This is a genomic window from Salsuginibacillus kocurii DSM 18087, from assembly GCF_000377705.1.
GTDB lineage: Bacteria > Bacillota > Bacilli > Bacillales > Marinococcaceae > Salsuginibacillus > Salsuginibacillus kocurii.
On record NZ_KB898630.1, the window covers coordinates 115,343 to 168,484 of the forward strand.

Sequence of the window (53,142 nt, forward strand, 5' to 3'; positions counted from 1 at the left end):
CGAAGCCTTTGATTATTCATCCGACCAAGAAGCGATCTCTTATGGGCGACAACGTTTGGAAGAAGAAGGATATAGCCACACCACCCATCGTCTTGTTCGTTCTGGAAAATTGTTGCTGTTTTATCGTTAGGCGGCTTTTTAGAAGATTATTGCTTGTTAAAAAGGCTCTGTTAAAGACTAGTGTTACTATTTCTGTATGACCTCCCATGCCTCCTCATCAGGCTTGCTCTTCCCGAAGAAGACGCAGCAACCGATTTTTATAGGTTTTGTGTAAACCACCATAGTTGCAACAACAGTTTATCGTTAACTTCAGCATTGTGAGGGGCCTGCCTGAAAATTCCGAAAGCACATGCTGAGGAGCTTCCCTTATGGGCAGCTCCTCAGGTGTACAGTCTTTTATATTTATAGTTACGGAGTAATCGGACGAAAAAGTTCATTTAAAGTATCAATTTTTCGGTGTGTATATTCTTCATAACGTTCGATATAAGAGATCGGGTCTTTTGGATTAGCCATGCGAGTAATTTTTTCACTCACCGGGTCTACCCATTTGCTGGCTGCGCCGCAACCTAGCCCGATGATAGTCTGGACTTCTTCCATAATAATCATATTGTACAAACTTTCTTTACCAGCTTTTGCATAACCTACATTCTCCAGATTACCTAGAATGTTTTTTTGCCGATAGAGGTAATAAGGCTCGTATTCATTCTCATCCGTCCATTGATTGGTTAGATCCATCATCTGTTGAATCTCTTCCGGGCCTGCTACATTGTACTTATCCTTTTGTTTTGTCATTGTTGAAGCACGTTTGAATGAAAGAGTATGGACCGTAAGTGAAGCCGGGTCTAGCTTTTTGGTTTCACTTAAGTTATGCTTCATTTCTGGAACTCCTTCATTTGGAAGGCCAATGATAAGGTCCATATTAATATTATCTACCCCATGCCTTACAGCCAGTTCGTATTTATCCACCGTTTCTTCCACTGAGTGATGCCTTCCTATTGCCCGCAATGTTTCATTATGAAAGGATTGAGGATTAATACTGATCCGGTCAATATTCCACTTGTTCAATACAGCAAGTTTCTCTGCTGAAATCGTATCCGGTCGCCCGGCCTCTACAGTCACTTCTCTCACTTGGTTTAGGTCAGGAAACACTTTATGCATTTGAGAATATAAGGCATCCATTTCTTCAGCTTCTATGCTTGTTGGCGTCCCCCCGCCAAAATAAATCGTCGTAACCGGGATGTTGTGTTCTTTAAGCCAGGCTCCTGTTTGTTCCATTTCGTAATATAGACCATTGAGAAATTCAGATACCGATCCGTTTTTTCCATTGATTGCATAAGCAGGGAACGTACAATACGCACACATGGTCGGACAAAAAGGAATGCCAATATAAATGCTGACCCCTTTTTTTATCTCATATAAATCTGGTAAAACTTCCAGCTGTCTTTTTACAATACGTTCTAACATCGCTATTTTTTCATCACTTATTAAGTAATCATCTTTCAGGGTTTTTTTGATGTCACTATGTGATAACCCGCTTCGGTACATCTGATGGTACAACTTTGTCGGCCGAATACCGGTTAACGTGCCCCAAGGTTGAGTCTTACCTGTCCAGGAAGTAAGAAGCTTAACAAACACATGGGCTGCTGTCTGCTTCCCTACTTTTGAATGCATATTCGCTTCAATTACTGGCTTTTGAAATGAAGCTGTATCTTCAAAGCCTTCTGCTCGCGCCGTGGCAGACACATAAACTTGATCAAGTCTGCGTTTTTCCGTAAACCTTACCTTTAATCCGTCGATGGGTGAATCTGCATCCATCTGAACTTCTGCATCTTTAACATACTGTGCTGCTAAATGGCTTAACGTCCGTTCATAATCAGCTGGCAAACCAGACACTGCAATTATCATACAAAACCCCGCTTTCTAAAATCACGTTTAGTTTACAAAACCCACCCCCTAAAAGTCAATGTAACAAAGACTGAGCATATTTTGCCCGCATGCGAAGAAAAAAGCCCCCTCCTCATAAATGTAGCAAGTATTCTCACTTGCGAATATAAGGAAAAGGCGCTTAGTTTGTTTCAGATAACTATTTTTCTAAAAGAGGTTGCTAAAAAAATCCATTCATCGATATTTACATTTATCGTTGCACATTGACATTCATTTGTTTTCTGAATACTTCCCGAATCATATATGGAAGACCGTCCTGACTCACTGGGCGTGTAACCCAATCGGCATTATCTCTTACTTCGCTTGGGGCATCTCCCATCGCGACTCCTAATCCAACTTCTTTAAGCACTTCTTCATCGCCGACTTTACCGCCAACTACGACCATCTCGTCTAGACCTATTCCTAATTCTCGGCCAATATAAGACAACCCTAAAAACTTTGTGGCATAACGGCTTCGGCATTCGAGCATTCCTTTTTTAGGAATACGAATAGATAGAGGTGGAAAAATGGAGCGTAATGTAGCTGCGGCTGTTTCTACATCTCGCTCATTTTCAAAGGAAGCTCTTAGTCCCAACGGCATAATGTCGTGAATATGAACATGTTCAGCTAATTGGTCCACTACAGTTTCTGGGTAAAATAACGATTCTCCAAGACTGATCGTTAATTTTCCTAAAAAGTTTTTTGCTTCAGTTGTACGGTTCGTTAACTCAAATTGTTCATGTTCCACCACCACTTGAGATGGATAGCTTTGCAGCAAGTCAATGATGTCCGTTGCCATTTTGGTTGATAAGCGTTCCTCATAAAGAGGCGCATTATCACTATTTGCAATAAAGGCCCCGCCATGCGAAATATGTTCATGATCCAGCTTCAACCACTTTGCCATTTTTTTTGCCTTTTCATACCTACTATGTGTAAGTAGGACTACATGTACTCCTTTTTGCATAACAAAATCAATCGCTTCTTTCGTCGCTTTTGTCATTTTCCCATTGGCTTTTACCATCGTGTTGTCAATTCCAAGCGCAAGTAAACGGTAGGTCATAACAATAGCTCCCTTCCAAACGTCTTGTTTCACAATATGTACAATTGAAAGTGAATAGAACAAGGGTGGGAGATCATCATTTACCTTATTCTTTGCTGAACTTTTTCAGTTTGTTCTAAAGGTTTAGAGAATACCTGCTCTAAACATCTTCTATTGGAAAGACCGGAAACAGAAGGATAAGGGTAAATAGCGGGGAATAATGGATGGCCTCTAAGTACTCCTCCAGTTAAGTGTTACAAAAGAAGCGGTTGACTCAATCAACACTCTCCATAAACAGAGGTAAATAAAAAACACCTCTACTTAATAAAAGAGAGGTGTAGAACGTGCAACTTATTGGTCATCTGGGTTTCCGTATAATTCTTCAAGTGGTTCAGTAATGATTTTATTTAAATCACCGATCACGGTACTCATTTTTTGTTCTTGTTCCATCAATTTTGAAATAACTTCATGTTGCTGAACCATTTCAAATTGCTTCTGAGCTTGAGAAATTTCTTCTTCAGAAGGTTGTTCGCCTTGCATTTGTTTCTGTTGTAAATCCAATTGCAGCTGACGGAAGTTATCCAGCATCCGTTTAGCTACCTCATCATTTTCAACTTGCTCATGAAAACCTTTTAACTGTTGAAACTCATCGCTTTCACGTAATGAGCTTGCTAATTCATGTGCTTTATCGTGTACATTAGTGGACATGAATGTCCCTCCTTTAAAACGTCTTTATAGAGAATAACATGTTTACTAGCCAAAAATCACCCGCTCAATAAAATCTCTTCGATTTTTTACGACAAAAATATAAAAATTAAGCCTTGAAATACCCCGATGAAACCACCTAATAACGCCCCTAAATATTTGATCATTATGAATTCCCGTCTAGATATGGCCAGAACCAAGGTCTCAAGCCTCTCAACTTCGAACGTGTCTACTTGTGAGCGAACCACTTCGGCTAAATTTAAAGATGGCAAAAATGATTGAAATTGTTCTGCTACATATTGACCTAATCCATCAATAACAACGGGAAGCCATTTATTGATGATTACCTCTTCATATTCGGGAGCCCAATCCTTCAACGGAGCATTAAACCATTTATTTAATGGTACTTCTACTTCCAGCTTAGTCCAAACTCTTTCCATTACAGCTTCAAGCTCCACGCCTCGCAACATATCCTCAGCCGGTCGGTTTAGCATCTGTTCCCATTCTTTTTGCAGCATATGGCTCACCCATTCTTTTGAAGTGTCATCTTTTAAAAAACGGATGATTTCTGGGTGAACTCTTTCCACAAGGCGCTCATTTCCCACCATTGAACCGATAAAATTCATTACAGAGCCTCGACCAGCTAAAAAATTTGATAAAAATTGATGGACGCGTGCTTTTCCATCTTCGCTTTCCATGTATGCCTGAGCCCGCCATAATATATAGTCTGCTCCTTTTTCTACCAATTGATCGCCTTGAGCTTTCACTTGTGCAGGCAGAACCTCTCGTAATGGTTTATCTTTATGCGAATCAACCCAATCACTCACTACCTGATTACCTTTTTGCCGTATTTCTGCTTTTACCGTTTCAGAGAGGTCAATAGGTGTGATGTACCGGTTTAGCCATTCGTTTAAAGATTCTTCCTTATAGAAATACGTCTTTGCCTGATCTTTGGCCCATCTCCTTACCTCTTCTTTGAAGTGAGGGTCTTCTAGCTTGCTTTTTATCCCTTCAGGAGTAAGGAGATGTTCCACCACAATTTTCCCCATTTGTTCTGCTAATTCTTTTCTTCGCTTAGGTATCAGGCCCGGTGTTAATGGTAATTGCTTCCCCTTTACATAAATCGGTTCATAAGGGCGGAATAACATTTTTATGGCAAGGGAATTCGTAAGACCGCCAATAAAAGCCCCCATTAAAATCATAAGAACGAGCCATACCACATCATGCATTGCCATTTCTCCTTTAACGCCTTCCAAATCTTATCTGTGCTCCATTATACAAAATCTCCAGCCTCGAGACCACGCTTTCCTTTCTTCACTTATAGGGGTGTGATAAGATCAAAGAAAAAGACAAGGGGGAAAACCACTTGATCACCCATTTTCAATGGAAAGAGTTAAAAAATAACTGGATTAACCGGGAATGGTCATTTTCTTTTTTTTACCGTGGAACGTTTTTAAAAGGCAAGTATTATAAAGATGGCACCATTGAATGGGTATCCGATAAACCGCCAGAAACAGAACAGTCCACTATTGAGAGCCAAGTGCATGACTTAATGCTTTACCACGTATACGAAGATCATTCTCCCATTTCAGACTAGCTTTCCTTCGTATGTTTCCCTTTTCGCAGCTCACACTAACTCCCAAAGGGGGAGGTGATTTGTGTGCGACAACGGGCCAACCCTAAAAAAGAAAATATGGCTTGGGATGAAGACCGTATGATTAATGAGGGCATGGCGGGAGGAACAGCTCTGCATGCTGAACACTCTAAGCAAATTCCGCCTAATACACCAAAAGAAAAGGAAACAAAGCCTAATTCAAATAAATAAACTAAAGGTTTTTTCCTTGTTCCAGTCTAATGTTAGCTTTTGACATTTATTTAAGACCAAGCATTTAAAGAGTCGTGTTGATATTTTTGCCATTTTTCACTTTCTGCCTCCTCAGACTTTCCTCCGGGGCTCAATTGGCTAGCTTTTCCTGCAGAAGTCCTGCCATTTTGGAATACCACTAATCTTTATCAACACCAGAGCCTCGGAGAAAAATAAAAAGCTGCCAACAACCAACTGGCAGCTCTCCTTCTCATATGTAGGCTGAAGAGACAGGCTGAGCTGTCTCTTCCTTGCCTAGGGGTTACTGATTGAAACCACCCATTTGCTGTTCTGCCATTTGAACGAGGCGTTTTGTGATTTCACCACCGACAGAACCGTTAGAGCGGGAAGTTTCGTCCGCGCCTAGCTGAACGCCAAATTCCTGAGCAATTTCAAACTTCATTTGATCTAGAGCCTGCTGTACGCCAGGTACGACAAGCTGGTTTGAGTTATTGTTGTTTGCCATTAGAATTCACCTCCTCTTTGTACACCTAGTTTGTATCTTAATTTAAAACCTATGCACCTCTTGATTAGAAAGATAAGGAAACAAGAGGATGTACAAAGATTTAAGATCCTCTTTTTCATTGTCTTAAATTTCTTTCCTTAGCCACCTATTACTGAAAAGCGCTTTTCACGTGTTTTTCAGTACTTTCTTTTCAATATACGAACCACTGAGGACATAAAAAAACTCAGAGCTTTCCATATTCTTCTCCTTTCCTCCACTGTTTTAAAGAGAAGAATATGGACCTCTAAGTCAATTATTAATTACTTTTCTTAAAATAATCCTGGCCAAGAGCCTGAATCTCCTGTACTGCTTCAGGATTTTCAAGTGCTGACAAGTCACCCGCGTCTGTATTTAAAAAACCAGATCTTATAGCACGGCGCATCACTTTTGCATTTCGGGTTTTTGGTAAATCTGAAACAAAATAAATAGCTTTCGGTTTCAATGATTTACCTAGCTTTTCTCCGGCACGCTTTATCAACTCTTGTTTTAATTCTTCATTTTCGATTGCCTCACCCTTTGTAATCACAAAACAAATGGCTGCTTCACCTTTAACCTCATCTGGTATGCCAATAGTTCCTGCCTCAGCCACTGCAGGATGATCAACTAAAGCAGATTCCATCTCTGCAGGACCTAACCGTTTACCAGCAATATTTAAAATATCATCGGACCTGCCGGTAATTGCCCAAAATCCGTTTTCGTCTTTAGAGACCCAATCACCATGCACCCAAGTATCTGCAAAGCGGGACCAATACGTATTTTCATACCGCTCGGGTTCATTCCAAAATCCACGTGTCATTCCGACCCAAGGCTGCTTAATAACAAGCTCTCCTACTTCACCAGTAACCTCTTGCCCATGTTCATCGTACACCGCTGCGTCCATACCCGGGATAGGTGAATTAAAGGTCACAGGACCAATTGGCTTTATAAGCATATTACCCAAGATCCCTCCGGAAATCTCTGTACCACCTGAATAGTTAAAAATGGGGATGCGTTTTTTCCCTACCTTCTCAAACAGCCAATGCCAAGGTTCAGGGTTCCAAGGCTCTCCTGTTGAACCGATCACTTCCAACGACGACAGGTCATGCTTTTCCACCCATTCATTTCCCTTTCTCATCAGCGCCCGAATCAAGGTCGGAGATATCCCCAGGTGGGTTACTTGATGCTTATCAATCAGCTTCCACATTCTGTCTGGTTCTGGATAATCAGGCGATCCTTCATACATGACGACAGCAGCTCCATTTAGTAAAGCCCCATAGACGAGAAATGGTCCCATCATCCAGCCCATGTCTGTAAACCAAAATAAGCGATCCTTTTCTTTTACGTTCATACCAATTCCAGCATCGAATGCTGCTTTAACTGGAAAACCAGCGTGAGTATGAACAGCTCCTTTTGGCTGCCCGGTCGTCCCTGATGTATAAATTAGCATCATAGGGTCTTGAGTAGACATTTCTTCAGCTTCATACACTCTTTTCTTATCTGTCAGATCATTCCACTTCACGTCTCGCGATTTGTTCCATGGGACATCTTTGCCAAGCCGACACACTATGACAACGGTTTCAATAGTGGGAACACCTTCTACCGCAAAATCGGCTTCTTTTTTCATTTCCACTTCTTTGCCCCGGCGCAGAAAGCCATCAGCAGTAATTAGCATTTTGGCTTCACAAGCATTCAGCCTTGTTCTTACTGCATCAGCGGCGTAACCAGAAAAAGCGGGGGCAAAGACTGCTCCGATTTTAGAAATGGCCAACATAGCAATCAACGTTTCAGGAAGCATAGGCATATAAATCCCAACAAGTTCACCGCGGGAAAGTCCTTTTTCTTTCAAACCATGAGCTGCTGCATCCACCTCAGCTTCTAGTTCTTTAAAACTGTACGTCCGAACTTCTCCATTTTCACTTTCCCATATAAGTGCTTGATGATGGGCAGTTTGATCATTTTTCGCCCACTTCTCTAAAGCAGTCTGAACAACGTTTAGTTTTCCGTTAACAAACCATTCCGGCCATTGATTACCTAAACCTAAATTCACCGTTTCATCATATGGTTCTTGCCATTCAACCCCTAACACTTTCTCTGCTTCAGCCCAAAACCACGAAATGTCTTTAATAGATGCTTGATAAAAATCCTCATATGATTCATAACCTTGGTCATGCATCCATTGCTGAATTCGTGTCGCCTTTTTGTAAGCGTCGCTCGGGAACCAAACTGGTTTGTCAGTCACTTTTATCAGCCACCTTCCACTAACGTTTACTTCTATTATACTGGATATACTGCATGCTTTCGGGTAGAAAATGTCTGGTATTTATTCATATACCCAACAAATCGGTTTATTAAATGGCTGCGTAATTGGTCTGGGTCGATAATATCATCAATGACTAATTCTGATGCCAATCGATAAATATCGATATTTTCTTGGTACTCTTTACGTTTTTCTTCTATAAAAGCGGACCTCTCCTCTTCCTCCAGCGACGCAATTTTATTAGCATATACAGCATTAACCGCGGCTTCAGGTCCCATCACAGCAATTTGGGCTGATGGTAAAGCAATGCAACAATCGGGCTCGAATGCAGGACCTGCCATAGCATACAATCCTGCTCCATATGCTTTTCGTACTATTACTGAAATTTTTGGGACAGTTGCTTCTGACATCGCAGCAATCATCTTAGCCCCGTGCCTGATGATTCCCGCTCGCTCCACTTTTGTGCCAATCATAAACCCTGGGATGTCCGCTAAAAAAAGTAAGGGAATATTGAAAGCATCACATAAGGTAATAAAGCGGGCTCCTTTATCGGCAGAATCATGAAATAATACGCCGCCTTTAGCCTTTGGCTGATTGGCGACAATACCGACTGGTTTCCCATCAATACGGGCAAACGCTGTAATTAATTCCGGGGCAAACTTCTGTTTTACTTCAAACATCGAATCTTCATCTATTAACCCATTAAGAAACGTATACATATCAAATGGAGCATTTTGATTTTCTGGAATAAGCTCAGCTAATGAAGTGTCCAATACTTTCGGGGGGATCGCCTTGGCAGTTGGCGCTTTTTCGGTAAAGTTTTCAGGCATAAAGGATAAATATCGACGGCCCAATTCAATTGCTTCTTCTTCATTGGCCGCAAGCACATCCCCACACCCTGAAACTTGACAGTGCATAGATGCTCCGCCCATTTCTTCAAGAGAAACTTTTTCCCCAATTACCATTTCAGCCATCCGTGGTGAGCCTAGATACATCGAAGCGTTCTTATCCACCATGATAACGAGATCACAAAAAGCCGGTATGTAAGCTCCACCAGCAGCTGAAGGCCCAAAAAGAATGCATACTTGTGGTACTTGGCCTGATAATTTCACTTGATTGTGAAAAATCCTTCCGGCCCCGCGCCGATTTGGAAACATTTCGATTTGGTCGGTGATGCGTGCTCCAGCCGAGTCAACAAGATACAGCATCGGCGCTCCGATTTTTTCTGCTGTTTCTTGAACCCGAATAATCTTTTCTACTGTACGTGCCCCCCAGGAACCTGCTTTAATTGTAGAATCATTGGCCATAAAACATACCGTACGTCCATCTATCTTGCCGGTGCCTGTAACTACCCCATCAGCCGGTAACCCTTCAGCCATTACATTAGCAAACTTTCCGTCTTCATTTTCAATCCCATCATCTAAAAGTAATTCAAGACGTTTCCTCGCAAACAGTTTCCCTTTTTCTTCGTTCTTTTCATGATATTTGTCTGAACCGCCTTGTTCAATATCATCCAACCGTTCTTTCAGTTCTTCCTTCCAACTCATAGCCTATACCTCCTGCCTTCATTCTCCCGTGTACTGAGGGGGTCTCTTTTCTTTGAAAGCCTGTAAACCTTCGAGGCGATCTTTCGTATGGAGAACCGTTTTGTACGCTTCCTCTTCTTTGTCTAACGCTTGAGCAAGTGGCAAATCAATGCCTTGGTCAACCGCACGTTTCACTGCGCGCACTGCCACAGGACCATTGTTTCGTATTTTCCGTGCAAGATCTAACGCCTTATATTCCACAGAGCTGCTGGCCACGGCGTATTCACATAAACCAAGTTCTGCAGCCTCTTCCCCGGATAGTTTTCGTGCCGTATATATGAGCTCTTTTGCTTTTCCTTTACCTATTAAGCGCGGCAAACGCTGCGTGCCTCCAGCACCAGGTACAATCGCAAGTGCTGTTTCGGTTAACCCGTACTTCCCTTCCTTAGCTGCAATCCGAATATCACATGCCAGAGCCAGTTCTAACCCTCCTCCAAGGGCAGTGCCATTCATACATGCAAGTACTGGCTGGGGAAGGTCCTCTGTTCTTTGAATAGCAGAGCGGACCTTTTCAACCGTTTCATTAGCTTGTTGTGTAGTCATCGTCCGCCGTTCTTTTAAATCAGCTCCAGCTGAAAAAATGCGGTTCCCAGCTCCTTTAATGATAACAACATGCACATCACGCCTTTTCTTAACGACTTCTAAAGCTTCCAACCACTCTTCTAGCAATTGTACGGAAAATGAATTAGCAGCCTCAGGACGATTAAGAGTAAGTCGTATGATATTAGGTTCAAGTTCTTCTAGTAGTACCAGCTTCTGCATTAATCTCCGCCTCCTTTATTCCCCGGCTCTCCACTACGGTAAATGCTTAACGCTCTGCTGGTAAGCGGCCTGCTGACGTGCTGGCTGATTCTTTCCGCCGCTTGTACAAGTTTTTCTTCCTTCACTCCGGTCTGGATGCCCATTTGTTTACACATATACACTACATCTTCCGTAGCTACATTCCCTGCCGCTCCCGGGGCATAAGGGCAGCCACCTAATCCGCCGCACGCTCCGTCAAATGTGGTAATGCCGTGTTGGAGACCTGTTAACGTATTTGCCAAAGCAGTGCCTCTTGTATCATGGAAATGCAGAGCAAGGCTTTCTCTAGGTAACGTTTGCAAAAATGTGGATAGTACATTTTCCACTTGAGTGGGGCCTGCTACACCAATGGTATCCCCTAAAGAGACTTCGCGGCAGCCAAAATCTAATAATTTTTCAGTAACTGCAAGGGCATGAGCAGGAGATATTGTCCCTTCATATGGACAGCCAAACACGGTAGAGACATAACCGCGTACGGATTTACCAGCATGCAACGCTTCATCGATAACTTCTTTTAATACAGGATAGGTCGCTTCTATGGTTTTGTTTATATTTTTACGGTTATGCGTGTCGCTGGCTGACATAAATACAGAAACCTCATCAACATTAGCTTCAAGCGCCCCTTCCAGCCCTTTCATGTTCGGTACAAGCGCCGCATAAGTTACGCCTTTTTTTCGTTTCACCTGTTGAACTACGTCTTTTGCATCGTTTAAGGCTGGAACCCACTTGGGATGAACAAATGAAGTTAATTCAATATATGAAAGCCCGCTATCCACTAACGCATGAATCCATGCCACTTTATCTTCCGTAGACACTATAGCCTTTTCATTTTGAAGTCCGTCTCTAGGTCCGACCTCTACTAACGAGACTTGCTCTGGAACGTCCATTTTTTCCCCCTTACGCTTATTCAATATCCATTAATGGGTCGCCTTCATCTACAAAATCGCCCTCTTGCTTGTGTAATTTTTTCACTGTGCCACCCGCTTCTGCTGTGATTGGAATCTCCATTTTCATCGATTCTAAAATCACAACTTCTTCCCCTGATTTAACACTCTCTCCTTTACCTGCTAGAACTTTACAAATATTTCCGGCCATAGAAGCGTATATGGTTGCCATCGTAATTCCTCCTGCTTTACTGATTTTTGTATAACGTTTTATGTTGAACATCTTGAATAAAGGAAGTAGTCGCCTTGCCTGCTTGAAAGGTCTCATCCTCTAATGCTTTTATTAAAAACGGAATATTTGTTTTAATCCCTTCAACTTCATAAGCTTTTAATGCTTTAACTAGAAGCTGAATAGCTTCTGCTCTTCCATCATGTGTTGCAATTACCTTTGCAAGAAGTGGATCGTAGTAAGGAGTCACTTTTGTTCCTTCCCGAACCCAGCATTCGTGACGAATTCCTGTAAGTTCTGGCTGAAGCCACTTTGTAATCGTCCCAGGAGATGGGAAAAATTTAACCGGGTCTTCTGCATAAATGCGAGCTTCAATGGAAGCTCCTTTCATTCCTATCTCCTTTTGGCTAAGGAGCAACTTCTCTCCAGCTGCAATACGAAGCTGTTCCTCCACAAGATCAACTCCAGTTACTTCTTCGGTGACTGGATGTTCAACTTGTAAGCGCGTATTCATTTCAAGAAAATAAAAAGTCCCATCTGGCTCAACTAAAAATTCAAGTGTGCCAATATTGGTATACCGAAGCGCGGTAGCTGCTTGCACTGCTGTCTCACCCATTTTTTTACGAAGTGATTCTTTCATGGTTGGTGCAGGAGATTCTTCGACCACTTTTTGATGCCGGCGTTGAATTGAACAATCTCTTTCGCCTAGATGGACACAATTCCCATCTTGATCAGCAGCTATTTGTATTTCTATATGGCGAGGGTTTCTTATTGCTTTTTCTATATACATGGTGTCGTTACCAAAGAAGTTCGCTGCTCTTTTTTTATTTCCTGCAAAAGCTTTCCGCAGCTCTTGTTCTGTACTAGCGAGTTCCATACCGATGCCACCGCCCCCGGCAGAAGCTTTCAGCATGACAGGATAGCCAAGCTGCTCTGCTGCTTTTACAGCTTCATCTTCATTTTGATAAGGCAGCGGTAAACCTGGTATAACAGGAATGCCGGCTGCTTCCATAGCTGTTCTCGCCTCAATCTTACTTCCCATCTTCCGGATGATGTGTGGTGAAGGTCCTATAAAGATAATCCCTAATTCGCTGCATTTTTCGGCAAAATATGCATTTTCAGATAATAGACCGTAACCTGGATGGAGAGCTTGAGCTCCAGCTGTCTGAACCACTTCAAGTACCTTCTCTACGTTCAGATAGCTTTCCTGTACTTTCGCAGGACCTAGCAGGTAAGCTTCGTCTGCCATTTGCACGTGTAAAGCGTCAGCATCAGCTTCAGAAAATACAGCTACCGTGCGTATTCCTAACTTGTTACACGTTCTAATAATTCTGCAAGCTACTTCGCCGCGATTTGCAATTAATATTTTCTCAAACATTGCAGACCTCCAATTCTACACATTTTAAACAGATTCTTTAATGGCGGGGTAGAAACTGACTATCCTGCGTTAACAACCAAGCTGTCTAGCAATAACCATCCGCTGAATCTCTGAAGTCCCTTCACCTATTTCCATAAGTTTTGTGTCCCGGAGCATCCGCTCAATTTCATACTCTCTCATATATCCATAGCCGCCATGGATTTGTAAAGCTTCATTGCAAACCCGAGTGGCCATTTCTGAAGCAAATAGTTTGGCAAATGAGGCTTCTTTGGCAAATGGCTTTTCTTCATCTTTCAGCCAGGCAGCCTTTAACACCATATTGCGTGCCAACTCAATCTCCATTGCCATATTGGCTAACTTAAACTGAATGGCTTGAAATTTTGAAATTTGCTGACCAAATTGTTTACGTTCCTTTGAGTACTCAAGGGCTCTGTCAAACGCTGCCTGAGCGATTCCTACTGCAAGGGCTGCGATAGATATTCGTCCACCATCCAGCGTATAAAGAAATTGATTAAACCCTCGCTGTGGATCCCCTAATACATTCTCTTCTGGTATCTGGACATTATCTAACACCAGTTCTGACGTATTTGAACCCCGCACCCCCATTTTTTCGTACGGACTTGTAATGGTGAAACCCGCAACATCAGTAGGCACAATAAATGCTCCGATTCGATTGCGGCCATCTTCTTTTTTTCCAGATACTGCGGTTACAATGACTGTACGAGCATAAGAGGCATTGGTGATCCAGCATTTCTCTCCATTGATACTATATTCTCCGTTGTTATACGTTGCTTTTGTTTGTGTTCCACCTGCATCTGAACCGGCATTAGGTTCCGTCAATCCAAAAGCTCCCAGTGCTTTTCCTTCTGCAAGCGGAACAAGGTACTCTTGCTTTTGTTTCTCCGTCCCAAAATAGTAAATAGGACTAGCGCCCAGCGACACAGCGGCTGCGTAGCTAAGTCCGGTACTACCACAGGCACGGCCAATTTCTTCTACTGCGACTGCGTAAGAAACTGTATCACCGCCAGCACCGCCGTATTTTTCTGGGATTGGGAGCCCTAATAGGCCGAGCTCACCCATTTTTTCAAATGATTCTTCTGGAAAACGAGCTTCCTTGTCTACTTCCTGAGCTTTAGGAGCAATCTCAGCCTGGGCAAAATCTCGCACCATCGTTTTAATCATTTGTTGTTCTTTTGTTAATTCAAAGTTCACTTCATGTCCCCCTCCCTGATTTTAACGATCGTCCACCGGTTCTTTAAGGGCATATAGCAGCCATCAGTTCTCAACAAAAGCACCTGGAACACTTACTTAAACTACCCTTTTAGACCATCCTCAGCGAGGCAGCATACTGAACGACCGCTCAACTCAAAACCCTAATTATGACACGGTTTAACCGTGCCTCCATCATTTCTATAGTCGTTATCTGGGTGCTTTTCATGAAGGTTTTCCTCTCCATATAAAATTTTAGCATGGATCTGGAATATTTGAAACCGCTTTCAAACTAATTATTAACAATTCTATAGTTTTTGTAAAAAACATGTTATCTAGTCCTGTCGAAAAGGGAATGGAATACAGGAAAACTACAAAGAAGCCCAAAATAAAAATAGCACATGCATTTTGGGTAGCTGCTTCTCTCTACCATCATATAACCTGCCGAGAGAGTAGTCTGTCTTATTCAGTGTTTTTTGATGGCACAGAGCAGGAGTTAGCAGCATAAATATAGAAGTTTAAACTTTAAGCCAACAGACGGGTGGTTGTTACATGAAAAATACATGTTCACACGCATAGACCACTATAAGTTGGTAAAAGGGATAAATTTTCTATTATGCGGTGTATATGCCTTCTAGAAGTGGCAGAGTAAGGTCCTCGTTTTCTAACTAGACCCTTATAGCTCACCTTTAACAAAATGGCATGCTATACTTGTAGAAGACCCAGCGTTGGCAAAGGAGGCCGAACGAGATGACCTTTTCAATTATTTTGGGTTTGTGTATTATCATTGCTCTCATATTATGGTTTGTGGGCTATTATTATTTGCTTAAATACTTAACCAGTGTGGAAGAAGCTTGGGAAACGATTGAGGAGCAGTTTAAAAGAAGGCATGATATGACGGATGAATTGCGAGCTGTCATGCAGCCTCACGTAGCCTTAACTAATGACGTCCAGGATAAACTGGACGAAGCGATTGAAGGGATGGTCTCTCCCTTTAATTCAAGAAACGAGCAAATGGATGCAAATGATGAACTAGCCGTATTGCTCCGTGAAGTGATGGAAAGTGCACAAGGACACCCTGAACTTGTCAATGATCCAGATTTCAAGCGTATATTTGCTGAGTTAGATGATTCAGCTTACAAAATCGCAGCAGCGCGCAAAGTATATAACAACACAGTCACTAAATATAATAAAAAAATTCAAACAATGCCCACAAGCTTCGTGGCAAACGTTCATCATTTTACAACACGTGAAGCGGTTAGCACAGCTCTTTAACAGCGACTGCACTTCCTCTTGTTGAAATATGTCATTCATGCGAACAAGGTTGGGCTCTGTGGGGATAGTTTATTTTATCCCTGTCATCTTCAAACGCTCCTCCCTGTTTACAGCTGCATCTACTCATGCAGCTGTTTTTTTATGTTCATCTACTAGTAACTCTTATTGAAGTAAGAGAGAAAAAGAGAGGGCGTCATTTCTTTTACATGTTTTATAAATCTTCCGATGCAGCTAATGCTTTGACCATCTGCTCTGGGTCATTTTTAATAATAATACGATTTAACGCTTCGGCCGGGAGAAACCCTTCGCTTACCATGTGCTGAAGCAATGTGTAAAGAGGGTCATAATAACCATGGCTATTTAAAAGGGCACAAGGCTTACGGTGCTCCCCAATTGCATGCCATGTTAAGATTTCCATAAATTCTTCCAGTGTGCCGATCCCCCCAGGGAGAGCCAAGTAAGCATCTCCTTTTTCATACATAGCTGCTTTGCGTTCATGCATCGTTTCCACTTCTATTAAATGACTTACATTTTTATGTGCAATTTCTCGCTGTAATAACGAAGTAGGAATAATCCCTGTTACTTCTCCCCCTTCTTCTAACGCTGCATCAGCCACCGCCCCCATTAATCCAGCACTTCCTCCTCCATATACGATAGCTAATCCTTCACTAGCTAGGTTACTTCCCAACTGGGAGGCGGCTTCCATATATTGCGGATTAGTTCCCTCTCTGGAGCCACAAAATACAGTAACGTTTTTCATTGATAAATCCCTCATTTCTTTTCTGCGCTATGAATGTGTTTAAAATTTGCTTCTGTAAAAGGGCATTGTTGATTAAAGTGAAAAGGAGCGAGACGCCTGCGGGAAAAGTAGGTCAAGAGAAACCCAATTTAAACGCAGCGCCAAAGATGCTTTCGCACCGCCCTAGCAAAAAAGTTTGGCGACAGCAAACGGAGTGAAGAGGAAGTAGATGATACCCTACTTGTGCATGTGAAGCGAGCAGTCTACAGTGAAAATCAACAACGTTTAATAAAGCCTAACCTTTCTAACAAATTACTTTCAACTCCATATACAATTTTACTTCTAGATGCTTGCTAAATTTTGATTTTTTTAACTTCCCTGCTAAAATAGCTTTGATCCTAAATAATCAAAAAAGGAGAATGTTGATGAGTGAATTTGAGCGTCAATTAGACAATTATGCATCTCTTGCTGTGAAAAAAGGTGTGAATATTCAGCAGGGGCAAACGCTCGTCATTAACGCCCCAATCGAAGCAGCCACCTTCGTCAAACTAGCTGCTAAAAAAGCATATGAAGCAGGTGCGAAGAATGTACATGTTGAGTGGAACGACGACGATCTCACGCGCTTAAAGTACGACCTTGCTCCATTTGAAGCATTCAAAGAATATCCAGAATGGAAAGCACGTGGCTTTGAAGAAATGGCAGAAAACGGTGCTGCATTTATGACAATTAAAGCTACGGACCCTGATTTGTTACAAGGCGTTGATCAAGAACGAGTATCTGTAGCTAATAAAACAGCAGGGCAAGCGATGGAGACGTTCAGAGGTTACATACAATCCGATAGTATCAGCTGGCTTGTTATTTCAGTTCCCTCCGAAGCTTGGGCCAAAAAAGTTTTCTCGCAAGAAGGAGAAAACGCGGTCAACAAGCTTTGGGAGGCCATATTCAAAGCAGTTCGTGCCGACCTCGAAAACCCAGTTACTGCTTGGGATGAGCACGACAAAAAGCTACAGAAAAAAGCTGATTATCTAAACGAAAAGAGGTTTTCCTCTCTTCATTATACAGCGCCAGGGACAGATCTCACTATTCAGCTGCCAAAAGACCATCAATGGGTCGGTGGCGGTGGCCCAAACAAAGAAGGCGTTCATTTTATTGCAAATATGCCGACCGAGGAAGTGTTTACTGTCCCTCACAAAGATGGGGTAGACGGCCATGTCACTAACACAAAGCCACTTAATTATGGCGGGAATCTAATCGACAATTTCACGTTAACATTCGAAAAAGGAAAAGTAATCGATTATGCAGCTGAAACAGGCGAAGAAACACTTAAGAATTTGCTTGATATCGACGATGGTGCTAAACGATTAGGTGAAGTAGCGCTCGTCCCCCACAGTTCCCCTATTTCTCAAACAGAAATCCTCTTTTACAATACACTCTTCGATGAAAATGCATCGAACCATATCGCCTTAGGAAGCGCTTATGCTTTTTGTGTAAAAGACGGGGCAAACCTAAGCAAAGAAGAAAAAGAAGAAATTGGGTTAAATACGAGCTTAACACATGTCGACTTTATGATTGGTTCCGAAAAAATGAATATCGACGGCATCAACCAAAATGGTGAAAAAATAGCTATCTTTCGAAATGGAGAATGGGCGATTTAATTCCCTTCCTCAACTTCAACTGCCCTCTATACATGAAATGCGTCGTGAGGGCAGTTTTTATTAATTAAAGGTATTTACGGTACACTCTCCGACCATCACAGCTAAACAGCGTTTCTTTCTCATTAATGACTGTCGTTAAATGAACAGGTCTGCCCCACAATTCATAGACATAGGGGAGTGTTTTTTCCACGTAGAGAAGGTCGAGTTCAATCCCTTCATAATGATGGCGCAGTTTCAATTCTCCTGCCTTCATATAATCACCATCTACTACAGTAAGATAGGGAAATCCACCATTCAACCGAGAATTCATGAGCTGCCTGCGTATTTCTTCACCATCCTTAGTAACTACTTCATATTGTTGTCCCTTTTTCTCATAAAGGAATAAATCTTCTTTTCGAATTAATGTATTGGTTAAATAATTTCGAATAAAAGAAACATCAGACTCCATATGGCGAACTTCAAATAGTTTATCCAGGCCACTTCCTTTTTTTACACCTCGCTCTTTCATTTCTTCACTAGGGTTATTGTACCTTTTTTCAATATCTTCAAACATGATTAAACCTAAATGGTACGGATTAATAGACCCTTTCTGAGGTTGGGTTACATTGGCGTGAAGAGAAGCAAACTCAATCGATTCATCGGGGGTCAAATCAAGTTCACGCATAATCCGTGCATGCCAGAATGATGCCCAGCCTTCATTCATAATCTTGGTTTCAAGCTGAGGCCAAAAGTAAAGCATTTCCTCCCGAACAATGGTTAGCACATCACGCTGCCACTCTTCCAAGTCTCTACTGTTTTCTTCAATAAATAAAAGCACATCTTTTTCAGGCTCAAGCTCCTTTGTTCCCTTAGAAAATAAAGATTCATCCTCCTCCGAACTGCTCTCATCATTTATATCCCATAAGTCATCGTACGTGTCTTTATTAAGACGATCTCTTCTGATGCCCGGCTTGTTGAACTCCTTTTTACTATCATCTTGTTGTACTGTCCGAAACAAACTAGGATCAATATGTTCTTGAATAGACAGCACAGCATCTAAAAAGGATTCTACTTTCTTTTTCCCATAGGTGTGTTCATATTGAATCAAACGTTCAGACGCTGCACTCATACTTTCTATCATGTCTTCTCTCGTCTGTTGAAAGCGGATATTGTTTTTAAAAAAATCACTATGACCTAAAACGTGGGCAACAATTAGCTTATTTTGAACCAACGTGTTACTATCGAGCAAAAACGCATAGCAAGGATTAGAATTAATCACAAGCTCATAAATTTTACTTAAACCTAAATCATAGTATAATTTCATTTTGTAAAATTGTTTACCAAAGCTCCAATGTGAATACCGAGCCGGCATGCCATAAGCACCAAAAGTATATATCATGTCAGCGGGGCAAACTTCATAGCGCATAGGATAAAAATCCAGACCAAAGTGTTCAGCGAGCTCTGTGATCTCTCCAATCGACCGTTCTAATTCAGCTTTTTCATTGCGATTCAAAGTAGGTTCCCCCTCCCCTTGGTTCCATTTATAATTTATGAGAACAAAACCCATAACATGAACAGAAAAGCGGAGCGGGCTTGCTCAACGGCGCCAAGTTTTTCTAGAACTGTGCAGCGTTGCTCACAACGCGGAGTCAGGACTAGAAAAAACTCGAGCCACTAGCCCGCAAAGCTGGTCACAGAAAAGCGAAAAGCGACGGTCAGGGGCGCCAAACAAAAAACGAGCGCCATCAAAGCCGCTTTTTGGCTTTGATAGGGTACCACTTTTGACCTCAAGCCTCTGGGGGGAGCGAGCTCACTTAACGACGCAGAGCCCTTCTCTCCCACCGAGGAGGAGGTTTAAGCGCTGTAAGCTGCTAACATACAAAATTGGCTATGAAAGGCTGGGCAGGATTAATAGCTACGCCAGGTTTTCGGAGCTGCCCAGCGTTTTTTTAAGCAAGAGGAGAGGTAAAAGAAAATGAAGGAGCGTCTTGACACGCTCAGTGTTGCAAAACTGTTCACAGGTTTTTCGCTCCAGACGGCCGGTTTCAGCAGGCAATGCTTGCACCCCCGGGAAACCCGCCCTATGTGAGCTTACATTTGCAACGCTAATGGACATCTATTCCGTTATCAGTTCAAAATGGACACGTTTTCTGCTATTTTGAATGAAGTAGGAGAACCGATGTCCGTTAAGAGGTATGAAGCAGAGCAGACAATTTTAGCAGGGGAAATTAGCTGCCCGCCTACTGATTAGAGTAACTTATGAGAACAGAAAGAGGGAGAAATATGGTTCTTGTTCAATGTTTGAAATCTATTTACAAACAGGACCCAGATGATATTATAAAATACCCGGACAACATACACTTATTTAAAGAAGGATATCTTTATCCTATCTTTTCCGACGAATTTGGGACATGGTTTGCAACGGATGAGGAAAACCTCCCTCATGTCGTAGCTGAAGGAAGCCCGGATGATCCCGAAGTTGATCCTTGGTTTCGTATGTATTTTAAAAAGGTATAAGCCAAAGATGGAGGTGGTAACAAATGAAAAAATATTATGCCTTGGTAAGCGGCCTCGTCCAAGGGGTCGGTTTTCGTCAATTCACAATGGCTGAAGCTAAGTCACGCAATTTATATGGATGGGTGCGAAATACGAGCGACGGAGATGTGGAACTAGAAGTTGAAGGCCCGGAAGAAACAGTTGAAGACTTTATTGAGGCCGTGCGTAACGGCAGCCCGAGCTCCCAGGTTGAGAATGTAAAAACGACTCCGATTGACCAAGTTGAACATAAGAACAAGTTTGACGTTATTCTTTAACATGATCCCTTCATTTTACAAAAAGGTTGTGAGAAAGGGGAATATCCCTTACTCACAACCTTTTCTGTAGACGTTTTATTCATGTTTGTTTATTTTGCCTTGTAATCAATATCGCGGGCTGCCAATGAATCTACTGCTTCATCTACTAGGGAAACAAGAAATGGAAACTTCATATCATGCAATAAACAGCGTTTTATGTCACGGGTCCCCCTTAATTTTCTTTCCAAACGAGTACCTTTCCCTGAGCGATTGATAAATGTATCGTTAAGTAACAGATATCCTTTTCGCTCTTCTGGAAACCAGCGGTGGCACCGTATCTGCTGCATAAAAGAAGAGGAATCCGAATAAGAAGCCTTCAGATAAGGAAGAAAGCTTTCTAAGGACTGGCTGTCATAAAGCGAAAATTCCCACTTCCGTTCCATCACTTTGTTCCCGTGAACCTTCAAATAAACATAACGCCCTTGGCCATTAACAGGCAAAAATAACACCTGTTCACCGGCAAAAGAAGGAATCAATCGTCTGCTCCCGTTAAATAATACAGGTCCGAAAAAAGGAGCCATTGTACCTACATCTACATAAAGCGGCTGTTGTTCTTTGCTGGGGTGCCAAATAATCATGGCCATGTGTCCATCTCCGGGTCGAAGAAGATGTCCACTAAAGCCAAGTTCCCGTAACAACATGAAGAAATTTGAATTCAGCGTATAACATGTCCCTCCACCATGTAATTTCTTATACCTTCTTAAAAATAAAGAGGGATGGGCAAAAGCTGGGTCAATCCATCTATGTTCATCTCTATGCACCAATTTGGTCAGGTTCTCAAAGGGAAACGTGAAAATATGGCGGCGAATGAGCGTGCGCAAGTATGAAAGTGATGGAGGTTCTTCATTAAGTTGTAGAATCTGTAGATACTCTGTTTTCCAGCTCATAATTGATCCCTTCCAAACGTTAAGGTGTTAATAAGACTCCTGTTCTCTCTTCTAGCACCTTCACTACATCTTCTTTTAGACTGGAAAGCTTTTGTAAAGCTGTTGCTTCACTATCTCCTACTACTCCTACATAAAATTTAATCTTAGGTTCCGTGCCAGAAGGACGGACACAAAACCAATTCTCACCTTCAAGCCAAAACTTTAAGACATTGCTTGGCGGCAGATTTATTTCCTCTTCGCTTTGGTCAGCCAGTTTAATACGCTTAGAAATCGAGTAGTCTTCAAGCATGACTACCTTATGATTCTTTATATCCGTTGGTGGCTGCTTTCGCAGCTTATCCATAATTTCTGTGATTTGTTCCACGCCTTGTTTTCCTTTTAGTGTGACAGAAACAAGACCTTCTTTATAACATTGATAGTGTTGATAAAGAGTTTGTAATCCATCTAGCAAAGACTGTTTATTCATTTTATAAGATAAAGCCATTTCACAAGCGAGGAGAATAGCCTGAACTGCATCTTTGTCTCTAACAAAAGAACCAGCTAAATACCCATAGGATTCTTCATACCCGAAAAGAAATGAATGGGTTTCACCTTCTTCAAATTCTTTCATTTTTTCTGCAATAAACTTGAAGCCTGTCAATGTGTCGATTGTTTTGATATCGAAGGAATCCGCTATTTTACGGCCTAATTCAGACGTTACGATGGTCTTTAGGATTGCACCATTTTTAGGCAAGTTCCCTTGATCAGCTTTTTCAATAAGCAAGTAATTCAAAAGAAGAGCGCCAGTTTCGTTGCCATTCAACAACTGATAAGTACTTTTATCTTCATTGTACACAGCCAGCCCCACTCGGTCCGCATCAGGGTCAGTGGCTACCAATAAGTCAGCACCTACTTCTTTCCCCTTTTTGATCGCTCGTTCAAAAGCCGCAGGCTCCTCCGGGTTCGGCCGGGCAACCGTTGTAAAGTCAGGATCGGGCTGCTCTTGTTCTTCCACCACATACACTTTTGTAAAACCATTCGTTTCCAGTGCACGACGAACAGGAAGATTCGCAGTCCCATGTAACGGAGAAAAAACAACCTTTAACTGATCCCCCTTTTCTATCCCTAAAGAAGGCCGTGGTAAGATCGATTTTAATTGTTCGTTATATGCCTCGTCCACATCCTCTCCCAAAGTAACTAGGAGGTGATTAGCCTTTAATTGCTCAAGGGAGGCCACCGGAATCTTTAATTCATCTTCGACCGCCTCAACACAATTAATCAATGCTGTGGCTGGTCCGGGCGGCAATTGAGCCCCGTCTTCTCCATAAACTTTAAAACCATTATATTCTGGAGGGTTATGGCTTGCTGTTATCATTATTCCTGCGGCTGCCCCGACGTGCCGGACCGCATAAGATAAAACGGGCGTCGGACGAAGCTCGTTAAATAAGTATACAGGGATCCCCCACTGCCCAAGTGTTGCAGCGGCCTCATTTGCAAACTGTTGAGAACGGTGCCGAGGGTCAAAGGCAATGACGACTCCTCTCTCCATCTTCTCTTTCCCCTGTTGTGAAAGATATTGCGCTAAACCATAAGCCCCTTTTCGCACAGTATATCGGTTCATGCGATTAGGTCCGGGACCGATCTCTCCTCTCATTCCTCCAGTTCCAAAGGTAAGAGAAGTATAGAAACAATCTTCTAAACTTTCAGCATGAGCATCGACTGCAGCGAAATCCGCTTCCAATTCAGCATCTTGCTCACAAAAAGCCCACCATTTCTCATACACATCTCTCCATGACATACACTCATCCCCTCTTCCCTCGTAATCATAACTTTTTATCTTACTTTAAAGCCCTATTATAATGATATTGCTGAAATAGGTGTAAGAAACACCGCTGCAGAGGCAGATCTGTCCACATCTCCAAAGCCCCAACTGCGATACGGCGACCTAAAAAACAATATGCATTGGCAGAGCCTGCACAAAACCCCCAGGCCATAAAAAGTGACCATCAGTCTTAAACTACTAACGCATATATAAAGATATGACTAGTCAGTATTACTCGACTGCGTAACAATGGCCACTTTGGCTTTTTTAAAACTTGCTCTATTTTAAAAAGCCGACCTGGACAGGTCAGCTTCTAAACATGTCTATTCTTATTTTAGAAGATAAATCCATAAATTTCATCCATTTGTTTTATATTTCCATTACTTTGTGTCCTCAACCCTCATATTGTTTCTTGGTTTACCTTCATGGGTTCATGTGGTGTGGCTTGGCGGATTTCTTTGTCCAAGATTGTTTTTTCAAATTGGAGACGCTCATCCTCCCACTCTAGTAAATAAGCCATAAATTGCAGCAACTCTTCTTTTTTTCCTTTTAGAGATGGAAGGTCAAACAAAAGCCAACTTGTTCTTCGACTGCAAATATCCAATATGGAGAGAGCCATTTCCTGTTCAACTGCATAAGCAACTTGTCCGACTTCTATTTTAGTCAACCCTTTCGCTACTTCGAGAGCAGCATACCTGTCAATTGCTTGGAACACGTGAACGGCATTTGAGCCATAAAACTTGAGAACAAACGTTGCTTCCTCTTTTGTCAGCCCATACCTTTCACCGGTTGAAACGTTATCCTCAATATACGCTTCAAACTGAGTTGAACCTCCAACTTCCCCACCCGACAATTGGATATCTTTCGTAGGGCATGGGGCATGCAAATTCATTTTATGGGTAACTTGATTTACAACACGTTCCGCCATTTTACGGTAGCCAGTTAATTTTCCGCCAGCAATAGAAAGAAGCCCTGAGCTTGACTCGAATACTTCATCTTTTCGAGAGATCTCTGAAGCTTCTTTCCCTTCTTCATATATTAATGGCCGCAGCCCTGCCCAGGTAGACTCCACATCAGTTGTCTGTATATTAAGATCAGGAAACATCGCGCGGGTGGCATCTACCAAATATTCTACATCCGTTTCCGTTGCCTTTGGGTTAGCCAGCTCCCCATGATAAACCGTCTCTGTAGTACCTACATAGGTTTTTCCATTTCGAGGGATAGCAAAAATCATCCGTCCATCAGGCACATCAAAATAAACTGCTTGTTCTAATGGAAATTGTTTATGTGAAAAAACGAGGTGAACGCCCTTTGTTAAATGAAGCTGTTTCCCTTTATTGGACCCATCTTTTTCCCGTATCTGATCGACCCAGGGACCAGCCGCATTAATTACATGACGCGCAGAAATAGAGTACGTTTCCCCACTTACCTGGTCTTGCACGTAAGCTCCTCTAACTTTCTCGTTTTTATAAATAAGATCTGTTACTTTAGCGTAATTTACTGGGACAGCTCCTAATTGAGCCGCTTTTTTTACTGTTTCAATGGTGAGCCTGGCGTCATCGGTCCGGTATTCAACATAAACGCCGCTTCCTTTTAACCCTTCTGTTCGTATCAGTGATTCTTTTTCTATAGTACGTGCACGGTTTAACATATAGCGGCGCTCCGCTTTTTTTACCTTTGCCAATGTATCGTATACTTTTAAACCCACTGAAGTGGAAGCCCGACTAAAATTTCCGTTTTCCATCAACGGAAGCATCATCCATTCGGGGTTCGTTACATGGGGAGCATTTTCATATACGATCGCTCGTTCACGCCCGACTTCTGCTACAAGCTTCAATTCCAGTTGTTTCAAATACCGAAGACCTCCATGCACCAATTTCGTGGATCGACTGGACGTACCGGCTGCAAAGTCTTGCATTTCTACCAGCCCCGTAGTAAGTCCCCTAGCCGAAGCATCAAGGGCTACACCAGCTCCGGTAATACCTCCTCCAATAACAAGAAGGTCAAGATCATGGTGCTCAAGCGAAGCTAAACGATCTTTACGACTATGTGCTGATAATGGTTCGTTCATAAGAAGCTCCATCCTTTCCTACACTCTAACCTGTTCTCGTTAACTTTCTCCTTCTAACAAAAGTTTCATAGATGCTGTAGTGAATGGCTTAGTAGTGATTGAAGCGAAAATTAACAACCACGTTTAACAGAACCTAATCAAAAAGTGGGCCTCATTAATGATATGTTGAACATCATGCTTAATAGGTTTAAACTCATAGTACTTATTTCCTTTTTATATAGTATTTCTTATTTTTATTAATTCTTTCGACTCCCTATATGATAAAATATAAAACAACAGAAATGAGAAATAAGTTTCAGTTATATGGACTTTACACTAGAAATATCTTAACCAAATGAATGCAGGAGGAAATAAGATGTCATCAACTAACCTATCAGTTGTTGTATGCGATGATTCGCTGTTAATACGAAAAAAAACCACTGCCATGCTTAAAGAGTTAGGATATGAAAACATCCGTGAAGCGACAAATGGCCATGAAGCTGTAGCTCTTTTTAAAGATGAAACACCCGATGTCCTGCTTCTAGACATAGTAATGCCTGACTTGGACGGTCTTCAAGCACTAAAGAAAATAAAAGACTCTTTAAGTAACACATTCGTAATCATGGTTTCCTCAGCAGGAACTCAATCTCACATAAAACAATCGATCCAGCTTGGGGCTTGTGATTTCATTCAAAAACCAATTACTACAGAAGCTCTGCAAAGAGTTTTAGATAAAATCACGAACGAAACAGGTGAAAACTCTCATGTTTAGTCAATATTTCGGCAATTATTTATTAAACCACAGCTATGTCTCTCCGGATGAGTTAGACTATGTCATGAACCTTCAAAAAGATGTGGGTCTTAAATTAGGTGTTCTTTCTATAAACCATGGATATATGTCCGCAACTGAAGTGCAAACTGTCCATGACTTGCAGCGTCAACAGGATAAACAGTTCGGAGAATTAGCTGTGGAAAAAGGATTCTTAACTAGGCAACAATTAACAGAATTGCTGAGTAGTCAAAAATCAGAACACTTACTGTTAGGACAAATGCTTGTCGAAGAAAATATTATGACACTGACTGACTTTTCTCGTGCTGTAGAAAACTATAAACATGAGCATCACCTATCTGATGAAGAATTCTTATCCCTACAGAATAATGATATTGATGTAACCATTGAGAAAATGCTTCTATTACACGAGGTCAACGATAAAGGAACGCTGCAAGATTACCTTTCGCTCTTTGCCAGGAATATGATTCGATTTACAGAGCCGCATATTCGTTTAGAAGCTGGAGAGGAACCTTCACGCCCACAGGAATGGACAGTCATGCAGGAAATAAGTGGGGAAAAACACCTGTATACCGCCTTGCGCATGGATGAGCCTACTTTTTTAAAGTTAGCCTCTCAATATGCAGGTGAATATATCGATGAAGCAGACGAGTTTGCTCAAGCTTCAGTAAGTGAACTCTTAAACCTTCATAATGGCCTGTTTCTCGTCAACATGTCCAACAAAGGGATGGAACTCGAGATCACCCCTCAGAACATCTATTACAATAAAACACTGCATGGGGCGGAATTACATCATACCGTGTCTGTTCATTTCCCATACGGAGAATGCCAACTCATATTTTCAGAAAACCCCCTTCACATTCAAGGATGAGAGGCTTGTCCCATAAGTTAGTTTTCAGCAAAAGTGTTTGGAAGACGTGCGCCATCGGCTTCACTACCTTTGATAGCACCATGACTTCTTAAGCCGCGAGCGGCGGTTAAGCTTCCTCAAGAGCAAAACTGCCACTGCGGGGACTTCATCCTGTCGCTTTGCCGACACGACTAACACTTGTTCGGCTGCTGACTACCGCTCATAGCCTAAACTAACCTTTAGGGACACCTTCTCCTCTTATTAAGTGATTAAGTGCTGCCTTATACGAAAAGCATAACTGAGTATTCCTGACGAACTAACGATGACCTGTACAAAACGTTTATGGTGGTTACAGTTAAGCCCCTCTGTAGATTCTTCAGCTTCTCAGCCATTTACGGCAGTGCTTGTAATGATAATACGCTGCAGGGTCCATACCTTAATAGCGCAGAATTCCAGCCGACCCTCATGCTGCCTGAGACGCTCTGTTTATTTGTTTTTGTTTTCGTCTTTTTTCTTTCGCCCAAACAAAAAGTAAGCAATTGGTCCAAGCAAATTAACAAACAGAATTACAACACTCCACATCCAGCGTGGTCCATTGGGAGTCGGCTGCCTAAAGAGGTCAATCAAAGCAATGATAATTAGTAAAGTGTTTATCACCACCACCGGCAGTAACAAAGCCCAATTTTGAGTAACTTGATCAATCATCGCACCCCTCCTCACATCTCTCGTCTTCCTTTTTATTCCCTATTGGCGTAAAGTTTACACTTCTCTTAAAACGTTGATAAGCCGCTTTTCTCTTGTAAGTAACTAAGAAGTCGCTGCCACTTTGCAGGCGGGCGCAAAGCTTCATAAGGAAGCGTATAGCGTCCATCATCATTATTCCATAAGCGTGCAAAATAATTATCCATATCTATAAACACCTGTTCTTCGCGCTTGCCCGATATATACACGTCTAATTCCAAGTTCAAGTTATCCAAGTTTCGTCGGGTGAAATTAGCAGATCCTCCTAGTGCGGCAACCCTATTTCCGTGGTCAAAATAAGCTAGTTTCGCATGATATTGTTCACCAGCTGTAACATACCATTTAATTTGAATGCCGGGCGCTAGACTATGTAAATCATAAGCAGCAACGCGATTTGGGATACCACCTTTCCGCTTGCCGAACGCCTCTTCATTCATATCAAGAATTAAACGTATTTCTGCTCCCCGCCTGGCTGCTCTTTTCAGCTCTTCAATTACCATTTGCTCTGATAAATAGAAAGCACCAACCCAAATCAAACTTCCCTTCGCTGCAGCCCTTATTTCTTTTAATAATGTTCGTTTTATTGCTTTTTCAGTAACTATTTTTGCCTGGACAGCTACGTTTTTCTTTTTCTCTTCAGTCAACGGTTTCTCCACAGAGAGCCAAGACAGATCGCTTCCACTCATCTTTGCGACCGCTTGTTCTGCTTTAAGTAAGTCTTTAATGATGATTCCTTTCACGTGAAAGCCGATGTTTGAATGAAAAGCACTAGCATCATGAGGATTCGCCGAACTAATAACCCCAGCTTGTTCATTTATTACAACTTTCCGGTGATTTGCCTTAAACAATAACAATTCTCCCCATGAACGCAAAGCCATTCTTGAGTCATCAAAAGACAACGGGTTCGGTAAAAAATATCGGTTAAACATGGGCAAATGCTTTAAAACACCACTGAAAAAAGGGGCATATAGAGCGTTTGAATCACGCAATTGAGAGACATCTGATAATATAACTTGAATCCCTGCTTTAGTAAGCTCAGAAAAATAAGGGGATTCCACCGAACCATAGGCTGTATTAATCCGATCAGAAATAACGATAATCGGCATCCTAGGATAGTTTTTCTTTTTTTGGACTAAGCGCCTTGTCAGCTGTTCAGCTACAGATGGAAACAAACGAGTATTATCGTGCCAATCGTTATACAAAAACATATCAATAAGTATAAATTGTTGAGCTCGTTCAATTTCCATCTCAATCTTTTGCATAATTTGTTGTTCTTGTAACCGTTCACCACGCCGTCCGTATGTTACATCCTGTAAAAAGTTAACTTCGCTATCCGAACGTACTATACTAGTAAAATTAAGACCCCGCGGTAGCGGTTTAAACCTGTGAAATAAGATTGCTAGCGAATATATACTGCATATAAGCAGTAAAAGCCTTTTTATCATAGGCAGTCCCTTCTCCTCTCCACGCCGGCCTTACCGACGGTTATTGCTTATCTTATCTTTTATTTTACTTTTCCCCTCCTTTTCATGATATAATCCTCTCAACATTTTAAGTACATAAAGGAGGTTCTTTCATTGGGTTCAGCCAAGGAAAAAGCAACATTTGCCGGGGGCTGTTTTTGGTGCATGGTTCAGCCGTTTGAAGAAATGGAGGGAATCCTAAACGTAGTATCCGGTTATACCGGTGGCACCACTGTTAATCCCACTTATGAAGAAGTTAAAACCGGGACCTCAGGTCATTATGAAGCCGTTCAAATCACCTATGACCCAGAACGCTTTTCTTACGAGCAGTTGTTAAACCTGTACTGGCCGCAAATTGACCCTACCGACGACGGCGGCCAATTTCATGATCGCGGCCCGCAATATCGGACAGCGATCTTCTATCATAGCGAAGAACAGAAAAACCTGGCTCTTAAAGCAAAGACAGATATTGAACAAGAAGGACGGTTTAAAAAGCCGATTGTAACAGAAATCCTTCCTGCTTCTCGTTTTTATGAAGCAGAAGAAGAACATCAGCAATTTTATAAAAAACAGCCAAATGAATATAAAGCTGACCGAAAAGCTTCAGGCCGCGACCAATTTATCAGTACGCACTGGCAGGACTAAACGGTTGCTTAGTCCCGCTTCTTATATTACTATATTATATAGATAAGAAGCGGGATGTAGCTCAGCTTGGTAGAGCACAGGCATGGGGTGCCTGGGGTCGCAGGTTCAACTCCTGTCATCCCGACCAATCCTTATGAGCACTTCTTGGACTACATACACCCTTAATAAACGGGAAGGACAACCCACTGGGTCGTCCTTCCCGTTTTTATTTATTGCTTTTTATTTCATACGTTTAGTGCATACATACTTTCTAGCGGAGAAAATATGGCCTATCGTACAAAGTTTTATAGCAGCTCACAGCTTTCTAATAACATGTGTCAGGTAAAGAAACGCATTAACCCTTCTATTCCATAAAACGAAGCCACCGTCATCAAAATCGTCCAGATCAGTAAGCTGACATTCATCCAAATTATAATTTTCCTGCGATTGGACTCTAACGCTAAAGCAAATATCGTAGCCAGGTGAATGCCTGTGATCCCTGGGCCACTAATGGCAAGCCCGGGAAGACCGTATTTCTGAAAAATTCGTTGAACTTTCTCCCGGTTCTTTTGTTTTTTCTGGCGTTTTGCTGTCTGGTCTTGACTTTGTTTTCGTTCTGTTCGTTTCTGCCATTTCAACTGCACACGTTCATACCAGCTCGACTGTTGCACACGATGCATAAAAGCGACAATCAAAAAGACAGGCAGAGCATTTCCTACAAAAGCTGTCAATCCAACAAAAAATGGATCCAATCCTGCCCCTATTCCAATTGGAATGACGACGAGCAGCTCTATCCAAGGCGTCGCTGCCATTAAAAATACACTTATATACCAACCGAATACTTCCATCATCTTGATTCACCTGCCTACTGAGCAGCTTGAATACTGTGCCAAAACACACGCCAAGCAGCTTCCGCCTTTCTCTCAACCGTTTCTTTTTGATAGATAAACATTTCCGTCGTGATGCCATCCATCATAACGTAAAAAGCTTGTAAATACTGGTCAATATCTCCAGCTCGTATGAATTGCTCGCTTACACCTTTTGCAAACAACGAACGAAAAATCTCGTCTGTCTTACCTTCAAATGCTGCAAAACGAGCATTGATCTCCGCTTTTAATTGAAGGGGAGGAAACATAAGAACACGAATATACAAACGCCCGAAGTGATCTCCACTTAAAAATACACAGGTGGCAAGTAACGCTTCTTTTAATTGTCTTTCTATACCAAGTCCTTCAGCTTCTTTCAAACAGCGGTTAACATGAGAGACATAAGCTGCAAATACATCATCTACTACTGCAAGAAAAACATCTTCCTTGCTGGCAAAATGGTTATATAAAGATGGCTTTTTGATTCCGACTCCTTCAGCAATGTCCTTTAAACTCGTTCCTTCATATCCATGCTGAGCAAAATGAGTTAAAGCTACCTGCTTAATCCCTGAACTGGTCACAGTAGAGCACCTCCTGACAGTTATCCACAAATAAAACTAACAAACGTTAGCCAATTTACCGCAGATTTTCATTTGTGTCAATCTTTTTTTATGTATGAACGTATAATGATACTGCTGTCATCAACCTCTGCTGGTATGAAGATTGCTAGTCTCCTCGGTTACAGATTGAGGTTGAGTATTAATTATATGACCCAAGCTTCATCCCGCCCTTTTCTCACCAATTTATCACCATATAAAAGCTTACCCCATATGATTTAGGGGTAAGCCAAATGTAGAATTGCTTTCCATTTACCAACTGATTCCTTCCCTACCTAGACGAAATAAGCCAGGTGCTGTCAAGCTTACTATATATTCCTCAATGCTGGTTAATTTACTTGTTTTTGAAAAAAAGCTGTCAGGGCATGAAATACATCTTTATTTTCCCGCAAAATATAAGAACGGATTTGCGGAATGTCCAATGACTGATACACACTCATTAACGTACTGTGCTTATTGTGAACATTCACTTCTGCATACCCCATCATTTGTGATTTTTGCGCTATTTGTTCAATGAGGGGAACGCACGTCTTGTTATCTGAGAGCAAATTATCTCCATCAGAAAAGTGAAATGGATAAATGTTATATTGCGAAGGTGAGAATTCAGTTTGAATAACTTCTAAGGCCTTACGATATGCCGATGAACAGATCGTTCCTCCACTTTCTCCTTTAGAAAAGAACGAGTCTTCATCCACTACTTTCGCTTCTGTGTGGTGCGCAATAAATACTACTTCTACTTGTTCATACTGAGTCCGCAGAAACCGCATCATCCAGAAAAAGAAGCTGCGTGCCATAAACTTTTCAAAGCGGCCCATTGAACCAGAAGTATCCATCATCGCAATAATTACCGCTTTTGATTCCGGAGTTTGGACATCCTCCCACGTCTTAAACCTTAAATCTTCTGGATAAATAGGATGAAGGCTGGTTTTTCCTTTCATGGCATTTCGTTTGATCGCCTCAGTTATCGTCCTTCGCTTGTCGACATTGCCAAATAACCCTTGTTTACGCACATCCTTAAACTCGATGTCTGTGACTTCCAATTGATCTTGTTGTTTTGGTACGAGGTTTGGCAGTTCCATTTGTTCAAACATTAATTGTTCAAGTTCAGCGATATCAATTTCAGCTTCGTAGTGGTCTTCTCCTTTCTGATCTCCTGCGCGTCCTTTTTCTCCGCCTTTACCTGGTGTTTGCCCAATCACATCTCCTACTTCTGTATCGCCATCCCCTTGCCCAACATGAGAAGATTTCTCATCATTGTAACGAAATTTGTACTCGTCAAGAGAACGAATCGGCACCCGTACCTTCTTCCCTTTACGTCCAGACAAAATCAACTGCTCTTCTGTGACAATATCAGGTAAATTCTTTCGAACAGCTTCCTTTACTCTTTCTTGATGACGCCTTTGATCTTGATACCCTTTTCGGTGCAGAGACCAATCTTCACGAGAGACAATAAACCCTCTTTGCTCCTCTTCGTTCATATATCCTCCCACCTTTATTTGGCAAAGCAATTCTTGCTTTGTATTAACCTATGCACAACAAGACGAGAGTTTCCGTTTGTTTTTGCACAAGCACTCTAAAAATTGTGTCACCGCTGCTTAATGTTAGGGATAAGAATGTATAGAAAGACCGAAACAAAAGAGGAGTACTAATTGTCCATTGGAATTTAAGCGAGAATCACTTGAGGTAACAAGGTGATAGACCAAAGCCAAACAAAAAGCCGTTCCTCCTGGAACAGCTTACGGCAATTTACTTATTTAACAAAGGAAATCTCTCCTAGCGGCCAATATCTAAGGTTTGCTTTACCAACCAGTTTATCGTAAGGTACGAAGCCTAGCTGCCTGCTATCGAGACTGTTTTGTCTATTATCCCCTAAGACGAACAAATGGTTATCTGGCACAGTTTCTTTTTCTAATATATCTTCAAGGGTAAAATCATGGGTCAATACAGGGCCACCATGATGGTCTTTAAATTCATCTAAATAAGGCTCATCGTAAGGCTCCCCATTTACATACAATTGATCACTGGCGTATTCAATTTCATCTCCTGGCGTACCAATTACGCGTTTTATATAATCACTTTCTTCATTCGCATGAAAAACAATGAGATCAAAGCGGTCCGGTTCTACCCATTCATATCCTATTTTATTAATGATAAGACGTTCTCCATTTTCTATAGTCGGCATCATGGATTCTCCATGAACCATATAGTTGGCAAAGAAAAACGTACGAACTATGAGAACAATAAGCAATACAACAGCAAAAGTCTTTATCCAGTCCCAAATCTCCCGGCCAATGCTGTTCATAGCATCTCCTCCATTTCTCTACCTAGTTAATGTATCACTCGATTCCGTGGAGGGCAATATCAAACCAGCAACTTTACAATCTCTTTCCTTTCACTCCATTGAACTAAGCACACATGCGAAGAAAAAGCCGCTTTATAACTGACTCTTTTCTTCACTAATTTATTTCCTCTATAATGACCGAGGGGTTACGTTTTTTCTTTAAGGTATCACCTTTTGCCTCAAATGTACCGATTAAATCAAAAGAGTATATGTTTAAATACTGTGAGAAGGGGTATACAGATATGACTTAAATATGAAATTGCATTACATATTTTTTTATTATATTATAAAATAATGCTTCATTTTTTAATTTATATAAAATAAAGTGTAACGTTGGCTTCCTTTTTTACGTCTATATTGTGTAAGAGCTTCATGAAAGAGGTGATTACAATCAAATCGCTCGGTTTATTATCTATATTTACGTTGCTTTTACTCTATCATGAACCAGTATTTAGTCAGTCAGAAGCCTTTTTAAGCGAACATCCGACTACCCAAGCTGATTGGGAAGACCATCAAATTTCTCTAACGTGGGGACCTCATGCTTCATTTGAATATAGTATTGACATACAGCAGGCCTACCACGAAGAGGACACCTGGCATGTATACTATAGTCGATCTATGCCGGAAGTATATGAAGCTCATCCACACATAGAGACATATCCGAGAGCGTTACATTCTATTGATGATCCTTCGACTGTAGGAGATCCCATCCAATTGTATGAAATTCATGACAAACAAATCTTTGAAGATCATACAGAAAGAGAAACCATCTCAAAAGATAAAACGTTCACATTAAATTTTGATGCACCGATTAATCCCAATGGCATTGACGAACAAGGAATTCAGGTAGTTGATGCCAAAGGCGAAGAAGTGGAAGTAATTACGGTTATGACAGAGAGTTCAGAAATTAAAGTCCTTCCACCTGAGGAAGGTTACGAAGCAAACATGTTTTATGAAATGTATATCACAAATGACTGGGAAGCTGCTGATGGCACGGAATTGCCAAATGGATATAAATTATCTTTTGTCGCTGAGGAAGTGGATGAAGATCGGTTAACCTTCACTGACACCTTCCCTTTTTTAACGTGGGGAAATGAACGAACAGAAGAGGGTCCGGAAAAGAAGATTGACTTTGCTTTTACTAACAAAGTAGAAAATGATACATCACCCGTTCATGAAATAAGTGATCCGGTCGATGAACTTTTTAATGAATTTAATTTCTTACCCTTATGGGAAGAGCCAAACACTGACTTTCATCTGCAAAACATGCATAAATCCATACCACCTGAGACCCACCCGCTGCATTCTAGTACGTAACGTTGGCAACAAAAAAACTGCTTGGTCGTATCTCAATACGAATTGTAGAGTATTGAAATAAGAACGGCTCAAAAGGTTAGTTTAGAGTAGGAAAACATGCCAGGTGGCGAGGCTGCTGAAAAAGACCATTCACTGATAAATACATTTTTTCATTCACTACAACTTATAGTGATAACCAGTTGATGAGACCAGAGTAAGTGAGGCTCCAGTGGAAATGAAGTCAGGGCAAGACCCTGCAAAGCAACGCTCGAAGCGGCTTGCCAACTTCTCCACGGAACGCAAACTTGTGCAGGTATCATCAATTTTTTTATACAGGTTATACTTTAAAGATCCCCCCTCCTTAAACGATGAGCATTTTTTGTTCATGAGAAGGCTGAACCATCGCCGGCGGTCAAGAAGGCACGGCCCCAGGAAACAACGGAAGGCGCTGTCGCACGTATGCCTGTAGATAGAGAAGTATAGTCCAGGTGGTTTTACTGATAAGACTTGTGGGAGTTCCCCATTAAAAAGCCGCACTCTAACGCTGAGTGCGGCTGTTTTATTTAGCGGTTTAATAAACTTCCTACGTAGCGGAGCAATTCATTTGCTGATGTTGAATCATAGCCATATTCATCGATTAATCTAGCGATGACTTCATTTATTTTCTTTAACTGAGTTTCGTCTGGTGTTTTTGTAGAGGTTGTAATTTTCACCACATCTTTTAAGTCAGCAAACAGTTTCTTTTGAATTGCTTCTCTTAGTCTTTCATGCGAGTCATAATCAAACGATTTCCCTTTTCGTGCATAGGCTGAAATACGAATTAACACTTCTTCACGGAACGGCTTTTTGGCGTTTTCTGATATGCCAATCTGTTCTTCGATGGCCCGCATTAATTTTTCATCCGGATTAATTTCTTCTCCTGTTAATGGATCGCGCAATTTACTTTTGTTGCAATAAGCCTCCACATTATCTAAATAGTTATTCAATAAAGTCTTGGCGGATTCTTCATATGAGTACACAAAGGCTTTTTGCACTTCCCGTTTGGCAATATCATCATATTCTTTTCTTGCAAGCGCAATGAAATCCATATACCGCTCTTTGTCGTCATCCGAAATCGAAGCGTGTTGGTCTAGACCATCTTTTAAAGAACGGAGAACGTCTAGAGCATTAATGGAATTCGTATCTTTGCGAATGATGGCTGAGGAAATTCGATTAATGACATATCTAGGGTCAATTCCATTCATACCTTCGTTCGGAAATTCTTTTTTCAGTTCTTCTACGTCTTGAGTCGTAAACCCTTCCACATCTTCCCCATTATATAGTCTTAACTTTTGGATCAGATCCATCGCTTGTTTTTTCGGTTCTTTTAATCGGGTTAAGATTGTAAAAATAGCCGCTGTTTTTAAAGCATGCGGTGCAATATGGACATGAGACATTTCACTTTCTTCGATCATTTTTTTATAAATTTGTTCTTCGGCAGAGACTTTTAAATTATAAGGGACATTCATTACAATAATCCGCGAATGCAACGCTTCGTTCTTTTTGTTGGAAATAAAAGCTTCATATTCTGCTTCATTCGTATGGGCAACAATTAGTTCATCTGCACTGATAAGCGCAAATCGCCCAGCTTTAAAATTCCCTTCCTGGGTTAAAGAAAGCAGATGCCATAAAAACTTTTCATCACACTTTAACATCTCCTGAAATTCCATCATTCCACGATTTGCTTTGTTTAGCTCTCCATCAAACCGATAAGCTCTCGGGTCTGACTCAGAACCATATTCAGCTATGGTGGAAAAGTCAATACTGCCGGTTAGGTCGGCAATATCCTGTGATTTCGGATCCGACGGACTAAATGTCCCGATTCCAACACGTTTATCTTCGGAGAAAAAAATGCGCTCAACCATCACATCTTCAATTCGCCCATGATACTCTTTTTCAAGTCGCATCGCATTTAAAGGTGATAATTGCCCTTCAATCTTTATTCCATATTCTTTGTAAAAATCATCTCGCAAATGATAAGGAACTAAGTGAAGCGGATCTTCATGCATAGGACAGCCTTCAATCGCATATACGGCTCCCTCGTCTGTTAGCGAATACTGCTCCAATCCTCGTTTTAATAGATTAACAATCGTTGATTTACCTCCACTAACTGGACCCATCAGCAATAATATCCGTTTTCGCACATCGAGTTTTTTAGCAGCAGAATGAAAATATTCTTCTACTAGTCGGTCTAACGAATCTTCTAATCCATAAATTGCATCATCGAAGAATTTGTATTTTTTCAAACCTTCCTGGTCACTAACTCCTGCATGCTTAATCATATTATAAACTCGTGAATGGGCAGTTTGCGCGACTTGAGGACGCTCCCTCAATATTTCCAGATATTCACTAAATGTCCCGCGCCACTCTAATTTTTTTCGTTCTTCACGGTGGTCTTGCATTTTTTGTAGGATATCCACGCGAGTCCTCCTTTTCATTTTCCTAGAGAGAATCATCCTAGCTTAATCTATTTGTATGCAAACAACCTCTTATCATAACTATTGATATTGTTTTTTCGCTTTCTCTCTTTAGAGACTGTCTTATTTAGCCGAAATAAAAGATAGATCTTACTGTACTAGGTTTTTGATTCAAGGAAGCGAGGAATCGTCATGCGGGCATTCTTTGGAACGATTGCGATATTCAGTTTAATGGTGGTATTTACCGTACTGCTTTTCTTTACAGTCGAAGAAAGTGCGCGTGTTCAGTCAGTAGATGATGTGCTCGCTGAAGAAGTAGATATCGATGAAATTGCTGTAGCAAGCAACAGCTATCTGTATGATCGAGACGGGAACGTATTTGCCGAACGCAGAAATGATGAGCACCGGATTTATCTTGCTTATGAAGAACTTCCAAGCCAGTTTATGGATTCATTCCTGTCTACCGAAGATCGTTATTTTTTTGAGCATGAAGGAATTGATATGAGCGCAGTAGGCCGTGCTTTTTTTGTTAACTTACAAGCGCAGGGTATAGAACAAGGTGCAAGTACCATCACCCAGCAGCTCGTCCGCAACATCTATCTAGATAATGAACAAACATACAATAGAAAATTAAGTGAAATCCTGTATGCCTATGAAATCGAGCAGCAGTATGAAAAAGAAGAAATTCTTGAAATGTATTTAAATACTGTCTATTTTCATAACGGCGCTTACGGAATTGAAGCCGCCAGTCAAATGTATTTTGGGCGTGCTGCCTCTGAACTCTCGCTGGCTGAAATTGCTTTTTTAACAGGTATTCCAGCCAACCCTTCCTACTATGACCCTTTAACCAACAAAGAGAACACCCATGCTCGTCAAGAATGGGTGCTGCAAAAAATGGAAGAAACAGAGGCGATCTCAGCTGAAGAACGAGCTGCAGCACTTGAGGAAGACATCATCCTGAATTATAATGCTTCCGCCCAAGATGACTATCCAGCATACAGTGACTATGTCGAACATGAGGTCTATGAATTTATTGCTAAGGAACAAGGTTATCGTGAACAGTTGGAGAATGCTGAAGAGGAAGAGCGAACAAGAATAGAAGAAGAGCTTAATCAAGAAGTTCAATCATTGTTTAAACAAGGGGTTCATATTGAAACTGGTCTTGAACCACATGTACAAGAACAAGCTGAACAAACCGTAAATCAACAGTTATCCGGGCAAAATTTACAAGGAGTATCCGTAGTTATTGACCATCATCGAAATTGGCTCTCTGCCATCACAGGTGGTGTTAATTATGAAAAACAGCATTTCCATCGAGGCCATCAAGCATATCGGCAGCCAGGTTCAGCTATCAAACCATTACTCACATTTGCACCTTATCTGGATATCCAAGGGTCTCCTCTTCAAAGTGCTGTGAATGCAGACAACTTATGTCGTGATCAATATTGCCCTCGTAACGTGTCAGGTAGAGAATATGGACAAGTCTCACTTGAAGAAGCTTTTAAATACTCTCATAATACAGCAGCAATTCGTCTTGTCGAACGGATCGGCTTAGAAGAAGCATTTAATTACTTAGAACCCTTTTCATTTAGTCGAACTGTACCCGAAGATGAACGTCTACCAGCTGTATTGGGGGGCTTTTCAAATGGAATGAGCCCGTTTGAAATGACCGATGCGTACACTACCTTTTCAAACGATGGACAGTATCAACCATCCTATGCGGTCACCCGCATTCTCGACCGAGAAGGTGAAGTTCTTTATGAGCGGGAGTATCAGCCGGAGTCCGTTTGGAGTTCTTCAGTAAATGAACAAATGAGAAGCTTAATGACAAGTGCTATTAGAGAAGGGACAGGCACAGCAGCCAATTATACAGACGCAGATATCGGTGGAAAAACTGGCACTACCAATAATTACAACGACCTATGGTTTGTCGGGTATAACGAAAATTATACAAGCGGTGTCTGGGTCGGTAATGACACCCCTGCAAGTTTAAGAAATCATGATGCTTATCATTTATTAATTTGGCGCACTCTTATGGAACGTATATAACCTCTGGACCAATAGAACAGCCAGCCGTGAAGGTCATCCTTATATCGGCTGGCTGTTCTATGGTATAAATGGTGGTTATTCAAGGTATTGCGTTAAGGACCTCGCCCTGATTGGCCGTTTTATCCATACTTTCGTTTTAGAGAGGTCATATTAAAGAGGCAAACTGGCCACAAAACTGTTATAAAGCGTAAGTAAAGCATAGGTTACAGCTGTTAAAAAGGTACACCAAAAAAAGACTTGAAAAAAAATAAAACCAACCATTCCTGCCCCACTCAATGCGTCCCCAATTTTGTAGACACAATATATGAAATAAATCAATGTCGTGCCAAGAAAAATAGCAGCGATCCCCGGGAGATAAGTCATCGAGATAAGAGACGTTCCACTCCCTATCAAGTAAATCCAGGAGCCACCACGTATTCGTTGAAGCGCTCGCCCTTCTTCATCTTTAGAAAAAAAGAGCATCGCTAATTCTAAAATGGTATCTGCAATTAATTTTAAAGCAGAAAAGACCATAAAATAAAAAAGCATCGCTATAAATAGTAGCATAAGACGAAGCCCGGCTTCAGAGAAAAATTCCATCATTCCTCGGTAAAGACCAACTTCTGCTAGCCACTCACTAATTTGTCCTTCTGTATATATGGCAAGCGATGTACTGAATAAAAGAATTGAAAACAGCGGAACATAACTCGTAATATATGTATTTTTAAGCACTCTTGATAGGAGCTCCTTTCACTTCCATCCATAAAAAACTCTGTTCATTGGCATCGATGATATACCTGTCTTGCCCCCTTAAAACTCTCATTTAATCAGTCATGACTCGGGATAAAACAGCTTTCCCCCGCGATTTGAACCAGGCTTAAAGCTTTTAGTTGGGAAGTCCCACCAAGAAAGCTTCTAATTTAAAAAGATGCGGGGAAGGTCCCGCATCACGTATGATAGATCACTTCGTAAGAATGAAGCTGACTGCCAGTTGATGGACCGCTCTCCTTTGATTCTCTTTTTTCTTGGTGAGCTTTTTTAAACGCATCGCTATTTAGCCAAGCTTCATAATCCGTTTTAGATTCCCACTTGGTAAATACAACAACTTTCTCATCGCTTTGGTCGTCAGACAAAAATAAAAATTCCAAACATCCTTGTACCTCTTGCATATTAGCTGCACTGCCAGAAAAACGTTCAGTTAACTTTTCTTTTCCTTCTTTTGACGGGACATGAATTTCATTCATTACAACATACATATCGGTTCCTCCTATCAATACAATCTTGTTCAATTATAAAAGAGTTTTCGTTCCGTCACAAATTTTCCGTTGAACTCTTTTATTGTTTAGGAATAATCAGCTATAATATAGGTCAGACTCAGATTAGTGTAAAGGAGGATGCTTCGCATGGATGCACTACTGATTCTCCTAGTCTGTGTGGCTTTTGTGGTCTCTATATTTACAGCTGGTTATGAGGACAAGCCTCACAAACCCTAGGCACTAAAAAAGCTGTTCCGATGTAGCTTACGAACTACCGGAACAGCTTTTTTTCTTAGTACTGCTGCAGTTTATAATTATATGTCTCCCCTGCCAACGCTTCGGCGTTCTATTAGCCCTGCAACTTCATCAGAACAGAGTTTTTCTTTATTTAAGGCCTGCATATCCCTGCTGACGACAGGCTTCATACACGACAATAGCGGCAGCATTGGATAAATTTAACGAACGAACTTTATCTGTTTGAGGCAAATGTAAACAGCTGCCGTCGTTCTCTTTTAACACTTCAGTTGGCAAACCTTTTGTTTCCTTGCCAAATACAAAAAAATAATCCTTTTCAGGATCGCTGTAATCCAGCATATGATAAGGCTTGCTATCAACAGTCTCTACAAAGTAAATATTTCCTTGGCTTGCATAGGTTAAAAAACCTTCGAGATTATCGTGATAGGTAATATTCACATTAGGCCAATAGTCACACCCGGCCCGTTTCAACATCTTGTCGTCAGTTGAAAAGCCAAGCGGATGAATTAAATGAAGATGTGAATTGGTAGCTGCACAAGTTCTAGCAATATTCCCTGTGTTCGCTGGTATTTCTGGTTCGTGTAATACAACGTGAATCGCCATATGCTCTACTCCTCTTTTGCTGTTGTCTCTCTAAAGTATAGCATAGACATGTAGATACACCTTAATTGAAATCGTCTACAATGTGAAAAAATAAGTAGCGAATTTCTGGGGTCCAAGCCGATGAATCTTCATATTTCCAATACCTGTGCCTGCTGTCAAACGAATTTGCGTTAACAAGCGGTTCATTATTTCCATCTTTTTTTACGACTAAAGTGGTATGCTGGTAATTGCCATCGCCATTAAAATCATAACAAATGACGTCCCCAGGCTGGAGTCTCTTTACATCTTCAACTTCTTCGGCCCGTAACCCTTGGGTGGACCCACTCAAATACCAACGCATGGAATTTGCCACAGACCAGCTAAAACTCCAGTTATTTTCGTTATACCACCAGCCTTTTTCCCGTACGGGCTGTCCTCGCATTGGAGCACCACCAGCTCGCAGACATTGCGAAATATAATTGGTACAATTGTCTTCAAACGATTTATATTGGGGATTACGTTCATTCCACCATTCTTCCGCATAACGAACAGCTTCGCGCCGGTCATACTTCTGCCGGGCCGGATAAACAGGAGCAGAAACAGTCTGAAGACGCGGGCTGTCAAAGTGATGTTTTTGCTGATAGATCTCTCCTCTATTTGTATCAACTTTCCATTTCTCTTCACGTGATTCCATTAGATACTCTTCATTTATTTTTATAAAACGATCCCACTTCCATTGAAACACTAGCTGCTCTGATTCACCCATCTTGATACTCCGATAAGGGCGAAGCGTATTTTTCATGTTTAATAATTCAGCCTTCCTGCTTTCATGGCTTTCCTGTTCCCTTTTCCACCTATTTATTTCAGTAACTGGGAGATTTAACCGATTCGTCAACTTACCGGTTGGAGAAAAAGCATTTTCCATCATCTTTTCAAATGTCTCTTCCCAATTCATTTTACTCAACCTACTCACCCCCGAACATCTCTTATACATGTATGAAACTATTTTTGTTTCATGCCCTCTTTTAAAAAGGAGCAAGAGATTTCCTGAGCGCACTCTCGTTCTAAACGAGTAACACTTACACGGTACCAAACTGCATAAAAAAACTGTCCACCTCGTTAAATGCTTTTCTGCTTCATCTGTGTCAAATTAAAAGCAGAAACGAGCACCTTATCAGTTGGACAGTCAAGTTCTCAATCTCTTACTATTTATTCGGTTTTATATACTTAATGAGCCGTGTAAGACTGCAACATTTCTTTTTCGTGCGCAAGTAATTGTTCTTTAATTGAGAGGCCGCCTGCATATCCTACTAACGATCCGTTTGTGCCAATCACTCGGTGACAAGGAACGAGAATCGGCACCGGGTTTTTATTGTTCGCTGCCCCCACTGCCCGCACAGCTTTTGGAGAGCCAATTTCTGAAGCAATTTCTTTGTACGTTTTAACTTGCCCGTGTTCAATCCTTTTAAGTTCGTTCCATACCAGGCGCTGAAAAGCTGTGCCTCGCAAATCAATCGGAATTGTGAACGTTGTACGATTGTTCGAAAAATATTCTCGTAGTTCGGTACAAATATATTCTAGGTCATCGGGATCATGGTGGATGTTGGCATTTACATTTAAACGGCTCAGCCATGCTTTAACGTTTAACTGTTTCTCTTCCCCGCGGCCAAATTGGACATTACACACCCCTTGATGCGTTGCAAAGATAGTTAATGGACCTATCGGGGTATCCATTTCAGTATAAGAAATGGAACGTTTTCCAGACATGACATCCCTTCCTTTCCCTAAAGGTCTATCCCTGTCCAATATATTACATAATTAGTGGAGACCTTTTCAATACATTTTGCGATGATTTCACATAGTTTTTACCACTTTATCTATCTCTTCCCTGGCTTCTTCATCCGTTTCTATATCTTTCGCTTGTTTAACATAGAACAAAGCTTTTTCACTCCCAATTTCCCCCAAGGCCCAGGCTGCTGTCCCTCTAATCACCGGCCGAGGATCACTTTCTAACAAGTTACCGAGAAGGTCGGTGGCACTATCTTCCTTAAAGTGACCGAGTGCTATAATCGCATTACGCTGAATTGGTTTTTTCCCGCGCCACGAACCAGCCATGCTGCCAAAGCGCTCCCGAAATTCCCGGTTAGACAATAGTAAGAGCGAAGTTAGTTCAGGTTTTACTTTTTCAGGGTCTGGTTCAAATTCTTCGTGGCGGTGTTCATCAATTCCTTTATTTTCTGGGCAAACTTGTTGGCAAGTATCACAGCCATAAAGGCGGTTCCCCAACTTCTTGCGGTACCTTTCCGGTAAAAATCCCTTTGTCTGTGTTAAAAAAGCAATGCACTTATTAGAATCAAGCTGGCCTCCTTGTATGAGCGCTCCCGTTGGGCAGGCGTCCACACATTTATTACACGTGCCGCACTGTTCTGTTATTGGTGTATCTGAAGGCAGATCAATCGTAGTAATCATTTCACCAAGGTAGACATATGAACCAAATTCCGGGGTAATTACTGCACAATTCTTCCCCGTCCAGCCAATCCCTGCTCGTTCAGCCACCGCACGATCGGACAATTCTCCGGTGTCTACCATTGAAGCACACCTTGCTTCTGGGAACCGTTCGGTAATAAATTCTTCAAGTCGACGCAGCCTCTCACGCAATACATTATGGTAATCCTCTCCCCATGAAGCCCGGCAGAACACGCCGCGCCGATTGCCTTTGGTGCTCTTAGGAGGGTTTTTCATACGCGAAGGGTAAGCTAGAGCAATACTTATAATGGTTTTGGCTTCAGGGAGGAGTAAGTCAGGTTCTGTTCTTTTCTTTATATCAGGTTCCTCAAAACCTGAGTGATAGCCAAGCTCTTGCTGACGTTTCAACCGGTCCTTTAATGTTAAAAAGGGGTCAGTAGAAGCAAAACCGATTTTATCAATCCCGACGCTTCTAGCGTATGCTATTAATTCTTCTTTGAAGCGGGCGTTTGTCACGAGTTTTCCTCCTTTCATTTTTTATGGTTCCAAAGCCAAGTATGCTAGACTAATTGCACACCGGCTAATTATCTATCTGAGCACGAATATTTTGTCATAGGAGTTGATAAACATTGAAAATTTCTATTCACACTGACTTATTACAAACCATTCCAGGCTTTAAAGTAGGAGTGGTGCGCTACGATGATATCACAATTACTCAATCACCCCAAATGGTTAAAGGACGGCTTGCCTTTTTTCAAGAAAAAATAAAAACTGACCTTATGGAGGAAGGGGTCACTCAATATCCAGGAGTAGTAGAGTGGCGCCAGCTTTTTAAAGCGCTCGGCATGGACCCAAGCCGCTACCGCCCCTCCCATGAAGCGCTTTTTCGTCGTATTGGAAAAGGACAGAATATACCACCTATTCATTCAGCTGCCGATTTAAATAACTTTTTTTCGCTTCAATACGAGATGCCTTGTGGAATCTATGACCTAACACAGCTCTCTTCCCCAGTTGAACTTCGGCTTGGGCACGCAACAGACGAGTATGAAGCGTTAAATGGACGCACTACGAAAATGGAAGGCAAATTACTGAGTGGAGATGAAAAAGGCGCATTTGGCAGCCCGATCGTGGATAGCGCCAGATCAATAACTACCGAAGATACTCGTGCTGCTTTACAACTTTTATATTTGCCTGCCTCTCTATCCATTGAACATGCGAAAGAGCTGGTACAGGCAGCTAGTCAAATGTTTATCCAGGTTCATGGTGGGACAAACCGTCACGAAGTTCTTCATAATGTACAGGCTGAAGTGGAATTAGCTTAATTCCTCAATGCTAATATTTGCACTCCTGCTCTGATTTCCTTACACTTTACTAGCAGATCCATTTAAAATGTTAGAGGAGTGAAAAGCATGAGTAACGAACGCATAGCAACCGTCTTAAACAAACAAATTGCTAATTGGAGTGTCCTGTTTATCAAATTGCACAACTACCACTGGTATGTAAAAGGTCCTCAATTTTTCACCCTGCACGCCAAATTTGAAGAACTGTATAATGAAGCAGCAACCCATATTGATGAGCTTGCCGAACGACTGCTAGCTCTTAATGGAGAACCTGTTGCAACAATGAGTGAGTTTCTCAATACCGCTTCTGTGCAAGAAGCAAGCGGCAACGAATCAACAGACGAAATGGTATCTGCCATTGCAGGCGACTTCTCAACTATGATTGAAGAGTTAAAAGATGGAATGAGCGCTGCGGAAGAGCTGGACGATGAAACTACAGCAGATATGCTGCTCGCTATTCATCAATCTCTTGAAAAACATAACTGGATGTTTAAAGCATTCTTAAAAGAGTAAATAATTACTACCGCTCGGCCTTTCTTCGCTAGTAGAAAGGTCGAGTTTTCATCTTTACATCCATACCCCTATCCGTTAAACTATCATATACTAAATAAAAGCAAAGGAGGGACAAAATTGGAAGAAATACCGAAACCTCTCGTTCAGGCTAATCAGCTCTTTCTTGTAGCCGCTACATCCTTAGCCATTATTTTTCAAATCCCTGAGCTTCTTGCCTTTACATTTCTTGTTATAATTCTTCCTATATACTTCGGGCCGCGGGCAAATCTCATTTTCAAAGTAACAAAGCCTTTTTTGCAGCATAAATTTAAAGATGCCGAAACAGAGCATGTTAAATTACAGCGTTTCAACCAATCGATAGCTGCTATTATGATTGGTCTTGCTGTGTTTACACTCTTTCTTTTAGGCCACTGGGTCGGGTATATTTTTGCCGGCATGGTTACAGTAGCCGCAATTACAGCTCTCAGCGGCTATTGTGTAGGCTGTGTTATATATTATCAATGGAGACAATTCCGTTACAAAGCTAATAAATCGTAGCACTTTAAAGAAACTAAGAGTGCCACCTTACCCTGATAAGAATCCCCGATCCTCTTTTGGAGCGGGGGTTCTGGGTTCTATAGATTGTGCAGATCGTATTCGCCACCGTCCCGCAGAAACACGGGCCAGAACGAATAAGCGAATATATGCCTGTGAGTATTTAAGGGCTAGGAGCAACTTGTGATAATCTCAATCAAAGTAGCACAACTGAAGTTCTTCTCTCTATACACTTCCACTTTCGCTGTGTACATTGGAGGCTTTTCACCCCGATTTAGCCGACCACTTCTTGTAATTGACTTTGGTACAACTCATAATACATACCATACTGCTTTAGCAATTCCTCGTGAGTTCCTTTTTCATAGACTTTTCCTTTATTAACTACAATAATTTGATCTGCTTTTTTGATAGTATTTAAGCGGTGCGCAATCACAATACTAGTACGATCTTTCATTAAATATTCCAGTGCTTCTTGTATTTTAATTTCTGTTATCGTATCGATACTGCTCGTTGCTTCATCAAGTACTAGTATAGGAGGGTCCGCCAATAAGGCGCGGGCAATGGCCAACAGCTGTCGTTCTCCCTGACTGATCCCTTTCCCTTCTGAGTCCAGCACTGTATCATATTGATTTGGAAAGCGCCTTATAAATGGATCGGCATTTGCATACCGCGCCGCTTCTTCTACCTCTTCATCGGTAGCATTTAAGCGGCCATAGCGGATATTTTCTCGAATCGTCCCTTCAAATAAAAAGGAATCCTGCATGACAAAAGCCATCGATTGACGCACACTATCCCGTGTCACCTCTTTTACACTTTCTTTATCTATTACAATATCTCCACTGTTTATTTCATAAAAACGAGAAAGCAATTGAATGATGGTCGTCTTGCCTGCCCCAGTAGGGCCTACAAATGCTATCGTTTCCCCTGGCTCTGCTTGGAAGGATACATTTTCTAATACCAGCTCTTTGCCGTCATAAGAAAAGGAGACCTCAGAAAAGGAGATAGCGCCTTTGTTTAAAGTAAGTTCACGTTTACCCCCATCTTCATCCCCTTCCTGTTTTTCATCCATGATTGCAAAAACGCGCTCGGCCCCTGCCAAGGCTGAAAGAATTGTATTAAACTGGTTCGCCAGGTCATTTAATGGGCGAGTGAACTGCCTGGCGTACTCAGTGAATATAACAATAACTCCAATAGAGATCATGCCATTTAATGCAAAAATCCCTCCTATCCCCGCTATAATAGCAAAACTAAAGTTATTTAACGTATTCATTAGTTTTGGAATGAAGCCCGAGAAGGTTTGAGCCCAAAACCCTGAATGGCGCAAGCGCGCATTTTTCACTTCAAATGCTTCAATAACTCTGTCTTCTTGCGAATATGTTTTGACAATTTCCTGGCCAGACAGCGTTTCTTCAATATATGCATTCAAATTGCCAATATTTTTTTGCTGAGCCATGAAAAGAGGGCGTGTTCGCTTAGTAATCCATTTCATCCCATAAAACATGGCAGGTACAATCGTTAGCGTAAATAAAGTAAGCAGCGGGCTTAGCCAAAGCATCACAGAAACTGTGCCTAAGAGCATAAGGATACTTGAAAAAATTTGAACGACAGAGCTATTTAATGTGTTGCTTATATTTTCAATATCATTCGTTAAACGGCTCATTAACTCTCCATGCTTTTTGTGGTCAAAAAAGGGTATTCTGAGCGTGTGTAATTTATCAAAAAGCTCTGTGCGAATTCGGTAGACCGTACGCTGTGCCACCTCCACCATCCAGAAATTCTGGCCAAATACCGACAGCGAATGAAAGAGATAAACAGCTCCCAATCCGATTAAAAAGAGAGGCAAAGAACCAAATTCTTCAGCTACAATATAATAATCGACCGCCGTTCCCACTAGAAAAGGGCCCAATATCGCAAAGATGGAACTACATATTACCATCGAGAGGACAAGTACTAATTTTAACCGATTTGCAAATAAATAAGTCCATAATCGTTTTAAGGTATATGTCCAATTTTGTACCCTTTTATTTTGTTCAGGAGAGGCCTCTTTGTCCAAATGCTCGCTTGCAATCAAATAGGAAGCGTGCTGGAAGGGCTCTTTCAACTGTTTAAGCATAATTAGAGCCTCCTAACGAAAATTGACTGTCATACAGTCTGCGGTACAAGCTTGACTTACCCATTAACTCTTCGTGACTTCCTTTTAACGATAACTCCCCATATTCAAGAATCACAACTTCATCTGCCTTCATCGCGGTACTTATTTTTTGAGTGATCATTAACGTCGTCATTTTATATTGATCCAAGGCTGCAAGCAGGTTGGACTCTGTCTTCATGTCAAGAGCACTAGTACAGTCATCCAGTAACAGCACAGCAGGCTTTCGCAACAAGGCGCGAGCAATAGAAATTCGTTGTTTTTGACCTCCAGAGAGAGTGATTCCTTTTTGTCCGGTACGTGTTTCCAATTGGTCTGGCAGATTTTTAATCGTTTCATATATCTGAGCATCATTAGCTGCCTGAATGATTTCTTCTTCAGTTGCATTTGGGTTTCCCCAGCTGATATTTTCCCGGATGGTCCCTGAAAAAAGTATCGCTTCCTGTGAAACATACCCGATTTGTTGACGGAGTTCTTTTAATTGCAAAGAAGAAATGTCATGATGATCAAGGAAAATTTGCCCGCGGGACGTATCATAAAGCCTTGGAATCAGCTGAAATAGTGATGTTTTACCGGACCCCGTAGCCCCAAGAACTGCCACCCGCTGACCCGGTTTAATGGTAAAGGAAATATTTTGTAGAACTGCTTCTTCACTTTCTGGGTATTGAAATGACACGTTGTCAAAATGTAATTTCCCAGTATAGATGGGAGATAAAGCCTTGGTTCCATCTTTTAAATCGTCTTCTGTTGTAATCACATCTTCAATACGAGCGACAGATGCCTTAGCTCTTGAGAAAATCATAATAATCATCGAAAACACTGATAAAGCTGTAATCATCCGAGTCGCATAATTAATAATCGCTACCACTTCTCCCACTGTTGCCGTATTGGTTGTAATTTGCACGCTTCCAAACCAAAGGATTGCCATAATACTTCCATTCATAAGCAATAAGATAACCGGCATCGTAAATTCAACAGTGCGAAGAGCTGAGACTGTCCGTTGTTTTAATTGATCACTTGCTTGATGAAAACGGGATTGCTCGTATTTTTGCCGTAAATATACACGAATGAGACGGACTGCAGTGAGGTTTTCTTGAACCACACTATTCACACGGTCAACTCGAGCTTGAACTTGGCTGAATTGACGACCAGCCCTTGTCATAACTTTTATTAAAAAAGCGATTAAAAGTGGAACAGTTATTACTAAAATTACAGCCAATTGTACATTTACGATCAGGGCCATAATCACTGCCCCAATTAAGAGCAAAGGCGCGCGAAACATGATACGCAAACTCATAAACAATGTATTTTGCACTTGTGTAACATCATTTGTCATTCGTGTTAAGAGTGATGAAACCGGGAACTGATGAAAATTCGAAAAAGCAAATGTCTGCACCCGCTTATACAAGCGCTGGCGAATATTATAGCCAACATGTTGGCTTACATGAGCGGCATAAAACGAATTAATAATCCCAGCTGTAAAAGCGAGCAAAGAGAGCGAGACGAGTACCCCGCCCCAACGTAGCACCGTTCCCATATCCTCTTGCATAATACCATCATCGATCATTCTAGAAATAATAAAAGGCTGCATCAGTTCTACAATCAATTCAACCAGCATTAGAAAAACAGCGACAAATACAGCGACTCGGTATGGCTTTATATGTTCTAGTAATGTCTTCATCCTGCCGCTCCCTTCCCTACGAATACCCCTTCATCTATATATATCGTGTCACGAAATAGTACTTTTCAATTTTCCCATATTTTTCTTACAATTGAAACCACCCCCTTTTCTTCTATACATGTTCATTATTTAAACTTCCTTGGCAGATAAGGAGACCCCCACCCAAAACTTCAACGAATTATTGATATATTTACATAGGAAACTTTATTCAGGTCCCTTTTTTATACACTTTTACGTAACATTCCAACTGTCATTAGGGTCGAATATTGGCAAGCTGAAATTAGCATTTGATTAACTCGTTCTCCAAATGCTAATTTCTTTCCCATTTCAAGCCAACGGAACCAATAGAGATAGTTATCCAAATAGGAGGTGCCAACTCCTTGAAATCGCTCCATCCAACCCTTTAAACGATTATGGAAGTTGTAAACATGTTGTATATGGTATATTCATTTCTTTACTCGCTCTTTCTGTCTTTCATGATGGTTTCGTGCTTTAATCCTTTCATCGCTGCAAATTTTTTATAGTTAGTTGCTGTATCTGTGCATAACAAACATGAGGGGCTTAAATACGCTCCTATGAGTTCTAAGCGTGTTCAAGATTTTATGCCTCCAATAGAAGGCAGTTGAGATGTGTATATCAAGACGTTCAGTAATTTTGGGCAAAGTATTACCTTCAATCACAAGTTGATGGGATGGCAATACATGGAGAGCAGTTGGAAGCAGGAACATATCAAAAAAGCGGGACGTACTGGGTAGTATCAGTACGTCCCGCTTTTAATAGTACAAATAAAAAAAGCTTCCATATAGGAAAGCTTAGCTTAATTATTGTTGGTAGCGAAGGTGGGATTCGAACCCACACGCCCGAAGGCATAGCATTTTGAGTGCTACGTGTCTGCCAGTTCCACCACTTCGCCTAACAAAATAAGATGGTGCCGAGGGCCGGACTTGAACCGGCACGGTTGTAGACCAACCGCAGGATTTTAAGTCCTGTGTGTCTGCCAATTCCACCACCCCGGCAGATTAAGTTGGAGGCGGCACCCGGATTTGAACCGGGGAATCAGGGTTTTGCAGACCCGTGCCTTACCACTTGGCTATGCCGCCACATCCATTGAGCGTGATTTAAAAACCAAATAGACAGCGGATCGTAATAATGGAGCGGAAGACGGGATTCGAACCCGCGACCCCTACCTTGGCAAGGTAGTGTTCTACCACTGAACTACTTCCGCATCATGGCTGGGCTAGCTGGATTCGAACCAGCGCATGACGGAGTCAAAGTCCGTTGCCTTACCGCTTGGCTATAGCCCAATCCGTAATATCAGATGGGGCGGTTGATGGGGATCGAACCCACGAATGCCGGAGCCACAATCCGGTGCGTTAACCACTTCGCCACAACCGCCATGATCAAGTTAGTTAATGGCAGGGGTAGTAGGAATCGAACCCACATTTGCGGTTTTGGAGACCGCCGTTCTCGCCGTTGAACTATACCCCTATAAGTTGGTGGAGGGGGACGGATTCGAACCGCCGAACCCGAAGGAGCGGATTTACAGTCCGCCGCGTTTGGCCAACTTCGCTACCCCTCCACATAATAACAGAAATAAATGGTGCCGGCCAGAGGACTTGAACCCCCAACCTACTGATTACAAGTCAGTTGCTCTACCAGTTGAGCTAGGCCGGCCCGTAACAAAATGGTGGCTCGAGACGGAATCGAACCGCCGACACGCGGATTTTCAGTCCGCTGCTCTACCGACTGAGCTATCGAGCCTAAATAAAATGGCGGGCCTGACGGGAATCGAACCCGCGATCTCCTGCGTGACAGGCAGGCATGTTAACCGCTACACCACAGGCCCATTTTAATAAGTTACTGTTCGGTAAGTATTTAGTTTTTACACTGGTTGTGCAATCAACTTTGATACTAATTAAAATTGGTTGCGGGGAGAGGATTTGAACCTCTGACCTCCGGGTTATGAGCCCGACGAGCTACCAGACTGCTCTACCCCGCGATATAAATAATGAATGGTGGAGGATGACAGGATCGAACTGCCGACCCCCTGCTTGTAAGGCAGGTGCTCTCCCGGCTGAGCTAATCCTCCAATTAAGATGGTGACCCGTGCGGGATTCGAACCCGCGTTACCGCCGTGAAAGGGCGGTGTCTTAACCCCTTGACCAACGGGCCTTTTATATAAATTAAATGGCGGAGAGCGAGGGATTCGAACCCTCGAGACGGTTAAACCCGCCTACACGATTTCCAATCGTGCTCCTTAAGCCACTCGGACAGCTCTCCTAATGGCTCCACAGGCAGGATTCGAACCTGCGACCGATCGGTTAACAGCCGATTGCTCTACCACTGAGCTACTGTGGAATGTTTATGTAACAAGAGACATCTATTAGTTTAATATAAAAGCTATGTGAAATGCAAGAGTAAATTTTAAAAACTTATTGGCCTGGCAGCGTCCTACTCTCACGGGGGGTTGCCCCCCGATTACCATCGGCGCTGAAGAGCTTAACGGCCGTGTTCGGCATGGGAACGGGTGTGACCTCTTCGCCATCACCACCAGACCAATATAGAGTGTTATTCACTCAAAACTGGATAGCGTCGTTGATGAAATACCGGTGCGTTGACTTAAACCATTAGGATAAGCCCTCGACCGATTAGTATCTGTCAGCTGCACGTGTCGCCACGCGTCCACCTCAGACCTAT

47 protein-coding genes, 17 tRNA genes, 1 rRNA gene and 1 pseudogene (1 of these 66 running past the window's edge) are annotated in these 53,142 nt (G+C 41.8%); 16 read left to right on the forward strand and 50 right to left on the reverse strand.

Annotation, left to right across the window (positions count from 1 at the left end):
* On the forward strand, window positions 1-130 hold the 3' portion of the coding sequence (locus tag D469_RS0114980; protein ID WP_018924224.1) for a YhzD family protein. Its footprint begins 50 nt before the window's first position; the window shows 130 of its 180 coding nt (coding positions 51-180); the start codon falls outside the window, past its left edge; its stop codon occupies window positions 128-130.
* Between the two features lie 278 nt (window positions 131-408).
* On the opposite strand, the gene D469_RS0114985 is transcribed toward D469_RS0114980, so the two are convergent.
* The 4 genes from D469_RS0114985 to D469_RS0115000 all read right to left on the reverse strand — a co-directional run bounded on the left by D469_RS0114985 (window position 409) and on the right by D469_RS0115000 (window position 4,896).
* Window positions 409-1,905: a coproporphyrinogen III oxidase gene (locus D469_RS0114985; protein ID WP_018924225.1), complete on the reverse strand. Its 1,497-nt coding sequence runs from the start codon at window positions 1,903-1,905 to the stop codon at window positions 409-411.
* 229 nt (window positions 1,906-2,134) lie between these two features.
* Window positions 2,135-2,983: an HAD family hydrolase gene (locus D469_RS0114990; RefSeq protein WP_018924226.1), complete on the reverse strand. Its 849-nt coding sequence runs from the start codon at window positions 2,981-2,983 to the stop codon at window positions 2,135-2,137.
* A 330-nt stretch (window positions 2,984-3,313) separates the two neighbouring features.
* Window positions 3,314-3,670 carry a YlbF/YmcA family competence regulator gene (locus D469_RS0114995; RefSeq protein WP_018924227.1) on the reverse strand — a complete coding sequence of 119 codons (357 nt, stop codon included), beginning with the start codon at window positions 3,668-3,670 and terminating at the stop codon, window positions 3,314-3,316.
* Window positions 3,671-3,756: 86 nt separating this feature from the next.
* Complete coding sequence (locus D469_RS0115000) at window positions 3,757-4,896, reverse strand: DUF445 domain-containing protein (protein ID WP_018924228.1); 1,140 nt, start codon at window positions 4,894-4,896, stop codon at window positions 3,757-3,759.
* Window positions 4,897-5,033: 137 nt separating this feature from the next.
* On the opposite strand from D469_RS0115000, the gene D469_RS0115005 reads away from it, so the two are divergent.
* Complete coding sequence (locus D469_RS0115005; RefSeq protein ID WP_018924229.1) at window positions 5,034-5,264, forward strand: YheE family protein; 231 nt, start codon at window positions 5,034-5,036, stop codon at window positions 5,262-5,264.
* 63 nt (window positions 5,265-5,327) lie between these two features.
* The gene (locus D469_RS22165; RefSeq protein WP_018924230.1) at window positions 5,328-5,492 is read left to right on the forward strand and encodes a hypothetical protein; all 165 of its coding nucleotides are present in this window, start codon (window positions 5,328-5,330) and stop codon (window positions 5,490-5,492) included.
* 301 nt (window positions 5,493-5,793) lie between these two features.
* Here D469_RS22165 and D469_RS0115015 read toward each other — a convergent pair whose 3' ends face one another.
* From D469_RS0115015 to D469_RS0115050, 8 genes are all read right to left on the reverse strand, one after another.
* Window positions 5,794-5,997 carry an alpha/beta-type small acid-soluble spore protein gene (locus D469_RS0115015; RefSeq protein ID WP_018924231.1) on the reverse strand — a complete coding sequence of 68 codons (204 nt, stop codon included), beginning with the start codon at window positions 5,995-5,997 and terminating at the stop codon, window positions 5,794-5,796.
* 295 nt (window positions 5,998-6,292) lie between these two features.
* Entirely contained in the window at window positions 6,293-8,254 is a 1,962-nt protein-coding gene (locus D469_RS0115020; protein ID WP_018924232.1) for an AMP-binding protein, read from the reverse strand.
* Window positions 8,255-8,289: 35 nt separating this feature from the next.
* Window positions 8,290-9,819, reverse strand: a complete 1,530-nt coding sequence (locus D469_RS0115025; RefSeq protein ID WP_018924233.1) for an acyl-CoA carboxylase subunit beta — start codon at window positions 9,817-9,819, stop codon at window positions 8,290-8,292.
* Between the two features lie 18 nt (window positions 9,820-9,837).
* Entirely contained in the window at window positions 9,838-10,620 is a 783-nt protein-coding gene (locus D469_RS0115030; protein WP_018924234.1) for an enoyl-CoA hydratase-related protein, read from the reverse strand.
* Window positions 10,620-11,546, reverse strand: coding sequence for a hydroxymethylglutaryl-CoA lyase (locus D469_RS0115035; protein ID WP_018924235.1), 927 nt, complete (start codon window positions 11,544-11,546; stop codon window positions 10,620-10,622). The genes D469_RS0115030 and D469_RS0115035 overlap by 1 nt, the downstream gene beginning before the upstream one ends.
* A 16-nt stretch (window positions 11,547-11,562) precedes the next feature.
* A complete protein-coding gene (locus tag D469_RS0115040) occupies window positions 11,563-11,775 on the reverse strand; it encodes an acetyl-CoA carboxylase biotin carboxyl carrier protein subunit (RefSeq protein ID WP_018924236.1) in 213 nt (70 codons plus the stop codon).
* A gap of 16 nt (window positions 11,776-11,791) precedes the next feature.
* On the reverse strand, window positions 11,792-13,150 hold the full coding sequence (locus tag D469_RS0115045) for an acetyl-CoA carboxylase biotin carboxylase subunit (RefSeq protein WP_018924237.1): 1,359 nt from the start codon (window positions 13,148-13,150) through the stop codon (window positions 11,792-11,794).
* 69 nt (window positions 13,151-13,219) lie between these two features.
* The gene (locus tag D469_RS0115050; RefSeq protein WP_018924238.1) at window positions 13,220-14,362 is read right to left on the reverse strand and encodes an acyl-CoA dehydrogenase family protein; all 1,143 of its coding nucleotides are present in this window, start codon (window positions 14,360-14,362) and stop codon (window positions 13,220-13,222) included.
* A gap of 747 nt (window positions 14,363-15,109) precedes the next feature.
* On the opposite strand from D469_RS0115050, the gene D469_RS0115055 reads away from it, so the two are divergent.
* Complete coding sequence (locus D469_RS0115055; protein WP_018924239.1) at window positions 15,110-15,634, forward strand: LemA family protein; 525 nt, start codon at window positions 15,110-15,112, stop codon at window positions 15,632-15,634.
* A 211-nt stretch (window positions 15,635-15,845) separates the two neighbouring features.
* On the opposite strand, the gene D469_RS0115060 is transcribed toward D469_RS0115055, so the two are convergent.
* Window positions 15,846-16,394, reverse strand: coding sequence for an LOG family protein (locus D469_RS0115060; RefSeq protein ID WP_018924240.1), 549 nt, complete (start codon window positions 16,392-16,394; stop codon window positions 15,846-15,848).
* A gap of 404 nt (window positions 16,395-16,798) precedes the next feature.
* Here D469_RS0115060 and D469_RS0115065 point away from each other — a divergent pair, with 404 nt between their 5' ends.
* A complete protein-coding gene (locus D469_RS0115065) occupies window positions 16,799-18,028 on the forward strand; it encodes an aminopeptidase (protein WP_018924241.1) in 1,230 nt (409 codons plus the stop codon).
* A gap of 64 nt (window positions 18,029-18,092) precedes the next feature.
* Here the strand turns inward: D469_RS0115065 and D469_RS0115070 are convergent, their stop codons facing one another.
* A complete protein-coding gene (locus D469_RS0115070; protein ID WP_018924242.1) occupies window positions 18,093-19,520 on the reverse strand; it encodes a SpoVR family protein in 1,428 nt (475 codons plus the stop codon).
* 770 nt (window positions 19,521-20,290) lie between these two features.
* Here D469_RS0115070 and D469_RS0115080 point away from each other — a divergent pair.
* Both D469_RS0115080 and D469_RS0115085 read left to right on the forward strand, forming a co-directional pair.
* The gene (locus D469_RS0115080; protein WP_018924244.1) at window positions 20,291-20,524 is read left to right on the forward strand and encodes a hypothetical protein; all 234 of its coding nucleotides are present in this window, start codon (window positions 20,291-20,293) and stop codon (window positions 20,522-20,524) included.
* A gap of 23 nt (window positions 20,525-20,547) precedes the next feature.
* Complete coding sequence (locus tag D469_RS0115085; protein WP_018924245.1) at window positions 20,548-20,820, forward strand: acylphosphatase; 273 nt, start codon at window positions 20,548-20,550, stop codon at window positions 20,818-20,820.
* A gap of 89 nt (window positions 20,821-20,909) precedes the next feature.
* Here the strand turns inward: D469_RS0115085 and D469_RS21305 are convergent, their stop codons facing one another.
* The 3 genes from D469_RS21305 to D469_RS0115100 form a co-directional block, all read right to left on the reverse strand.
* On the reverse strand, window positions 20,910-21,746 hold the full coding sequence (locus tag D469_RS21305) for an arylamine N-acetyltransferase (protein ID WP_018924246.1): 837 nt from the start codon (window positions 21,744-21,746) through the stop codon (window positions 20,910-20,912).
* A gap of 19 nt (window positions 21,747-21,765) precedes the next feature.
* On the reverse strand, window positions 21,766-23,523 hold the full coding sequence (locus D469_RS0115095) for a phospho-sugar mutase (protein ID WP_018924247.1): 1,758 nt from the start codon (window positions 23,521-23,523) through the stop codon (window positions 21,766-21,768).
* 424 nt (window positions 23,524-23,947) lie between these two features.
* Window positions 23,948-25,618 (reverse strand): glycerol-3-phosphate dehydrogenase/oxidase, encoded by a 1,671-nt coding sequence (locus D469_RS0115100; protein WP_040606943.1) that lies wholly within the window; start codon window positions 25,616-25,618, stop codon window positions 23,948-23,950.
* Between the two features lie 355 nt (window positions 25,619-25,973).
* Between D469_RS0115100 and D469_RS0115105 the strand changes: the two genes are divergently transcribed.
* Both D469_RS0115105 and D469_RS0115110 read left to right on the forward strand, forming a co-directional pair.
* Complete coding sequence (locus tag D469_RS0115105) at window positions 25,974-26,369, forward strand: response regulator (RefSeq protein WP_018924249.1); 396 nt, start codon at window positions 25,974-25,976, stop codon at window positions 26,367-26,369.
* The gene (locus D469_RS0115110; RefSeq protein WP_018924250.1) at window positions 26,362-27,258 is read left to right on the forward strand and encodes a chemotaxis protein CheX; all 897 of its coding nucleotides are present in this window, start codon (window positions 26,362-26,364) and stop codon (window positions 27,256-27,258) included. The genes D469_RS0115105 and D469_RS0115110 overlap by 8 nt, the downstream gene beginning before the upstream one ends.
* Window positions 27,259-27,723: 465 nt before the next feature.
* Here the strand turns inward: D469_RS0115110 and D469_RS0115115 are convergent, their stop codons facing one another.
* Together D469_RS0115115 and D469_RS0115120 are read right to left on the reverse strand one after the other, a co-directional pair.
* A complete protein-coding gene (locus tag D469_RS0115115) occupies window positions 27,724-27,942 on the reverse strand; it encodes a PLD nuclease N-terminal domain-containing protein (protein ID WP_018924251.1) in 219 nt (72 codons plus the stop codon).
* 65 nt (window positions 27,943-28,007) lie between these two features.
* Complete coding sequence (locus D469_RS0115120; protein WP_018924252.1) at window positions 28,008-29,423, reverse strand: phospholipase D-like domain-containing protein; 1,416 nt, start codon at window positions 29,421-29,423, stop codon at window positions 28,008-28,010.
* A gap of 132 nt (window positions 29,424-29,555) precedes the next feature.
* On the opposite strand from D469_RS0115120, the gene msrA reads away from it, so the two are divergent.
* Both msrA and D469_RS0115130 read left to right on the forward strand, forming a co-directional pair.
* On the forward strand, window positions 29,556-30,086 hold the full coding sequence (gene msrA / locus D469_RS0115125; RefSeq protein WP_018924253.1) for a peptide-methionine (S)-S-oxide reductase MsrA: 531 nt from the start codon (window positions 29,556-29,558) through the stop codon (window positions 30,084-30,086).
* A 50-nt stretch (window positions 30,087-30,136) separates the two neighbouring features.
* Window positions 30,137-30,213: transfer RNA gene (locus tag D469_RS0115130), tRNA-Pro, on the forward strand.
* Window positions 30,214-30,403: 190 nt separating this feature from the next.
* Here the strand turns inward: D469_RS0115130 and D469_RS0115135 are convergent.
* The 4 genes from D469_RS0115135 to lepB all read right to left on the reverse strand — a co-directional run bounded on the left by D469_RS0115135 (window position 30,404) and on the right by lepB (window position 33,850).
* On the reverse strand, window positions 30,404-30,916 hold the full coding sequence (locus D469_RS0115135) for a small multi-drug export protein (protein ID WP_018924254.1): 513 nt from the start codon (window positions 30,914-30,916) through the stop codon (window positions 30,404-30,406).
* A gap of 14 nt (window positions 30,917-30,930) precedes the next feature.
* Window positions 30,931-31,512 (reverse strand): TetR/AcrR family transcriptional regulator, encoded by a 582-nt coding sequence (locus D469_RS22700; RefSeq protein ID WP_018924255.1) that lies wholly within the window; start codon window positions 31,510-31,512, stop codon window positions 30,931-30,933.
* Window positions 31,513-31,877: 365 nt separating this feature from the next.
* A complete protein-coding gene (gene yhbH, locus D469_RS0115145; RefSeq protein WP_018924256.1) occupies window positions 31,878-33,026 on the reverse strand; it encodes a sporulation protein YhbH in 1,149 nt (382 codons plus the stop codon).
* 272 nt (window positions 33,027-33,298) lie between these two features.
* Window positions 33,299-33,850, reverse strand: a complete 552-nt coding sequence (gene lepB, locus D469_RS0115150) for a signal peptidase I (RefSeq protein ID WP_018924257.1) — start codon at window positions 33,848-33,850, stop codon at window positions 33,299-33,301.
* A 411-nt stretch (window positions 33,851-34,261) separates the two neighbouring features.
* Between lepB and D469_RS0115155 the strand changes: the two genes are divergently transcribed.
* A complete protein-coding gene (locus tag D469_RS0115155; protein ID WP_018924258.1) occupies window positions 34,262-35,206 on the forward strand; it encodes a hypothetical protein in 945 nt (314 codons plus the stop codon).
* A gap of 542 nt (window positions 35,207-35,748) precedes the next feature.
* On the opposite strand, the gene D469_RS0115160 is transcribed toward D469_RS0115155, so the two are convergent.
* Window positions 35,749-37,644: a PrkA family serine protein kinase gene (locus D469_RS0115160; RefSeq protein ID WP_018924259.1), complete on the reverse strand. Its 1,896-nt coding sequence runs from the start codon at window positions 37,642-37,644 to the stop codon at window positions 35,749-35,751.
* A 189-nt stretch (window positions 37,645-37,833) separates the two neighbouring features.
* On the opposite strand from D469_RS0115160, the gene D469_RS0115165 reads away from it, so the two are divergent.
* A complete protein-coding gene (locus tag D469_RS0115165) occupies window positions 37,834-39,690 on the forward strand; it encodes a transglycosylase domain-containing protein (protein ID WP_018924260.1) in 1,857 nt (618 codons plus the stop codon).
* Window positions 39,691-39,840: 150 nt separating this feature from the next.
* Here the strand turns inward: D469_RS0115165 and D469_RS0115170 are convergent, their stop codons facing one another.
* From D469_RS0115170 to queG, 6 genes are all read right to left on the reverse strand, one after another.
* The gene (locus D469_RS0115170) at window positions 39,841-40,401 is read right to left on the reverse strand and encodes a YufK family protein (RefSeq protein WP_018924261.1); all 561 of its coding nucleotides are present in this window, start codon (window positions 40,399-40,401) and stop codon (window positions 39,841-39,843) included.
* A gap of 215 nt (window positions 40,402-40,616) precedes the next feature.
* Entirely contained in the window at window positions 40,617-40,925 is a 309-nt protein-coding gene (locus D469_RS0115175) for an antibiotic biosynthesis monooxygenase family protein (RefSeq protein ID WP_018924262.1), read from the reverse strand.
* Between the two features lie 384 nt (window positions 40,926-41,309).
* Complete coding sequence (gene trmL, locus D469_RS0115185) at window positions 41,310-41,783, reverse strand: tRNA (uridine(34)/cytosine(34)/5-carboxymethylaminomethyluridine(34)-2'-O)-methyltransferase TrmL (protein ID WP_018924264.1); 474 nt, start codon at window positions 41,781-41,783, stop codon at window positions 41,310-41,312.
* Window positions 41,784-41,844: 61 nt separating this feature from the next.
* Window positions 41,845-42,726, reverse strand: coding sequence for an amidase domain-containing protein (locus D469_RS21310; RefSeq protein WP_240473351.1), 882 nt, complete (start codon window positions 42,724-42,726; stop codon window positions 41,845-41,847).
* A gap of 263 nt (window positions 42,727-42,989) precedes the next feature.
* A complete protein-coding gene (locus D469_RS0115195; protein ID WP_018924266.1) occupies window positions 42,990-43,529 on the reverse strand; it encodes a methylated-DNA--[protein]-cysteine S-methyltransferase in 540 nt (179 codons plus the stop codon).
* Between the two features lie 87 nt (window positions 43,530-43,616).
* Entirely contained in the window at window positions 43,617-44,744 is a 1,128-nt protein-coding gene (gene queG, locus D469_RS0115200) for a tRNA epoxyqueuosine(34) reductase QueG (protein ID WP_018924267.1), read from the reverse strand.
* 113 nt (window positions 44,745-44,857) lie between these two features.
* Here queG and D469_RS0115205 point away from each other — a divergent pair, with 113 nt between their 5' ends.
* The 3 genes from D469_RS0115205 (at window position 44,858) to D469_RS0115215 (ending at window position 46,618) form a co-directional block, all read left to right on the forward strand.
* Complete coding sequence (locus D469_RS0115205; protein ID WP_018924268.1) at window positions 44,858-45,550, forward strand: B3/B4 domain-containing protein; 693 nt, start codon at window positions 44,858-44,860, stop codon at window positions 45,548-45,550.
* A gap of 87 nt (window positions 45,551-45,637) precedes the next feature.
* Complete coding sequence (locus D469_RS0115210) at window positions 45,638-46,081, forward strand: Dps family protein (protein ID WP_018924269.1); 444 nt, start codon at window positions 45,638-45,640, stop codon at window positions 46,079-46,081.
* Between the two features lie 117 nt (window positions 46,082-46,198).
* Window positions 46,199-46,618, forward strand: coding sequence for a DUF4395 domain-containing protein (locus tag D469_RS0115215; RefSeq protein WP_018924270.1), 420 nt, complete (start codon window positions 46,199-46,201; stop codon window positions 46,616-46,618).
* Window positions 46,619-46,889: 271 nt separating this feature from the next.
* Here the strand turns inward: D469_RS0115215 and D469_RS0115220 are convergent, their stop codons facing one another.
* From D469_RS0115220 to rrf, 20 genes and pseudogenes are all read right to left on the reverse strand, one after another.
* Window positions 46,890-48,728, reverse strand: a complete 1,839-nt coding sequence (locus D469_RS0115220; protein WP_018924271.1) for an ABC transporter ATP-binding protein — start codon at window positions 48,726-48,728, stop codon at window positions 46,890-46,892.
* Entirely contained in the window at window positions 48,721-50,445 is a 1,725-nt protein-coding gene (locus tag D469_RS0115225; protein WP_018924272.1) for an ABC transporter ATP-binding protein, read from the reverse strand. The genes D469_RS0115220 and D469_RS0115225 overlap by 8 nt, the downstream gene beginning before the upstream one ends.
* Window positions 50,446-50,666: 221 nt before the next feature.
* Window positions 50,667-51,128, reverse strand: a pseudogene (locus tag D469_RS21760) (IS1595 family transposase); the annotation flags it as partial.
* Window positions 51,129-51,273: 145 nt separating this feature from the next.
* A tRNA-Leu gene (locus D469_RS0115235) sits at window positions 51,274-51,358 on the reverse strand.
* A gap of 13 nt (window positions 51,359-51,371) precedes the next feature.
* Window positions 51,372-51,461: transfer RNA gene (locus tag D469_RS0115240), tRNA-Leu, on the reverse strand.
* Window positions 51,462-51,470: 9 nt separating this feature from the next.
* Window positions 51,471-51,545 (reverse strand) — tRNA-Cys (locus D469_RS0115245).
* 50 nt (window positions 51,546-51,595) lie between these two features.
* A tRNA-Gly gene (locus D469_RS0115250) sits at window positions 51,596-51,670 on the reverse strand.
* Between the two features lie 4 nt (window positions 51,671-51,674).
* Window positions 51,675-51,749, reverse strand: a tRNA-Gln gene (locus tag D469_RS0115255).
* Window positions 51,750-51,764: 15 nt separating this feature from the next.
* Window positions 51,765-51,840: transfer RNA gene (locus D469_RS0115260), tRNA-His, on the reverse strand.
* Between the two features lie 18 nt (window positions 51,841-51,858).
* Window positions 51,859-51,933: transfer RNA gene (locus D469_RS0115265), tRNA-Trp, on the reverse strand.
* A gap of 6 nt (window positions 51,934-51,939) precedes the next feature.
* Window positions 51,940-52,024: transfer RNA gene (locus D469_RS0115270), tRNA-Tyr, on the reverse strand.
* Window positions 52,025-52,043: 19 nt separating this feature from the next.
* Window positions 52,044-52,119, reverse strand: a tRNA-Thr gene (locus tag D469_RS0115275).
* An 11-nt stretch (window positions 52,120-52,130) separates the two neighbouring features.
* Window positions 52,131-52,206 (reverse strand) — tRNA-Phe (locus tag D469_RS0115280).
* Between the two features lie 9 nt (window positions 52,207-52,215).
* A tRNA-Asp gene (locus D469_RS0115285) sits at window positions 52,216-52,291 on the reverse strand.
* Between the two features lie 76 nt (window positions 52,292-52,367).
* Window positions 52,368-52,444, reverse strand: a tRNA-Met gene (locus D469_RS0115290).
* 14 nt (window positions 52,445-52,458) lie between these two features.
* A tRNA-Val gene (locus D469_RS0115295) sits at window positions 52,459-52,534 on the reverse strand.
* Window positions 52,535-52,542: 8 nt separating this feature from the next.
* A tRNA-Glu gene (locus D469_RS0115300) sits at window positions 52,543-52,617 on the reverse strand.
* A gap of 16 nt (window positions 52,618-52,633) precedes the next feature.
* Window positions 52,634-52,725, reverse strand: a tRNA-Ser gene (locus D469_RS0115305).
* 3 nt (window positions 52,726-52,728) lie between these two features.
* A tRNA-Asn gene (locus D469_RS0115310) sits at window positions 52,729-52,803 on the reverse strand.
* Between the two features lie 80 nt (window positions 52,804-52,883).
* Window positions 52,884-53,000, reverse strand: a 5S ribosomal RNA gene (rrf, locus tag D469_RS0115315).
* Between the last annotated feature and the right edge of the window lie 142 nt (window positions 53,001-53,142).

Excerpts from the sequence above, each read along its gene's own strand:
- D469_RS0114985 (WP_018924225.1), bottom strand. The coding sequence starts at position 1,905 with ATGATAATTGCAGTGTCTGGTTTGCCAGCTGATTATGAACGGACGTTA.
- D469_RS0114990 (WP_018924226.1), bottom strand. The coding sequence starts at position 2,983 with ATGACCTACCGTTTACTTGCGCTTGGAATTGACAACACGATGGTAAAA.
- D469_RS0114995 (WP_018924227.1), bottom strand. The coding sequence starts at position 3,670 with ATGTCCACTAATGTACACGATAAAGCACATGAATTAGCAAGCTCATTA.
- D469_RS0115000 (WP_018924228.1), bottom strand. The coding sequence starts at position 4,896 with ATGCATGATGTGGTATGGCTCGTTCTTATGATTTTAATGGGGGCTTTT.
- D469_RS0115015 (WP_018924231.1), bottom strand. The coding sequence starts at position 5,997 with ATGGCAAACAACAATAACTCAAACCAGCTTGTCGTACCTGGCGTACAG.
- D469_RS0115025 (WP_018924233.1), bottom strand. The coding sequence starts at position 9,819 with ATGAGTTGGAAGGAAGAACTGAAAGAACGGTTGGATGATATTGAACAA.
- D469_RS0115030 (WP_018924234.1), bottom strand. The coding sequence starts at position 10,620 with ATGCAGAAGCTGGTACTACTAGAAGAACTTGAACCTAATATCATACGA.
- D469_RS0115035 (WP_018924235.1), bottom strand. The coding sequence starts at position 11,546 with ATGGACGTTCCAGAGCAAGTCTCGTTAGTAGAGGTCGGACCTAGAGAC.
- D469_RS0115040 (WP_018924236.1), bottom strand. The coding sequence starts at position 11,775 with ATGGCAACCATATACGCTTCTATGGCCGGAAATATTTGTAAAGTTCTA.
- D469_RS0115045 (WP_018924237.1), bottom strand. The coding sequence starts at position 13,150 with ATGTTTGAGAAAATATTAATTGCAAATCGCGGCGAAGTAGCTTGCAGA.
- D469_RS0115055 (WP_018924239.1), top strand. The coding sequence starts at position 15,110 with ATGACCTTTTCAATTATTTTGGGTTTGTGTATTATCATTGCTCTCATA.
- D469_RS0115060 (WP_018924240.1), bottom strand. The coding sequence starts at position 16,394 with ATGAAAAACGTTACTGTATTTTGTGGCTCCAGAGAGGGAACTAATCCG.
- D469_RS0115065 (WP_018924241.1), top strand. The coding sequence starts at position 16,799 with ATGAGTGAATTTGAGCGTCAATTAGACAATTATGCATCTCTTGCTGTG.
- D469_RS0115080 (WP_018924244.1), top strand. The coding sequence starts at position 20,291 with ATGGTTCTTGTTCAATGTTTGAAATCTATTTACAAACAGGACCCAGAT.
- D469_RS0115085 (WP_018924245.1), top strand. The coding sequence starts at position 20,548 with ATGAAAAAATATTATGCCTTGGTAAGCGGCCTCGTCCAAGGGGTCGGT.
- D469_RS21305 (WP_018924246.1), bottom strand. The coding sequence starts at position 21,746 with ATGAGCTGGAAAACAGAGTATCTACAGATTCTACAACTTAATGAAGAA.
- D469_RS0115095 (WP_018924247.1), bottom strand. The coding sequence starts at position 23,523 with ATGTCATGGAGAGATGTGTATGAGAAATGGTGGGCTTTTTGTGAGCAA.
- D469_RS0115100 (WP_040606943.1), bottom strand. The coding sequence starts at position 25,618 with ATGAACGAACCATTATCAGCACATAGTCGTAAAGATCGTTTAGCTTCG.
- D469_RS0115105 (WP_018924249.1), top strand. The coding sequence starts at position 25,974 with ATGTCATCAACTAACCTATCAGTTGTTGTATGCGATGATTCGCTGTTA.
- D469_RS0115110 (WP_018924250.1), top strand. The coding sequence starts at position 26,362 with ATGTTTAGTCAATATTTCGGCAATTATTTATTAAACCACAGCTATGTC.
- D469_RS0115115 (WP_018924251.1), bottom strand. The coding sequence starts at position 27,942 with ATGATTGATCAAGTTACTCAAAATTGGGCTTTGTTACTGCCGGTGGTG.
- D469_RS0115120 (WP_018924252.1), bottom strand. The coding sequence starts at position 29,423 with ATGATAAAAAGGCTTTTACTGCTTATATGCAGTATATATTCGCTAGCA.
- D469_RS0115135 (WP_018924254.1), bottom strand. The coding sequence starts at position 30,916 with ATGATGGAAGTATTCGGTTGGTATATAAGTGTATTTTTAATGGCAGCG.
- yhbH (WP_018924256.1), bottom strand. The coding sequence starts at position 33,026 with ATGAACGAAGAGGAGCAAAGAGGGTTTATTGTCTCTCGTGAAGATTGG.
- lepB (WP_018924257.1), bottom strand. The coding sequence starts at position 33,850 with ATGAACAGCATTGGCCGGGAGATTTGGGACTGGATAAAGACTTTTGCT.
- D469_RS0115155 (WP_018924258.1), top strand. The coding sequence starts at position 34,262 with ATGAAAGAGGTGATTACAATCAAATCGCTCGGTTTATTATCTATATTT.
- D469_RS0115165 (WP_018924260.1), top strand. The coding sequence starts at position 37,834 with ATGCGGGCATTCTTTGGAACGATTGCGATATTCAGTTTAATGGTGGTA.
- D469_RS0115175 (WP_018924262.1), bottom strand. The coding sequence starts at position 40,925 with ATGTATGTTGTAATGAATGAAATTCATGTCCCGTCAAAAGAAGGAAAA.
- trmL (WP_018924264.1), bottom strand. The coding sequence starts at position 41,783 with ATGGCGATTCACGTTGTATTACACGAACCAGAAATACCAGCGAACACA.
- D469_RS0115195 (WP_018924266.1), bottom strand. The coding sequence starts at position 43,529 with ATGTCTGGAAAACGTTCCATTTCTTATACTGAAATGGATACCCCGATA.
- D469_RS0115210 (WP_018924269.1), top strand. The coding sequence starts at position 45,638 with ATGAGTAACGAACGCATAGCAACCGTCTTAAACAAACAAATTGCTAAT.
- D469_RS0115220 (WP_018924271.1), bottom strand. The coding sequence starts at position 48,728 with ATGCTTAAACAGTTGAAAGAGCCCTTCCAGCACGCTTCCTATTTGATT.
- D469_RS0115225 (WP_018924272.1), bottom strand. The coding sequence starts at position 50,445 with ATGAAGACATTACTAGAACATATAAAGCCATACCGAGTCGCTGTATTT.